The organism is Kitasatospora sp. NPDC096077 (assembly GCF_040303245.1).
In the GTDB taxonomy this organism is placed as follows: Bacteria; Actinomycetota; Actinomycetes; order Streptomycetales; family Streptomycetaceae; genus Kitasatospora.
The window spans coordinates 1-55,072 of sequence record NZ_JBEOSV010000008.1 but is presented as its reverse complement, the minus strand read 5'-3'; the positions used below and the strand labels follow the sequence as shown (position 1 = coordinate 55,072).

Below are 55,072 nucleotides of genomic sequence, written 5' to 3'. Positions count from 1 at the left end.
TCGAGGAGGTCGGGGAGCTGTCCCGCAAGGGGCACATCAGTTACCTGTACCAGCACGGCCCGTACGGCAACGGCACCCCGGTGCTCAACGCCGCCCGGCACTTCGGGGACGAGCCCTGCCTGGTGCTGTGGCCGGACGACGTGTTCGTCGCCGAGGTGCCGCGCGCCCAGCAGCTGATCCGGGCGTTCGAGCAGACCAACGCGCCGGTGCTGGCGCTGATGCCGATGGCGCCCGAGGACTCCTACCGCTACGGCGTGCCGGTGGTGAAGGAGGACCTCGGCGGTGGCTCGCTGCGGATCACCGGCCTGGTGGAGAAGCCCAAGCTGGCCGACGCCCCCTCCGGGTACGCCGCCATCGGCGGGTACGTGATCACCCCCGGCATCGTCGACGAACTGCGCGAACTCACCCGCCGCTGGCACGAGAAGCCGGAGGACGAGGTCTACCTGACGGACGCCATCAACGCCTACGCGGCCCGCCGCGCCGTGTACGGGCAGGTCATCGCCGGCACCTGGTACGACACCGGCAACCCGGCCGCCTACCTGCGCGCCCAGTTCGCGGCGGCGCTCGCCAACCCGGAGTACGGGCACGAGCTGCGCCGGCTGGCCGCGGAGCTCGCGCCCGCCGACTGAGCACGGGGCCGGAGGGCCGGGTTCGACCGGATGCGACCACCCCGGGCGGGGCGGGCCGGGCGGGCTCCATAGGATGGCAAGTCGTTGACTATTCGCCGGTGTCAGGATCTTCGGAGGGCGCCCCGGACCAGGGCGCTCCGGACCAGTGACCCGGGATCAGGGCGCGCCCGTGGAACCGGGCCGGTCGCCGGATTCGCTCCGGTCCTCGGGCTTGATTCAGGGAGAACCATGCAGGACACCGTGCTCGCCGACCGCTACCGGCTGCTGGACTGGCTGGGCGGGGGATCGATGGGCGACGTGTGGCTCGCTGAGGACGAGGTCCTGGGCCGCCGAGTGGCCGTCAAGGTGGTCAAGCCCGCCCTGCTGGACGAGCCCGGCTTCGCCGAGCGCTTCCACGCCGAGGCCCGCGTCATGGCGCAGCTGCGGCACCCCGGCATCGTCGGTGTGTACGACTACGGGCACACCGCCGCGGACGGGCGGGCCTCGGTCGGCTACCTGGTCATGGAGCTGATCGACGGCGAGCCGTTGAGCGCGGTCCTGGAACGCCGCGGCGCCCTGCCGGTGGCCGAGGCGCTGCGGATGGCGCTCCAGGTGCTGGAGGCACTGGAGGCCGCGCACGAGTCCGGGGTGGTCCACCGGGACGTCAAACCGGCCAACCTGATGGTCCGGGGCGACCGGACGGTGATCGCGGACTTCGGCATAGCCCGGCCCGGCTGCGACGCGCGGCTGACCGTCCCCGGGATGGTGCTCGGCACCGCCGCCTACCAGGCGCCGGAACAGGCCTCCACCGGGACGGTCACCGCCTCGGCGGACCTCTACGCGCTCGGCGTCGTCCTGTACGAGTGCCTCGCGGGCCGGCTGCCGTTCGACGGGGAGACCGCGCTGGAGGTGATCCTCAAGCATCTGACCGAGCCCGTGCCGCCGCTGCCGGAGGGCGTGCCCGTGCCGGTGGGGACGCTGGTGGCGCGGGCGATGGCCAAGGACCCCGGCGAGCGCTGGCCGGACGCCGCGGCGATGGCCGCGGCGGTGCGGGACGCGCTCGCGACGGGCGGGGACGTGCTCGCGACGGCCGGGGACGAGGCGCGGCCGGTCGGGGAGACGGCTCCGCAGCGGCCGCGGCCGGCCCGCCGACGCGTGCGGCCGGCGGGGCCGCGGGTGCGCGCGCTGGCCGCGGTGACCGCGCTGACGGTGCTCTGCGTGGGCGGCGCCGCCGGGGCGACGGTGATCCGGGCCGGCGCGCCGGAGGGGGCGGCCGTCGCCCAACCGCCGGCCGACCCCGCGGGGCCGCCCGTCACCGCGTCGGTGGCGGACGACCGCTCGCCCGCCGGGCAGCCGTCCGCCCAGCCGCCGGCTCCGGAGGGGTCGGCCGGGCCGGGAGCGAGCGGGAGCCCCGGGTCCGGGTCCGCACCGGCTGCCGTGCCCGTCCCGGCCCCGGTCGTCGTCGAGCCCGCCCCGGCCACTCGGCCCGGCCGGCCCGACGCGCCCGCCCAGCCGCCCGTCGGGCCGGCCCCGGCCCCCACCACCGGGCCCGCTCCGGCCCCCGTCGTACCGCAGCCGACGCCGCCGCCGGCCTCCGGCACCCCGGACCGGCCCGCGGGCCGCGACCAGCCCACGCCCACGGCCTCCGCGACCGCGACGCAGCCCGCACCGCCCACCGAGCAACCGAGACCGCCGTTGCCCAACCTGGCGCAGATCACCGGCAACGGTGCCGTGCTGGACAACTACAGCTCCGTGGACAAGAACGGCAACGGGGTCAACACCTACATCCCCAACGGCTCGCTGGCCCAGGTCTGGCGGCTGGACAAGATCTCCGAGGGGAGGTACTACCTGCGCAACGGCGCCAGCAACTTCACCAAGGTGCTGGATCTGGACGTGCCCAGCAAGAAGGTGCAGATCTGGACGAATCCGCCGGCCGCCGAGAACCAGATCTGGTCCCTCGTGCCGGTTCCGGGCGGCTACCAGATCGTCAACGCGACCACCAAGGAGTGCCTGACCTCCTACGGAGTCGGCTACTGGGTCGGCGTGGAGGCCTGCTCGGACACGCCGAAGCAGGTGTGGACGTTCTCCTGAGCGGCCGGGCCCGAACGGACGTCTGAGCGGCCGCGGTCCGAACGGACGTCAGGCCGGCAGCCAGGACGGCCACTGCCGGCGGGGCCGGTCGGTGGGCCGGCCGGGTCCGAGCAGTGCCTGCAGCCGGTCGGCCTCGGGGGAGCCGATGGCGGCCAGGATGTCGTAGGCCTCCGAACGGCAGGCCCGGGCCGCCTCCGCGGTGGCGTCGCGGTCGGCGAGCGTGTCGCCGAGCGCCGCCAGGGCGAGTCCGCGGCCGCGGCGGTCGCCGTCGAGGGTCAGCACCCCGACCGCCCGGTCGGCCGCCTCCACCGCCTCGTCGCCGCGGCCGACGGCGCGCAGTGACTCGGTGAGCCGCAGCAGGGTACGGCCGGTCCGGCGCCGGTCGTCCGGCCGCAGCAGGGCGAGGGCGGCGCGGTGGTGGCGCAGGGCCTGCTCGAACTCGCCGCGGTCGTGGGCGATCGTGCCCAGCGAGTCGAGCGCGAGCGCCTGGAGCTCGCGGTCGGCGAGCTGGTGGCAGATCAGCAGGGACTGGTCGACGACCCGGGCCGCCGCGTCGAACCGCCCGAGCTCGGTGAACGCCCCGGCCAGGTCGAGCAGTTCGGCGGCCGCCGAGCGCCGGTCGCCGAGCCGCTCCCAGGCCGCGATCGCCGCGCTGAAGCCGTCCACCGCGTCGCCCGGCCGGCCGATCTGGACGAACAGGGCGGCCAGCGAGGCGTGGGCCAGGGCGAGCAGCGGCCCCGGCAGATCGTGGGCGGTGCACAGGTCGCGGGCCCGGATCAGCTCGCCGAGGGCCGCCGGTTCGGAGCCGACCTCGGTCAGCAGCCGTCCGAGCACCAGTCGGGCCCGGACCTCGGCCGTCCGGTCGCCCTGCCGCACGGCGGTCTGGAGCAGCACCTTCGCCGCGTGCCCGAGCGGCCGGGTGGCCTGGCCGGTCTCGCACAACAGGCTGCAGCCGAGCAGCAGTTCGGCCACCAGGTCGAGCCGGGTGGGTGCGGGGAGCGCGGCGTACTGGCCGACCAGGGCGCCGATGCCGGGGAACTCCGCGCGGCCCCGAGCCACCGCCCGGGCGTCGGGGGCGCGGGGCGCGTCGGTGCCGGGCAGGGCCGCGCGGGTGGCGGCCGGGCCGAGGGCCGCGACGGTCTCGGCGTGGAGGTGGACCGCCAGCCGGGTGAGGACGGCGGCGGGGCGGTCGGCCTCCGCGTCCGCGCTCGCCCCGCTGTCCGGTTCGGTGCCCGGTCGGGTGTCCGGTTCGGTGCCCGATTCGGCTTCCGGGCCGAGCCGTTGGGCGAAGGCGCGCAGCAGGTCGTGGTACCGGTAGCGGTCCGGTGCCACGGTCTCCAGCATCGAGCAGTCGACCAGTGACTCGGCCAGCTCCTCGGCCGTGTCCTCGGGCAGGCCCAGCACCGCCGCGACCCCGCTCGGCGACAGGTCGGGCACCTCCGGCACCGCCAGCAGCCGGAAGGCGCGGGCCTGATCGGGGGCCAGCTGGTCGTAGCCGAAGCGGAACGCCGACTCGACGGCGAGGTCCCCGGTGCGCAGCACGTCCAGTCGGCGACGGTTCTCGGAGAGCTTGTCGAGCAGCCGGGCCAGGGTCCAGCCCGGCCGGCAGGCCAGCCGGGCGGCCAGGATGCGTACGGCCAGCGGGAGGTGGCCGCAGAGCCGGACGAGTTCCCGGGCGGTGTCCGCCTCGGCCGTCAGCCGCTGCTCGCCGACCACCCGGCCGAGCAGGTCGAGGGCCTCCTCCGGGGCGAAGGCCGGCAGCTCGACGACGTGGGCGTTCGGCAGCGAGCCGAGCCTGGCCCGGCTGGTGGCCAGCACGGCGCAGCCGGGCCGGCCCGGTAGCAGCGGCCTGATCTGTTCGGCGTCCCGGGCGTTGTCGAGGACCACCAGGACGCGTCGGCCGGAGAGCAGCGAACGGAACTGGGCGGAGCGCTCGGCGAGTCCGGGGGCCAGCCCGTCCGGGGGTACGCCGAGGGAACGGAGGAGGGCGCCCAGCGCGTCCTCGGGCCGGGTCGGGCGGCCGTCGGCCCCGTGCAGGTCGACGTGGAGCTGACCGTCGGGGAAGTCCGCGGCCAGCCCGTGCGCGACGTGCACGGCCAGGGCCGTCTTGCCCACGCCGCCCAGGCCCGACACCGTGGCCACCGGCACGGTGCCGGTGGCGAGCAGGGCGGTCCGCAGCTCCTCGGTCTGTGCCGCGCGGCCGGTGAAGTCGGAGAGGGCCGCCGGCACCTGGGTCGGCCGGACCGGCGCCCGGTACGGCGGGCGGACCGCGGCGGTGCCGGGCCGGAGCGGCGCGGGCGCCAGCAGGGCCCCGTCGCCGGCCAGGATCCGGCGCTGCAGCTCGCGCAGCCCGGGCCCCGCGGCGACGCCGAGTTCCGCCCGCAGCCGCGCGTCCGTCGCGCGGTACACGCCCAGGGCGTCGGCCTGCCGGCCGGCCTGGTACAGGGCCAGCATCAGCAACTCGGCGAACCGTTCCCGGAGCGGGAACTCGGCGGTGGCCGCCGTCAGTTCGGCGACGGCCCCGCCGGACGGGCCGGCCTGGACCTCGGCCTCCAGGCACGCTTCCAGGACGGTCACCCGGCGCTCGGCCCACTCGCCGCGCTGCCGCTCGGCGTACGGCCCGGGAAGCCCGGGCATCGGCTCGCCCTGCCAGAGGGCCAGCGCCGAGCGGAGCGCCGCGGCGGCGCGGGGGTGCTCCTCGGCGCCGCGCAGCTCCCGGGCCTCGCCGACCAGTTCCTCGCAGCGCTGGGTGTCCAGCCCGCCGGGGGCGACGGTCAGCAGGTAGCCACCGGCGAGTGAGGTGAGCGGGGCGGGCCCGAGGATGCGGCGCAGGCGGTGGACGTACGTCCGGATGACCGCCCTCGCCCGGAGGGGCGGCTCCTCGTCCCACAGGTCGTCGACGAGCTGATCGGTCGACACCGGGTGGTTGGCCCTCAGCAGCAGCGAGAGCAGCAGGCTCCGCTGCTGCGGCGACCCGAGCGCGAGCTCCCCGCCGTCCCGCCACCCCCGCACCGGCCCCAGCACCGCGAACCGCAACCCATCCACCGGTCGTTCCCTCCACCCGCAAACAAACCCCCCGGCGCATGATACCGACTGCATCGTCCCTGGTCAGAGGGCGCTTGCCGAAGGCCCGGTGGTGGGGCCGGGCGGTGGGGCCGGGCGCTGGGTGGCGGGGTCAGCTGCGGTCGTGGTCCCCGGTGGCGCCGTCGGTGAGTTCGCGCAGGATGTCGAGGTGTCCGGCGTGCCGGGCGGTCTCGGTGGTCATGTGGATGAGCACCCAGCGCAGCGAGACGGTCCGGCCCGACCAGGAGGTGCCGGTGTCCTCCAGATCGAGTTCCGCGATCACCTCGTCGGCGGCGGCCCGGGCGCGGGCGTAGAAGGCCAGCACGTCCGCCGTCGACTCGTGCGGCTCGATCCGCAGGTCGGACTCGTCGTCGGCGTCGACGTCGAACGGCAGCGGTCCGGTCTCCCGGCCGAACGTCTCGCGGAACCAACCGAGTTCGGCACCGCCGAGGTGCTTGACCAGACCCAGCAGGTTGGTCCCCGAGGGCGTCAGCGGCCGGCGCAACTGCTCGTCGTCCAGGCCCTGGACCTTCCACAGCACCACGTTGCGGTGCCGCTCCAGGGCCGCGTGCAGGCTTTCCTTCTCATCACCGGTGAACGGCACGATCGTGACCATGCGCGGGACGCTAGCAGACCGGCCCGGACCGGCGGCCGACGGGCCGGTCAGCCCTTCGGTACGAGGGTGTTCTCGTTGCTGCGGCCGGTGGCGAAGTCGTCGATGTTGCGGGCGGTGGCGTCGATGATCTGGCCGACGGCGGTGTGGGTGAAGTAGGCCTGGTGGCTGGTGACCAGGACCTGGGGGAAGGTGACCAGGCGGGCGAGGGTGTCGTCGGTGATGCCCTCGATGGAGCGGTCGGTGAAGAAGACGCCGGTCTCCTCCTCGTAGACGTCGAGGCCGACGCCGGAGAGGCGGCCGGCCCGCAGGGCCTCGACCAGGGCGGCGCTGTCGACGAGGCCGCCGCGGCTGGAGTTGACGAGGATGGCGTCGGGCTTCATCCGGGCGAGGGCGGCGGTGTCGATGAGGTGGTGGGTGGCCGGGACGAGGGGGACGTGCAGGCTCACCAGGTCGGCGCGGGTGAGGAGTTCGGGCAGTTCGGTGTAGTGCATGCCGAGGTCCCGGCAGGCCGGGTTCTCGGCGATGTCCCAGCCGAGCAGGGTGGTGCCGAAGCCGGCCGCGATCCGGGCGAAGCACTCGCCGATCTTGCCGGTGCCGATCACGCCGACGGTCATCCCGTGCACGTCCCGGCCGAGCAGACCGTCGAGGCGGAAGTCGAACTCGCGGGTGCGTCCGGCGGCCCGGACGATCCGCCGGTTGACGGCCAGCGCCAGGGCCCAGGCGTGTTCGGCGACCGCGTACGGGCTGTAGTGGGAGACCCGGGCGACGGTGAGGCCGAGGTCGGCGGCGGCTTCCAGGTCGATGTTGTTGAAGCCGGTGGAGCGCTGGGCGATCAGCTTGGTGCCGCCGGCGGCGAGGACGGCGAGGGTCTCGGCGTCCAGGACGGCGTTGACGCTGCTGCTGACGACCGGGTAGCCGGCGGCGAGCGGGGCGGTGTCGTGGTTGAGGAACACGTCCAGGCAGCGCAGTCCGTGCCGGCCGGAGAAGGCCCGTTCCAGCAGCGGTCGTTCGTCGGCCTGCACGCCGTACGCCAGGATCTCCACGGGCGGTCCTTCCGGTCGGCCCCCGCCGCCCACGCTAGCCGGGCGGCGGCCGGAACGCCCGCCGGGTGCACGGGAGCCCCCGGCGGGTGGCCGGGGGCTCCGTACGGGGCGGCGGCGGTCAGAGGACCGTCTCGGCCTCCTGGTAGCGCTCCTGCGGGACGGTCTTCAGCTCGGCGACGGCCTCGGCCAGCGGCACCAGGTTGATGTTGGTGCCCTGCAGCGCGGTGATGTGCCCGAAGGCGCCCTTGTGGACGGCCTCCACGGCGTGCCAGCCGAAGCGGGTGGCGAGCACCCGGTCGTAGGCGGTCGGGGTGCCGCCGCGCTGGGTGTGGCCGAGGATCACCGGGCGGGCCTCCTTGCCGAGGCGGTGCTCCAGCTCGCGGGAGAGCTGGGTGGCGATGCCGGTGAAGCGCTCGTGGCCGTAGATGTCCTTGGAGCCCTCCTCCCAGTGCATGGTGCCGGGCTCCGGCTTGGCGCCCTCGGCGCAGACCACGATGGCGAACTTCTTCTGCCGGTCGAAGCGCTCGCGCACGACGTCGGTGAGCTTCTCGATGTGGAACGGGCGCTCCGGGACGACGATGGCGTGCGCGCCGGCGGCCATGCCCGCGTTCAGCGCGATCCAGCCGGTGTGCCGGCCCATGACCTCGACGACCATGACCCGCTGGTGCGACTCGGCGGTGGTCTTCAGCCGGTCCAGGGCCTCGGTGGCGACCGAGACGGCGGTGTCGAAGCCGAAGGTCACGTCGGTGGCGGCGATGTCGTTGTCGATGGTCTTCGGCACGCCGACGATCGGCAGGCCCGCGTCGCTCATCAGCTTGGCGGCCTTCAGGGTGCCCTCGCCGCCGATCGGGATCACCGCGTCCAGGCCGAGGTCGGCGCAGTACTTCTTGGCCCGTTCGACGCCGTCCCGCAGGTGGCTCGGCTGCACCCGGGAGGACCCGAGGATGGTGCCGCCCTGGGCCAGGATGCCGCTCACCGAGTCCAGGGTCAGGGGGCGGTGGTGTCCTTCCAGGAAACCGCGCCAACCGTCCTCGAACCCGATGATCTCGTCGCCGTGGTCGACCACCCCCCGGTGGACCACGGAACGGATCACCGCGTTCAGTCCGGGGCAGTCACCGCCGCTGGTCAGCACTCCGATACGCATTAGCTTTGCAACTCCCGAGCAGAACCGAGGAACGGCCGGACCACAGGCGGGGACGACGAGCCGTCACCGTGACGAGGCGCTCCCATGCCGGGGTGGCGGGGAGGTGGCCGCGGGGTGATGGACCGGCCGATCCGGACAGAACGCCCGAAAACGGCCGTGAAGTCGAGCATACGGCCCCTGGTCCGGCCGGGCAGGAGCCGACGCGGGAGCGGCGCCGTCGGCGCCCCCGCGCGGAATTGCGGCCTGCTGCCGAGGAGGGTGTGCAGCCGGCAGCCCCATTGTCGTACGTCCGGGGCCGCCCGCGGGCCGGGTGACCGCATCGCGGGCACCCGGGCGGGGCGTTCGGCCGTCCGCCGTGGGGCGTTCGGGGGTACTACGGGTGGTACGGGGTGGTGCGGGGGGTACCGCCGCCGGCGGACGCCACCGGCGGTACTGGAGGCCCTAGGAGGGCCGGGAGGTGGCCGCGATGCGCTCGGCGCGCAGCGCGTCGTACCAGGTGGTGTCGGCCGGCGGCAGGGCGTTGACGTCCAGCGCCAGCTTGATCAGCAGGTCGGCCACGGCGGGGTTGCGGGCCAGCACCGGGCCGTGCAGGTAGGTGCCGAGCACGGTGTCCCGCCAGGCGCCCTCGGTGCCGTCGCCGGTGCCGTTGCCGCGGCCGACCGTGACGGTCGCGAACGGCTGGACGCCCTGGCCGAGGTGGGTGACGCCCTGGTGGTTCTCGAAGCCGGTCAGCTGCGGCAGGCCGAGCCGCGGGTCCACGTCGGCGAGCACGTCGCCGACGCAGCGGGCGCCCTCGCCGCGGGTGGTCCAGACGTCGAGCAGGCCGAGGCCCGGCTCGCGCTCGCCGAGGTCGTTGATGAACTCGTGGCCCATGATCTGGAAGCCGGCGCAGACGCCGAAGATGATCGCGCCGTTCTCGGCGGCCCGTACCAGACCGCTGTCGGCGCGCAGCCGCTCGGCGGCCAGCCGCTGGGGGCGGTCCTCGCCGCCGCCGATCAGGTAGATGTCCCCGCTGGTGGGGATCGCCTGGTCGGAGCGGACGTCGATCCGGGTCACGTTGAGATGGCGCTGGCGGGCCCGGCGCTCCACGACCAGGGCGTTGCCGCGGTCGCCGTAGGTGCTGAGCAGGTCCGGGTAGACCCAGACCACGCGCAGGCTGCTCTCACTCATCCTCGAAGGCCTTCCGTCACGAAAAGACTGGTGTGCGGGCGCGGCATCAGCCGGCCACGACCTTCCGCAGCTGCTGGAAGGCGGTGTAGTTGGCGATGGCCTCGATCCGGCCGGGCGGGGCCATCCGGACGGCCTGCTCCAGGGTGTCCACGACGTGGAACTGCAGCCCGGCGACCTCCAAGCGGACGGCCAGGTCCAGCTTGCGCTGGCCCATCACGAAGATCGGGTGGCCGGCGAGGCGCTCGTAGTCGACGTCCCACAGCCAGGAGGTGTCGGTGCCGTCGGCGTCGAGGGCGTTGACCGAGAGGATCACCGGGGCCGGCGGGCCGTCGATCAGCGAGAAGGTCTCCAGCCAGCCGGCCGGGTTCTTGGCGAGCAGCAGGCGGATGTCGCGGCCCTGGTACTGCACCACGTCGTAGCGGCCGGCCACGGCGCTGACCGAGCGCATCCGCTCCAGCGCGACCTGCGGGGAGACGCCGAACACGGCGGCGACGGCGGCCGAGCTGGTGGCGTTGGCCAGGTTGGCCCGGCCGGGCAGCTGGAGCTGGATCGGCCAGGCGCCGCGCTGGGGGTCGATCACGTGGGTGCCCTGGAGCGCCCAGTGCGGGTTGGGGCGCCGGAAGCCGCAGTCCTGGCAGAACCAGTCGTCGCCGGGGCGCTGCATCACGCCGCCGCAGGCGGGGCAGGACCAGGCGTCCTCCTTCCAGGCCTGTCCGGCGGCCACCCAGACCACCTTCTTGCAGGAGGAGGCGGCCCAGGTCACCAGCGGGTCGTCGGCGTTGGCGATGACCACGGCCTCGGTGTCCTGGAGGCCCTCGCGCCACTTCTCCGCCATCATGCGGGTCTCGGCGGCGCGGTCCAGCTGGTCGCGGGAGAGGTTGAGCAGGGCGATCGCCTTGGGACGGGTGTCGCGGGCGACCGTCGCCAGGTACTTCTCGTCGACCTCGATCACGCCGAAGCGGGCGTCGCTGCCGCCGGCCAGGGCGGAGGTGATGCCGGCCGGCATGTTGGCGCCCAGGGCGTTGGAGACCACCGGGCCGGCGGCGCGCAGCGCCTCGGCGATCAGGCGGGTGGTGGTGGTCTTGCCGTTGGTGGCGCTGACCAGGACGACGTCCAGGTGGTCGGCGAGGGTGGCGAGCAGGTCGGGGTCGAGCCTGAGGGCGACCTTGCCGCCGATCACCGAGCCGCTTCCGCGTCCGGCCTTACGGGACACGGCGGCGGCGACCTTGCCGGCCGTGACCGCGATCTTGGCGCGGGCGGGCAGGGAGGCGTCGCGTGCGCCTGTGGGCTCCGATTCGGTGCCTGCCATGCTCAGTGGTTCCTCCTTGCTGCGGCACCGCCCGCTGGCCGGATAACGGGCCGTCGGGCGGCGGGGACGGGGCCAGCCTACCGACTCCGTAGCCCGGCCGGACGAACCGGACCCCATGCCGCCTGCTGTGACGCCGCGCGGGCGGCGGCTGACCGTCCGTCAACCGGAGCGGGTCGGTGTCCGTTGGAGGACGCTCGGCCGCGGCCGGCGGGTTCCCCGGGGCGGCCGGTAAGAATGTCGTGAAGAAATGATCAGCGGCCCGGGCTGGGGGCGGGGGCCGGCGCGGCACCGGCGGCCAGCGTGGCGGTGATCACCAGGGTGCCGTCCTCGCAGCGGAAGTCCAGCGGCGCCGCCAGCCGGCGCATCGCGGCGATCAGCCCGGCGTTGCCGGCCTGGGTCACCGCGTACACCGTCCCGACCCCGGCCGCCCGGGCCGCGGCGGTCAGCCGGCGGAGCAGGGCCAGGCCCAGTCCGTTCCGCTGCCAGGCGTCCTCGACCAGCACGGCCAGCTCCGCCTCGTCCTCGTCCCACATCAGGTGCCCGAGGGCGACGATCCGCCCGTCGGGGGCGGTGACGGCCAGGCTGTGGCCGTGCCGGGGGTCCAGCAGGTGGTCCAGGTAGCGGTCGGCGTCGCGGACCGGCCCGTGGTAGCGCAGCCGCAGGGCGGCGGGGGAGCAGCGGCCGTGCATCGCCAGGGCCGCGGCCCGGTCGGCGGGGTCGGCGGGGCGCAGCAGCAGCTCGGTCCCGTCCGGCAGGGACAGCCGGGACACCGGCCCCGGGGCGGCCAGGTGCGGGGCCGGGTGGGGGCGGGTGTGGCGGTGTGCGGCGGCGGGGTGCCCGGTCCGGGCCTCGGGCGCCGCACACCTTCGGTCGGACCTGCGGAAGGGCCGGTGCCAGAGCCGTTCGAGGCGAGTACGGGATGCCGTCATGGGGCCGACGCTACCGACGGCGCGCTTCCGGCCGGTTACGTGATCGTGAACGCACGAATGCCCGGGGGTGCGCGGACGGCGCGGCGGGACGGGGCCGGCACAGGTCCAGACCGGTGCCTCATGCGGTCGGGACGACGGGCGGCCGACGGTGGAGTCCGTGCCCGGCGCTCCTGGTGAGCAGGTCCGCCGGTACGTCTCCGGGGTGCTGTCCGAGCGGGCCCGCGGGCCGGCCGGTTCGTCGGCGTACGTGACCGTCCTGTTCTCGGTGTTCGCCGGCACGATCGACCGGCCGGAGCTGGAGCGCTGCCTGGCCGAGTCGGTGGACGAGGCCGGTTCCGTCGCCTGCGTGCGGCGGATGCTGCCCGGTCCGGACGAGGAGGTGATCCGCCGGATCACCCGGATATCAGGGCGGTGGCGCGGCGGACCGGGTGACGCCCGGCCGCTGACGCGGACACGCTCACGGATGGCCCAGGATCCGTGACCGGGGGAGCCCCTTCGGATAGGGATGGCTCGGCTTTCCGCCGAACCCGTCTCGATCCGAAGGGGCTCCCCCGATGCTCTCGAAGAACTCCGCACTGGCCACGGCCTGTTGCGCCCTCTTGCTGGCCGTGCCGCTCGCCCTGGCCCAGTCGGCCGCCGCCGACAGCAGCGGCAACAACGGTCCCAAGACCCCGCAGGAGGCCGCCGCCTGCAAGAGCGTCACCGGCACCCTGCTCGGCGGCTTCGGCGCCATGCTGGGCAACGCGGTGTGCGTGGTGCAGCCCGCCAACGGGAGCTGACCGGACCGTAGCCGGACCGGCGGGCGTCCGAGTGGGCGCCCGTCGCCGCAGTTGCCGCCGCAGCCGCCGCTCCGGAATCCGGGTGCCGACCGTCAGTGCGCTGACGTATCATCCGGCGGTCCGTTGAGCTGGTGTTTGCATGAATGAGGTGACATGGCGGGCATGGAAACCGAGCAGCCCTCCGAGAGACCGACCGGCCTCCAGGCGATCTGGGCCAACACCCTGGAGCCGGTGGCCCCGCTGCCCTGGTACCGCAGGGTCTCCCGCAAGGCCGTCCTGATCGGCGTGGTCGTCGTCGGCCTGCTCACCGCGCTGACGGTGGCCGCCGTGACCGGCGCCGGAGCCCCGCCCGCGCACCGGATCGCCCTGGCGGACCGGATCGGCGGCCAGGAGCGGAAGCCGGACGACCAACTGGTCACGACCGAGCGCGGCCGACTGCAGAAGAACCTGACCGCCCTGAGCCGCTTCCGGGACGTCTCGGTGGCCGGCTACGGCCCCGCCGGGTCGAGCCGCAGCACCCTGCTGGTGGACGGGATGACCGGGAGCTTCCCGGACGCCCGGACGGAGCTGGACCGGGAGTTCGGCGCGGTCTGGGGATCCGACGTGTCCAGCGACTCCGCCGGGGGCAGCGAGAGCATCCGGGACCGCCAGGACTACCCGGCCGGCCCGCTCGGCGGCGCACTGGACTGCGCGGTCCTGGGCGGCCCGACCGACTCCCGGACCCTCTGCATCTGGGCGGACGGGACGACGGTCGGCGCCGTCATCGACCGGACGGGCTCGATCCGCCCCGACGACCTGGCCAAGCAGACCCTGGAGGTCCGCGCGGCCGTGGAGGTCGAGGTCAAGGACTGACCGGTCGGTTCAGTCCGGCCGGGAGACCTGGTAGTGGGCGATCGCCCAGCCCTCGTCGGTGCGTTGCAGCAGGACGCCGAGCTTGACGCCGAGGGTCGGTCGGTCGGTGAACCCGAAGTCGACGTCCAGATAGCCGAAGAGCACGTCGTCGGCCGGCCGCCTGGTCTCCAGGATCCGGTAGTCGGCTGTCATCCCGAGCGGCTGGGAGGCGTAGTAGGCGGCGACGCCGGCGCGGCCGACGCTGTACGGGTGCAGGCCCTGGAAGACGGCGTCCTCGGTGAACCGGGCGGCCACCCGGTCGGGTTGGTGGGCGTCCACGGCGGCCTTCCAGCCGTCGAGGACCTCGCGCAGGACGGACACGTCGTGGGTGGTGGTGCGGTTCACGGTGGTGGCTCCTTCGGCAGTCGGGGCGGGGTCAGTGGCCGGCGCTCATGCCGCCGTCCACATGGAGGATCTCGCCGGTGACGAAGGGGGCGTTCTCCAGGTACAGCACGGCGTCCACGATGTCCCCGATCTCACCCATCCGGCCGACCGGGTGCAGTCCGGCCAGGTACTCGTGGGTCTCCGGGGCGTGCATCGGGGTCCGGACGGTGCCGGGCGAGACGGCGTTGACCCGGATGCCCCGGGTCGCGTACTCGACGGCCAGCGACTTGGTCGCGGACTGCAGGCCGCCCTTGGTCAGCGAGGCGAGCACGGAGGGGACCCGGGCGTCGGCGTTGTCCACCAGGCTGGTGGTGATGTTGACGACGTGTCCGCCGCCCTGGCCGAGCATCTGGCCGACGGCGAGCTGGGTGAGGTGGAAGAAGCCGGTCAGGTTGACGCCGGTCACGGCCGCGTAGTCGGCCGGGGTGTAGTCGGTGAAGGGCTTGGCGACGAACAGCCCGGCGTTGTTGACCAGGGTGTCGACCCGGCCGAAGAACCGAACCACCCCCGCGCCGGGACCGGCTCCCTCCCTGCTGGTAGGCCCGGCCTTCCAGCCCTGGTCGGCGGCGTCGGGCCCTACCGGTCCCGGCCGGCGGCGGGCGGCCAGGCCCGCGGGTCGGGGCCATGGACGCCCTCGGCCAGGGCGTCCGACACCGCCAGCACCGCCGGGCGCCGCTCGTCCGTCCGCCGGACCAGGAACCACGGCCAGTGCACCTCGGGGTCGACCAGTGGGCGGCGCACCAGGTCCGGGGGCAGCGCCGTGGTCTGGCCCTTGGGGCAGTTGAGCACCGGTCGGCCGAGCCGGCGGACGTGGTCGAAGAAGCCCGGGCCGGTCACCCCGCCGTCGGAGATCCGCTCCGGGCGGGCGCCGGTGTCGCGGATCAGCTCCTCCGCGTAGACGTTCCAGGACGCCCAGGAGGTCACGTCCTCGTCGAGCAGCACCACCGTGTCCCGGGTGCGCACCGGGTCGGTGGCCGGCCCGGGGGAGACGGCGTAGAGGCGGTCCGCGCCGATCGGCCGGGCCGTCAGGCCCAGCCGCTCCAGCTCCTCGTCCCGCACCCAGCAGACCGCGAGGTCCAGGCTCCCGTCGGCCACCCGGGCGGCCTGGGTGTGCGAGGGGGCGACCCAGGCGTCCACGTGCACGGTGGCCGCCCGCGCGGTGCGCGCCGCGAAGTCCGGCGGCAGCCAGTTGACGTACCCCAGCCGGACCGGCTGCGAGCCCGACAGCTTCCCGGCCCGTCGCCGCAGGTCCTCGGCCCGGTCCAGCAGTGCCCGCGCGTGCGGCAGCAGCGAGGCGCCGGCCGGGGTCAGCGCCACCGAACGGCGGTCCCGGTCGAACAGCACCACGCCGAGGTCCCGCTCCAGCGCCTTGATCTGCTGGGAGAGGGAGGGGCCCGCGATCAGCAGGCGGGCGGCGGCCCGGCCGAAGTTCAGCTCCTCCGCGACCGCGACGAAGTAGCGCAGTTGACGCAGTTCCACGGCGCACATGCTACGGCCGGTAGGAGGCTGGGCCTCTCAGCAGGGAGGGCGCCGGTCGTGGCGCCGGGCGGGCCGGCGCCGGACGATGAAGGCAGCGGCGGAGCCCCCGTCCGTGAGCCCGTGCTGCGGGAGTCCGTGCTGCGGGAGTCCGTGATTGGGGGCCGATGAGCCGCGGATCCCTGCCGTGCGGAGAAGAGGAGTTCGGTCATGCGGGAGTTGCAGGAGTTCCTGGTCGAGATCACCACCCGGGTGCCCGAGGGCACCCCCGCCGAGGAGGTGGACCGCCGCCGCGCGGCCGAGGCGGTCCGCACGCGGGAACTGGCGGCCGCCGGCCGGCTGGCCCGGCTGTGGCGGCCGGTGGGCGAGCCGCGCAGCATCGGCGTCTGGCGGGCGGCCGACGAGACGGAGCTGCGCGCCGAGGTGCTGGGCAGCCTGCCGATGTGGCCCTGGATGACGGCTGTGGTCACCGCGCTGGAGCCGCACCCCAACGACCCGGGGGCGGAGGCCCGTTCGTGACGGTCGATCGAATAGCGGTTGCCGGAGGGCGGTCGGGCGTCGCCGCTGTCGTCGGCGCGCCGTGGCCGCAGGTCGCCCGGGCCGGTGCGGCGCTGGCCGCCGGGATGGGGGTCGGCCGGTTCGTCTACACCCCGGTCCTGCCGTTGATGCACAGTCAGGCGGGGCTGTCGGCGGCCGGCGGCGCTGACCTCGCCACCGCCAACTACGCCGGCTACTTCGCCGGTGCGCTCGCGGGCATCCTCGCCCCCGCGCTGGTCCGCTCCCGGGCGGTGCTGCGCGGCTCACTGGCCGTCCTGGTGGCGAGCCTGGCCGCGATGCCGGCGGTGCACGGGGTGGCGGCCTGGGGCGGGCTGCGGCTGGTGGCGGGAGCGGCCAGCGCGCTGGTGTTCGTGATCGCGGCCAGTTCGCTGCTCGGCGCGGCCGACGGGCGGTCGGCCCGGCTGTCCGGCTGGGCCTTCGGCGGGGTGGGGGCCGGGATCGCCGCGTCCGGGCTGCTGGTCCTCGCCGTGCGCCCGATCGGCGACTGGCGGCTGGCCTGGTGGGCGGCGGCCGTCCTGGCGGCGCTGCCGGCCGTGGCCGCGTGGAACCTCCGGACGGCCGTCGCCGCGCCGTCCGGTGCGGCGGCCGTGCGGCGCGGTGGCGGGTTCGCGGCGCTGTTCGCCGCGTACACCCTGGAGGGGCTCGGCTACATCGTGGCGGGCACCTTCCTGGTCGCCGCGATCGACCAGGGCTCGCCCGGCCCGGCCGGCGGCGGCGCCTGGGTCCTGGTCGGCCTGGCGGCCGCGCCCTCCGCCGCGCTGTGGGCCCGACTCGCCGGACGCCGGCCCCGGGCGGCTCTGCTGCGGACGGCCTACGCCGTCCAGGCGGTGGGCATCGCCCTGCCGGCCCTGCTCGGCGGCGTCCCGGCCGCCCTGGTGTCCGCGCTGCTCTTCGGCGCCACCTTCATGGGCATCAGCACCCTGGCCCTCGCCGCCGGCACCCGCCTCGGCGCCCCGCGCGCCGTCCCGCTGCTCACCGCCGGCCACTCGGCCGGGCAGGTCCTCGGCCCGCTGGTGGTCGCCCCGCTGCTCCACCACGGGTACCAGCAGGCGTTGTTGCCGGCGGCCGGTGTGGTCGCGGCCGGGGCCCTGGCGGTACTGGCGCTGCCTGCGGAGGGCTGACCGGCGACGGGGTCAGGCGATCCGGGTCGGGACGTCCTCGACGGTGTGGCCGGTGGTGGTGAGCAGGGAGGTGAGGGCGGCGGGGTCGAGCGAGCGGGGGGTGCGGAGGAAGAGTTCGTCGGTCGTCGGGTGGGGGTGGAGGGAGAGGAGGGTGATCCGGTGGTCGGCGAGGGTGGTGTGGGTGTGGGCGAGGGCCGTGGTGCGGACCCGCCAGAGGGTGGTCGGGGGAGGGGCGTGCGGGGACCACCAGGCGTGCAGCAGGGCGGTGGCGAGCAGGGCGGCGGCGGAGCCGGCCAGCACGACCGGGCCGTCCGGGCCGTCGACGACGAGTTTGGCGACGAGGTCGGCCGCGGTGACGGAGAGGAAGACGGCGGCGAGTTCGACCGTGTCCCGGCGCCATCGGTGGGCCCGGGGGAGGGAGGGCTTCGAGTGCTCCATGCCTCCCACCGTGCCCGACCGGTGTTTCCTGGCCGCGAAGCGGCCGTGACCTGGTGGTTAAGGTCCGTCCGGGCGTGTTACGGCAGCAGCGTGCGGGCCGCCGCCCGGACCTCGGCGAGCAGCAGCCGCAGGTCCTCCTCGGTGGTGGCGGGGTTGAGCAGGCAGGCGCGGAGCACCTCCCGCCCGCCGAGCCGGGCGCCGGTGACGAAGACCCGTCCGCGCTGCTGGACGGCGAGGGGCAGGTCGCGGTTGAGGGCGTCGCGGGCCTCCTCGTCCGGTCCGGCGGCCCGGTGGCGGAACGCGACGATGGAGGTCTGCACCTCCGCCATCAGCTCCAACTCCTCGTCGGCCTCGACGAGTTCGCCGAGCCGGCGGGCGAGCGCGGTGCACCGGGCGATGTCCTGGACCAGGCCGGTGCGGCCGCGGTGGGCGATGGTGGCCCAGACCTTCAGGGCGCGGAACGGGCGGGTCTGCTCGGTGCCGTACTCGGAGAACCAGCCGAGCGCCCCGGCCGCCTCGTCGCGCAGGTACGAGGGCACCAGGCTGAAGGTGCCGCGCAGTTCGTCGGTGTCGCGGACCAGGGCGCAGCCGCAGTCCACCGGGACGCCGAGCCACTTGTGCGGGTCGAGGGCGAGCGAGTCGGCGCGCTCCAGACCGGCGTAGCGGTGGGCGATGGCCGGGTCGAGGCGGCCGAAGGCGCCGTACGCGCCGTCGACGTGCAGCCACAGGCCCTGTTCCCCGCACAGGTCGGCGAGCGGGTCGAAGGCGTCGACCGCGCCGGTGCCGACGGTGCCGGCCGAGGCGACCACCAGGAAGGGCAGCAGCCCGTCGGCGCGGTCCCGTTCGACGGCCGCTCGCAGCGCGGCCGGGTCGAGGCGTCCGTCCGGGCCGGCCGGGACGGTGCGCAGGTGCCGGCTGCCCAGGCCGAGGAGTTCGGCGGCCTTGCGGACGCAGGAGTGGGTCTCCCCGGTGACGTAGCCGACCAGCGGCGGCAGGCCGGCGAGGCCGTCCTCGCGGACGTCCCACCCGGCGCGGCGGGCGGCCCGGTTGCGGGCGGCGGCGACGCAGACGATGGTCGCCATCGAGGTGCCGGAGGTGAGCAGTCCGCCGCCGGCCGGGTGCGGGAAGCCGACCAGTTCGGCGATCCAGCGGACCACGGCGCGCTCCAGGTGGACGTCGGCGTGGTCGCCGCCCGCCGAGCTGGGGTTCATCGCGGCGGCGGCGAGGGTGGCGAGCACCCCGGCGGGGGCGGGGGCGGAGTTGACCCAGCCGAAGAAGCGCGGGTTGCCGTTGCCCATGGGGTACGGGAGGACGTCCCGGGCGATGGCGGCCGGCAGTTCGGTGAGCGGGCGGCCCTCGGCGGGCAGCGGGGCGTCGAGCAGGGCCTGCCGGGCGGCCTCGTCCATCGGCTGCCAGACCGGGCGGGCGGGCAGGGCGGCGAGGTAGTCGGCGACCAGGTCGGCGGTGGCGTGGGCGGCGTCGCGGAAGTCCGCGTCGCGGGGGTCCTCGGTGGTCATGACGTGCTCCAGGAGGCCGGGGGACGGGCAGGCGCGGCGTCCTCGGCGCACCCTGATCAGGCGGAGTGATCGGGCGATCCTACGCAGTCGGGCCCGCGCCGTGCGGCGCGGGCCCGACAGGTGGGACGAAGGGGCGGGCGCTCAGTCCAGCGAGGCGGACAGCCCGCTTGCGGAGCGGCAGTAGCCCTGCATCTCCTTGCCGGTGATCTTCGCGCAGAGCCGCCCGGCCGCGCCGCCGTCGGTGTAGTTGACCGTGTAGTAGCTGACCAGCCCCTCCGCGCAGGCCTTGCGCTGCCAGCCGTCGGCGGCGGTCGCGCACTGCTGGGCGGCCCAGTCCTCGCGGTCCAGGTTGTACTTCATGGTCCGCGAGCCGACGCCGCGGCTGCAGTCCACCGCCCCGCCGCTGGCCTTGCCGTTGAGGCACCACTTGAGGGCTTCGGCGTAGACCTCGGGGTGGTTGGGGTAGTCGTGCGAGGAGAGGTAGAAGGTCGGCGCGTAGAAGAAGCAGGCGGACTGGAACAGCGAGGGCTGGTCCTTGCACGGGTAGAGCGGGTCCTGGGCGAGCTTGTCGGCGGGCAGGTTGGCCTTCGCCTGCTCGTCCTCCTCGTCCGGGCCGAAGAGCTGCATGAACAGGCCCTCGGAGCAGCGGATCCGGTTCTGGTCGGTGGTGAACTTGTTGCACAGCTCGCGGGCCTTGGCGACGTCCTGCTTGGCGACGAACATCGTGCCGTGGCCGACGCCGTGGATGCAGGGCCCGGTGTTCTTCGGGGCGCACAGCTTGAGCAGGTCGACCTCGGGCTGGGTGGAGGCGTTGAGCATCTCCTCGACCGCGCCGTGCAGGTAGCCGGCCGCGCAGGTCTCGTGCGGGAAGGAGATGACCTTCTGGAAGTCGGCGTTGAAGCGCTTGACCGCCGCGTGGCCGAGCTCGTGCGCGATCGGGTGGCAGAAGCGCACGGTGTACGGCTTCTCCTTGGTGATCCGGTCGAGGTCGGCGAGGGCGACGCCGGGGTCGGTGGCGTCCATCTCGGCCATCATCTTGTTGCGCAGCGTCGAGCGGGTCCACACCGCCGGGTCGCCGGTCGGGGTGGCGCTCGGGGCGCCGGCGCCGACCGCCTTGGCACCGGAGGTCCCGGGGACCCCGGGGGCCGTGGAGGTGGCGGGCGACGTGGTGGCCCGGGCGGGCGACCAGTCGGTGACGGCCACCGAGCCGAGGCCCAGGACGCCCAGGAGCACGGCGGTGAGAATCGCGAAGACTCGCGGCTGCATGACGGGATCCCCCGGCGGATCGAGGTGAACGGTTCGCTCCCATCCTGACGGCACGGGGAGCGGGAGCCCGCGTTTTCGCCCGCCATTCGGGAGGTGTCGGCGACGCTACCGCATCGTCCGTACACCCCGACGGGGCGGGACGGCTCCCGGCGGTCAAGGGGATTGACGGTCGGTCGGCCGTTCGGGGTGGTCAACCGCCGGCCGGGGGCCCCGGTTCTCCGCGTTCACCCGGACGGCGCAGCGGCGGTGCGGGCCGCACCGCCGCCGCACCGCCGCCGCGCCGTCCCGGCGGGCTCAGATCTCCAGGGTCACCCGGTACTCCGTCAGCCAGGCGTCGAGGTCCAGCGCGAGGTCGACGGCCAGCCGGACGGACTGCGGGTCGGTGTCGGGGGCGAGCGCGTCGGTCAGCCGCCGTCCGTCCAGCAGGTCCAGGGCCGGGGAGGTGCCCGCGGCGGCGAGCCGGGCGAGCTCGGCGCGCAGCTGCGCCGGGTAGAGCGGGTCCATCGACACCGGGTACGGGCTCTTCACCCGGTCGGCGACCGCGGGCGGCAGCACGTCCCGGACGGCGGCGCGCAGCAGGCTCTTCTCCCGGCCGTCGAAGGCCTTCATCGCCCACGGGGTGTTGAAGACGTACTGCACCAGCCGGTGGTCGCAGAACGGCACCCGGACCTCCAGGCCGTGGGCCATGCTCATCCGGTCCTTGCGGTCGAGCAGGATGCAGACGAAGCGGGTCAGGTTGAGGTACGAGATCTCGCGCATCCGCCGTTCCAGCGGATCGGCCGCGTCCAGGTGCGGGACCTCCGTGAGCGCCTCCTGGTAGCGGGTCCGACGGTAGCCGTCCAGGTCGAGCTTGCGGAGCAGCCCGGCGTCGAGCAGCCGTTCGCGCGGGGCGGAGCCGGCGCCGGCGATGGCGGCGAGGCTGGCGGCCCAGGGGAAGTCCTCGGCGGCGACCGTGACGGGGTCGTGGAACCAGCGGTAGCCGCCGAAGAGCTCGTCGGCGGACTCGCCGGACAGCGCGACGGTGGACCGGCGGCGGATGTCGCGGAACAGCATCAGCAGCGAGACGTCCATGTCGCCGACGCCGTTGGGCAGGTCGCGGGCGCGCACCGTGGCGGTGCGTCCGGCCGGGTCGGCGAGCTCGGCGGCGTCCAGTTCGATCACGCTGTGGTCGGCGCCCACGTGGTCGGCGAGCAGTTGGGCGAACGGGCCGTCGTGGGTCTGCCGGACCGGGTCGGCGTGGAAGTTGCGGGTCTGCCCGGCGAAGTCCACCGCGAAGGAGCGCACCGGCCCGGCGCCGGTGGCGGCCAGCTCCTTGGCGGCGATCGTGGTGATGGCGCTGGAGTCCAGCCCGCCGGAGAGCAGCGAGCAGAGCGGCACGTCCGCGTCCAGCTGGCGGTGCACGATGTCGTCCAGCAGGGCCCGGACGGTGGCGATCGTGGCCTCCAGGCTGTCGGTGTGCTCGCGGGCCTCCAGCGCCCAGTAGCGGCGCACCGAGACGCCGCTGCGGCGTACCCGCACCACATGCCCGGGCCGGACCTCCAGGATGCCGCGGTACGGGGTGAGGCCCGGGGTGCGGGTGTGGCCGAGCAGTTCGCGCAGCCCGTCCAGGTCGACCACCGGGCGTACCGAGGGGTGGGCCAGGATCGCCTTGATCTCGGAGCCGAAGAGCACGCCGTCCGGGGTGGGGCGGTAGTACAGCGGTTTGACGCCCATCCGGTCGCGGACCAGCAGCAGTTCCTCGCGCCGGGCGTCCCAGACCGCGAAGGCGAACATGCCGTTGAGCCGCTCGGCCAGGCCCTCGCCCCACTCCAGGTAGGCGCGCAGCACCACCTCGGTGTCGCTGCGGGTGCGGAAGCGGTGCCCGGCCGCCTCCAGTTCGGCGCGCAGTTCGCGGTGGTTGTAGACCTCGCCGCTGTAGGTGAGCGCGGCCAGCAGCCGGCCGTCCTGCTCGACGGTCATCGGCTGGACGCCGCCCTCGATGTCGATCACCGCGAGGCGGCGGTGCCCGAGTCCGGCGTGCGGCTGGAGCAGGATGCCGCCGGCGTCCGGGCCGCGGCGGAGTTGAGTGGCCGTCATCGCTTCGAGGACGGCCCGTTCGGCGGTGAGGTCGCGGTCGAAGGCGACCCATCCGGTGATCCCGCACATCAGCAAGCCCTCCGGTCTTCCGCTACGTGTACCGGAGGTCACGCTACGTGCGGAGTCGGCGTGGCATCAAGAGTCTGTCGGGAAGGTAGCGGAAGGAGATCCACCTGGTTACCCGCGGTGAAAGTCATGAAGTGTGCCCGAAATCGGGCAAGATCTTTGGCTTCGTCGCGCGAAGCGACCTAGAGTCTTGCCTCGTGTCGAGCTCCCACCCTCACGAAGACCTCCTCGCCCACCTCACCCGGACCAGCCCGCTCGGGCCCCGGGAGGCGGCGCGGGTCGTGGCGGAGGTGCTGGCGTACTTCTCCGAGACCACCGAGGAGTACGTCCGCCGTCGCCACGGCGAGCTCCAGGCACGTGGTCTGACCAACGAACGGATCTTCGCCCGGCTCGCCGAGGAGCTGCCCGCCCGCCGCGTCGCGGCGCCGGAGCTCTCGGCCCGTCAGCTGCGCCGGATCGTCTACGGCTGATCGGCCGCGGTCGAGCACCCCGTACAGCTACGGCCGGGTGCCCGTCCACGGCCGACCACCCATTCCTACTCTCTGTGGAGGAGTCCACGCATGTGCGGAATCGTGGCCTACATCGGCCCCAAGGACGCGACCCCCTTCCTGCTGGAGGGGCTGGCCCGGCTGGAGTACCGCGGCTACGACTCGGCCGGCGTCGCCGTCGCCGGCCGCACCGGCGGGATCAAGCTGCGCAAGGTCAAGGGCCGGGTCGCCGACCTCGCCGCCGCCGTACCGGCCCGGTTCAAGGGCGGCACCGGCATCGGCCACACCCGCTGGGCCACCCACGGCGTGCCCAGCGACGCCAACGCCCACCCGCACCTGGACAACGCCGAGCGGATCGCCGTCGTCCACAACGGCATCATCGAGAACGCCGACGAGCTGCGCGCCAAGCTGGCCGCCGACGGCGCGGTGTTCCGCTCCGAGACCGACACCGAGGTGCTCTCCCACCTGATCGCCGTGCACGCCACCGAGGGCGTGGAGCTGGAGGACGCCGTCCGCGCTGCCCTCGGCCGGGTGGTCGGCACCTACGGCATCGCCGTGCTGGACTCCGAGCAGCCCGACCGCATCGTGGTCGCCCGCAACGGCAGCCCGATCGTGCTCGGCATCGGCGAGAAGGAGATGTTCGCCGCCTCCGACGTCTCCGCCCTGGTCCGCTACACCCGCCAGGTCGTGCACCTGGAGGACGGCGAGCTCGCCACCGTGCGCGCCGACGGCTTCCGCACCTTCACCGCGGACGCCCGCACCACCCACCGCCAGCCGTCCACCGTCGACTGGGAGATCGACTCCTTCGACACCGGCGGCTACGAGCACTACCTGCTCAAGGAGATCCACGAGCAGTCCACCTCGGTCGAGCGCACCCTCAGCGGCCGGCTCGACGAGCGCTTCAGCACCGCCCACCTCGGCGGCCTCAACCTGGACGCCCGGGAGCTGCGCGAGATCCGCCGGGTGAAGATCCTCGGCTGCGGATCCGCCTACTACGCGGGCGAGATGGGCGCCCAGCTGATCGAGGAGCTCGCCCGCATCCCCGCGCACAGCGAGCCCGCCTCCGAGTTCCGCTACCGCAACCCGGTCATCGAGGCGGACACCCTGTACGTCGCGGTCAGCCAGTCCGGCGAGACCTACGACACGCTCGCCGCCGTCCAGGAGATCAAGCGCAAGGGCGGCCGGGTGCTCGGCGTCGTCAACACCGTGGGCAGCGCGATCGCCCGCGAGTGCGACGGCGGCATCTACCTGCACGCCGGACCGGAGGTCTCGGTGGCCTCCACCAAGGCCTTCACCTCCACCGTGGTCGCCTTCGCCCTGCTCGCCCTGCACTTCGGCCGCATCCACGACCTCTCGCCCGCCGACGGCCGCCGGATCGTCTCCGCCCTCCAGGCGCTGCCCGACCAGATCCGCGAGGTGCTGGAGCAGAGCGACGACATCGCCAAGCTCGCCGCCGAGTACGCCGATTCGGCCGGGATGATGTTCATCGGCCGGGTCCGCGGCTACCCGGTGGCGCGGGAGGGCGCGCAGAAGCTCAAGGAGATCTCCTACGTCCACGCCGAGGCCTACCCGGCCAGCGAGCTCAAGCACGGCCCGCTGGCCCTGATCAGCCCCGAACTGCCCACCGTGGCCCTGGTTCCGGACGACGAGCTGCTCGACAAGAACCTCACCACCCTCGGCGAGATCAAGGCCCGCTCCGGCCGCGTCATCGCCGTCGCCCACCGGCGGCCCGAGGAGAAGCTCGCGGACCACTGCATCCTGGTGCCCAAGAGCGAGCCGGAGTTGGACCCGCTGCTGCTCAACATCCCGCTGCAGCTGCTGGCCTACCACGCGGCGGTCGCGCTCGGCCGGGACGTGGACAAGCCGCGCAACCTGGCGAAGAGCGTGACGGTGGAGTAAGTCCCGTATTTCGTAAGGCGGTTGGGCCCGGTCGCGGTGTGCGCGGCCGGGCCCGTCGGCGCCGGCCCGGTCTCAGAAGACCGAGCAGCCGGAGAGCGTGGTGAGGGTGTCCAGGGCGGTGACGGCGGCGACCGAGTTGCCGGCCTGGTCGAGGCGGGGGCCCCAGGCGCAGACGGCGGCGCGGCCGGGGAGTATCGCGAGGATGCCGCCGCCGACGCCGCTCTTGCCGGGCAGGCCGACCCGGAAGGCGAACTCGCCGGCGGCGTCGTAGGTGCCGCAGGTGAGCAGGACGGCGTTGATGCGCTTGGCCTCGCTGCGGGTCATCAGCCGGGTGCCGTCGGTGCGGACGCCGTAGCGGGCGAGGAAGACCCCGGCCAGGACGAGGTCGCGGCAGCTGGCGGCGACGGCGCAGTGGGCGTAGTAGTGCTCCAGGACGGTCTCGACCGGGTTGTGCAGGTTGCCGTGGCTGGCGATGAAGTGGGCGAGCGCGGCGTTGCGGTGGCCGTGGTCGGCCTCGGAGGCGGCGATCACCGGGTCGGTGTCCAGCAGCGGGTTGCCGGACTCGCGGCGCAGGAACTCCCGTACCGCGCCGGAGGCGTCACCGGTCAGGGACTGCAGCCGGTCGGTGACCACCAGGGCCCCCGCGTTGATGAACGGGTTGCGCGGGATGCCGTGCTCGGTCTCCAGCTGCACCAGCGAGTTGAAGGGGTTGCCGGAGGGTTCCCGGCCGACGCCCTGCCAGAGGCCCTCGCCGCCGTCGCTGCTGTAGGCGAGGGCGAGGGCGAGCGAGAACAGCTTGGAGACGCTCTGGATGGAGAACGGCTGCTCCCAGTCCCCGACGCCGTACACCTCGCCGTCGACGGTGGCCACGGCCATGCCGAAGGCCTCCGGGTCGGCCGCGGCGAGGGCCGGGATGTAGTCGGCGACGTGGCCCCGGCCCGTGGTGGCCCGGGCGGCCGCTTCGGCGGCCGCCAGCAGGACCGGGTAGTCGAGGGTCTCCACATCGAACAAGGTTATTCACTCCACGCGCGGACGGGAACGGACACAGTCGGGACCGCGTGCCGCCGGGGGGCGACACGCGGTCCGACCTGTGATTATCCGTGTCCGGAGGAGTGCGGTGGCGCCGGGGGTGGGGGTTCGCTGCTCAGGGAGCGTTGGTCGCGGCCTGGACCGGCGGGCCGGTGAGCAGGGTGCCGGAGTCCGAGTAGGGCCAGCCGTTGGGGACGCAGCCGTGCAGGCCCTTGATCTGCTGCATCATGACCGGCGCCGGGGCGCCCGCACCCGGGCAGTCGACGTGGCCGTTGCCGAGGATGTGGCCGACCTCGTGGTTGATCGCCAGCGCGTGGTACAGCTCCGGCCGGCCCTGGTAGAACTCGGACAGCTCGGTCCACCGCTTGAGGTTGATCACCACCTGGTGCTGGACCCCGCAGTTGACCCAGCCGCCGGTGTCCAGCCCGTACTGGCCGCAGATCCGGTCGGTGGACTTCGGGGTCGCCAGGTAGACGGTGAAGTCCACCGGGTCGGCGGGCATCCGCTGGAAGGACGCCGTGCCGCCGGCCGCCCAGCCGCGCTCGGTGTCGCCGAGGATCGCGTCCACCTCGGCGGCGAACTGCTGCGGGGCCTCGGCGATCCCGTCCTCCACCCGCACCTTGTAGTGGTACAGGTGCTCGCCGGTGCCGAAGCGGGCGGAGCCGCCGGGCGCGGTGGTGAAGGCCAGCGGCGCCGGGTCGCGGTGCCAGGGCCGCCACCACAGCAGGCCGGCGGTCACCGCGGCGACCAGGGCCAGGGCGAGCACGGCGCGTCGTATTCGACGCTTCGGTGGGGTGGCGGGAGTGGCTGCCATCGGGGTGGAACACCTCTTGATCAGGGCCGGACGGAGTACACCAGGAGGGACGCGCGGGGGTGGGCGGCCGGTTCAGGGGAGGGACCGGACGGCCTCCGTCGGGCGCGGGGCCCGTGCGGTTCCCGGAACCACACGAAGGTGCCACCCGTACGGCGTGTCCCTGGGGAACGGCGTCGGATTCCGGTGTTGTGGTGCGGGCCGGCCGGATCGGCCGACCCTCTCATGCTCCCGTACTCATGCACCTCGCACTCATGCACCCCCCCGTACTCACGCACCCCGTACCCGAAGCGCCATCGGAGGCACTGCCATGTCCGTCACCACCGTCCTCACCGTCTCCGGGATGAGCTGCGGCCACTGCGAGCGGACGGTGAGCGCCGGGCTGTCCGCCCTGCCCGGCGTCACCGACGTCGTCGCGGACGCGCCCAGCGGCCGGGTCACCGTCGCCTCCGCCCAGCCGCTGGAGGAGACGGCGCTCCGGGAGGCGGTGGACGGGACCGGATTCACCTTCGTCGGGCAGGTCTGACCCGAACCGGCCCGGCGGTCCGCCACTGTCCGGTGACGGCGGACCACCGGGCCCGGGTGCGGCTCAGCCCATGCTCTTCGCGCCGTCCAGGGACTCGCGGACGATGTCGGCGTGGCCCGCGTGCTGGGCGGTCTCGGCGACGACGTGCAGCAGCACCCGACGGGCCGACCACTCGGTGTCCGCCTCGAACCAGGGGGCCTTCGGCAGCGGCTGGGCGGCGTCCAGGTCGGCCAGTGAGGCGACCAACTCGTCGGTGCGGCGGGCGACCTCGGCGTACTCGGCGAGCACCCCCGCGAGGGTCTCGCCGGGCAGCAGCCGGAACTCGTCGGCGCGGCGGGCGAAGTCGGCCTCGGTCATGGCGGAGAAGTCGGGCATCGCGGACGGGCCCTGCACGATGAACGCCGCCCACAGCCGCTCGACCGAGGCCACGTGCTTGATCAGCCCGCCCAGGCAGAGCTCGCTGGCGCTGCTCCGCTGGGCGGCCTGCTCGTCGGTGAGGTCGCGGGTGGTGAAGCGGAGGAAGTGCCGCTGCTTCTCCAGCGCGACCAGGAGGTCGGCGCGCTCGCCGGTGACGGCGGTGGCGGCGGTCGTGGTCGTGTTACCGGTGGTGGTCATGGTTGGGGCCTTCCGTTCGGTTACTGCTCCCTCGGACAAGAACAACGTTACGGACCATTGCGGTCACTTCCTGACCTGAATGGCAGGGCAGAATCGGGGCATGGCGAACACCAGCACCCGCACCCTGCGACTGCTCTCCCTGCTCCAGACCCACCGGTACTGGCCCGGTGAGGAACTCGCCGACCGGCTCGGCGTCTCCGTGCGCACCCTGCGCCGGGACGTCGACCGGCTGCGCGAACTCGGCTACCCCGTCGAGGCCCAGCGCGGGGTCGACGGCGGCTACCAGCTGGCGGCCGGCGCGGCGCTGCCGCCGCTGGTCATCGACGACGAGGAGGCCGTCGCCCTCGCGGTCGGGCTGCAGGCGGCCGCCGAGAGCCCGGTCGAGGGCGTCGCCGAGGCCTCGGTCCGGGTGCTCGCCAAGGTGGTGCAGGTGATGCCGGCCCGGCTGCGGCGGCGGGTCGAGGCGCTGCGCGCGGTGACCGTCCCCGTCGACTGGGGCACGTCGGCCGGCTCCGGCGTCGACCCGGACGCCCTCACCGCGGTCGCCCTCGCCTGCCGCGACGACGAACGGCTCCGGTTCTCGTACACCGCTGCCTCGGCACACCGCACCGAGCGGTACGTCGAACCGCACCGGCTCGTCTGCCTGGAGCGGCGCTGGTACCTGGTCGCGTACGACCTCGACCGCGGCGACTGGCGCACCTTCCGCCTGGACCGCCTCAGCGCCGCCCAGGGCACCGGCACCCGCTTCGCCCCGCGCACCCTCCCGGCCGCCGACGCCGCCGAGTACGTCCGCGCGGGCCTCAGCGGCATGCCCCGCCCCAACCGCGTCGAGGCCCTCGTCGACGCCCCGGCGGGCCGGGTCCGCGCCCAGGTCGGCCGCTGGGGCGACGTCGAGGCGGTCGACGAGGGGCGCTGCCGGCTGCGGATGACGGCCGATTCGCTGGACTGGCCCGCGATGGCGCTGGGCTCCCTGGGGGCGGAGTTCCGGGTGGTCCATCCGCCGGAACTGCGGGAGCTGATCGCGGAGTGGTCGGCCCGCTTCGGCCGGGCGGCGGAGCGGGAGGGCCGGGCGGCAGGGGAGTCGGGGGCGGGGTAGGAGGCCTGGGGGCGGAGTGGGAAGTCGGCCGGGCCGACTTCCGGTGCGGGGCTGCCGGTGCGGGGCTGCCGGTGTGGGGCTGTCAGAGTGCCCGGCCATGCTGTCCGGCATGAACGAGGATGACTTCTGGCAGCTCATCGACCGGTGCCGACCCGCTCGGCCCGACCCCGAGGCGGAACGGCTCGCCGCGTCGCTCGTGGCCGCACTGACGGACGGCCCGCTGTCGGCCGTCATCGCCTTCGCCGAGCACCTGGCCTCGGTCCTCCACCGGCTCGACCGCAGGGAGTTCGGCGGCGGCCTGTCGGGCGACGCGTTCCTGTACACACGGGCGGCCGTCGTCGCCGCGGGGCGGGCCGAGTTCGAGGCCGTGCTCGGCGACCCCGCGCTGTTCCGCCGGTACGCCCGCGACCTCATCTGGGCGGAGCCGCTGCTCTACGTCCCGGACCGGGCCTACGAGAGCCTCACCGGGCGGGACTGGGACCGCAGCACGCGCTTCAGCTACGAGTCGTTCTCGAACTCCGAGGGCTGGGCCGGTCCGTGACGGCCGGGGGCGGAGTGGGAAGTCGGCCGGGCCGACTTCCGGTGCGGCGGTGCAGCCCTCGCCCCGGACCGTTCCTGCCGGGGAGGGGCAGGGAGGATGGCGGGGTGCTGGTCACGGTGGAGACGGCGGGTCAGGGGGCGGCGAGTGGACTGGTGCGGGTGGGGACGGCGGTGGGGAGCGCCGTGGTGCGGTGGTGTGGGGAGCCGGGGGAGGCGGAGGGGGAGCGGCACATCGAGTGGAGCGTCGACGAGGACCTGACCTGGGGCGGCAACACGGTGCCGGCCGGGACCGCTGCGCCCGGGGTGGGCGAGGACGGTGAACGGGTGCTGCTGCGCGGGAGGTTGGGGCTGGACGGGGCCGGGACGGCGGTGCTGGAGGTGGCCGGCGCGCTGGTCCTGCTCGACCTCGGGGAGCCGGCGCCGCCGGCCGCCGCGGACGGGACGTGGGTCGAGGTGCGGGCCGCCCGCGAGGGTGTCGGGGTGTGGCCGTACCGGCTCTGAGGGGCCGGCGGGGCTCACGGGGCGATGGACCCGATGGCGTCCCGGAGTCGCTGGAGGGCGCTGGGCCTGGTCAACGCGGTCGTGCCGGCCGGTGAACTCATCGACGAGGCACGAGACTTGGTGGACCGGATCATCCGGTACGCGCCGACCGCGGCGGCCGCCTGCCTGCGGGCCGTCACCCGGGGGATCAACCTGCCGATCGACGAGGGCCTGGCGGTCGAGGCGGCCGGCTTCGCCGCCACCGTGCCGACCGACGGCGTGCGCGACGGCATCCAGCGGTTCCTGGACCGTTCGAAGGGCCGCTGACCTCGGCCGGGGGCTGTGGCCTCGGCCGGGGTGAGGGCCTCGGCCGGGCCTCGCCCGGGCGTGGTGGCCGCCGGATATTCGCTTGGCCCGCGGCGCCGGGCGGGGAGATCATGGCAGGATGTCCGATCTGCTTGAGCGGGTAGCCGCCTTCCACGTCGCCTTCGCCCGCCGTCAGGCCGCCGAGATCGTCGAACTGCCCGAGTTCCCCGGGGTCTTCGCCGTGCGGAACCCGGAGTTCGCGCTCTCGCACGAACACAACCACCTGATCGTCACCGGGCCGGGCACCGACCCGGTGGCGCTGCCCGGGCTGGCGACGCGCTGGCTCGGGCCGCGGCAGCAGTACGCGATCACCGTGCTGGACGAGGAGTGGGGCGACCGGGTCACCCCGGCGCTGGTCGGGGCCGGGTACGAGCGGGGCACCGCCGTGGTCATGGCCCGGGACACGGCGGGCTGCGCGCTGCCCCGACCGGCCGCCCTGCCGACGGATTACGCCGACATCCGGGAGGCCGTGCTGGCGCAACAGTCGGAGTGGTACGAGGGCGAGGACCTCATCCGCCAGCTCGCCGACCGCCGGCCGGCCCGGCTGCGCGGGGCCGAGCGGGTGCACTTCCTGGCCGCCCGGACGGCGGCCGACGGCGAGGTCGCGGCCTGGGTCGACCTCTACCTCGAACCGGCCGCCGGGCTGGCCCAGTTGGAGGACCTGGTCACCGTCGGCCGACACCGCGGCGCGGGCCACGGCGACACCCTGCTCGCCAGCGGCCTGGCGCTGGCGGCGGCCGCCGGGATCCCGCGGCTGTTCCTCCTCGCGGACGCGGCCGACTGGCCGCGCGAGTGGTACGCCCGGCGGGGCTTCACCGAGATCGGCGGCATCCACTCCTTCCACTCGCGCTGACCGGCCCGCGGCCGGGTCGGCAGGCGCCCATGGGCACGGACGCCGAACGGGCGCTGCCCCGGGAGCTGATGGCGCTCGACACCCCGGCGCCGCTCCGGCGGGCGGTCAGCGCGTGGCTGCGCCGGGAGGGGGCGGCACGAGCTGCGGCGCGCCCGGCCCGCAGTGGGCGGCGACGGTGTCCGCGAAGGCGCGGGCGAGCGGGTAGAGGGTGTCCCACTCGCGGGCGGCCCAGCCGACGGTGAGGCCGGGCAGCTCGGGCAGCGGGACCAGCCGCAGCCCGGGGTGACCGGGGCCCTGCCACTCCGGGAGGGCGGGGACGACGGCGTGGCCGAGGCCGAGTTCGGCCAGCAGGATCGCGGTGTCCCAGTCCGTGACGCTGGTGTCGAAGACCGGACGGATGCCCGACTTGCCCAGCCAGTCGTCGAGTTGGGAGCGGGACACCGAGTTCTGCGGCAGCCCGATCAGCCGGGCGTCCTGGAGGTCGGCGGGTTCGAGCCGCTCCCGGTCGGCCAGCGGGTCACCGGCCGCCATGGCGAGGACCCAGGGCAGATCGGCCACCGGCCGCTGCTCGATGCCGCGGACCGGAGTGCCGAGGGTGATCCAGGCCAGGTCGACGTGGCCCGCGGTGAGCGCCTCCAGGCAGTTGCGGCTGGAGACCCCGGTCTGGAACTCCAGGCTGACCAGCGGGAAGCGCTCGCGGAAGTCCACCACGGCCGCGGACATGAAGTGCCGGATGCTGGTGGCGCCGGTGGTGATCCGCACCGATCCGCCCTCGCCGCGGGCGAGTTCGGCGATGGTGCGCAGCGCGTGGTCGATCCCGCCCAGGCCGGTGGCCACGGCGGTCTGCAGGTGCCGCCCGGCCTTGGTGGGCACCACACCGCGCGGGTGCCGCTCGATCAGGGTCAGACCCAGCTCGCGTTCCAGCCGCTTCACGTGCTGGCTGACGGCGGACTGGCTGCACGCCAGGTCCCGGGCGACGGCGCTGAGCGAGCCGGCCCGGCAGACGGCGGAGAAGACACGGAGGTCGTCGAGGGTCACGAGCGCCCAGCGTACTGCGGGCTCCGGAGGGCGGTCGGACCCAAGCCCGAGCTTGGATGTTCCCCAGGAAATCGGCGGATTGACTTGGATGTTCGGCAGCCTCGATCATCGAAGCAGGGCCCGCGAGAGGGCGGCAACCCGCCCGCTGCCTTCGCGGCGCTCCGGACGCCGGGGCGGGGGCACGGCGGGTGTCGACCCGTTGGCGCAGGAGCGCGAGCGAGTACGTCGGAACGGTACGGCACGTCGGAGGGGGAGTGGGATGCGGTACGCGGACGGTCCGGGCACGCACTGCGAGGTGTTCGTGCGGGCGGAGCCGGCCCGGGTCTGGACGCTGGTGACCGACATCGAACTGCCCGCCCGGGTCAGTCCGGAACTCCAGCGGGTCGCCTGGCTGGAGGGCGCGGACCGCCCCGCGCCGGGCGCGCGCTTCGAGGGACACAACAGCCGGGCGAGCATCCCGCACTGGCGGACGGTCTCCGAGGTGGTGGAACTGGTCGAGCACCGCACCTTCGGCTGGGCCGTGATGGACGCGGACGGCCGGTTCGGCGACCCGGTGACCGAGGTGTCCGGCGCGCTCGCCCGCTGGCGCTTCGACCTGACCCCCGCGGACGGCGGTACCCGGGTGCGCCTCTCGGCGGTGATCGGTCCGGGCCCCAGCGGCGTCCTCCAGGCCATCGAGGCTCGCCCCGAAGCCGAGGAGAAGATCGTCGACTTCCGGCTGGGGGAGCTGCGGACCGGGATCACGGCGACCCTGGAGGGCGTCAAGTCGGCCGCCGAGACGGTGAGTTAGGCAACCCTCGTGGATCTCGTGGATCTCGTGGACGTCGACGGGCTGGTGCGGGAGGTCCGGGCGTCGGCGGCCCGGCTGGGCGCGGACGCCGGGGCGCTGACCGATCGGCAGGCCGGTGAGCCCTCGCTGCTCCCCGGCTGGAGCCGCGGCCACGTGCTCACCCACCTCGCCCGCAGCGCCGACGCGTACCGGTGGACGCTCGCGCTGGCCCGTACCGGCGGCGCGCCCGGGCCGCGGGCCGACGCCGCCGAACTGGACCGGCGGTTGCGCGAGGGCGCCGGGCGCGGTGCGGGTGCGCTGGCCGCCGACCTGCGGGACAGTCTGGACGGGCTGCTGCGGGACGCGGCCGAGCTGCCCGTCGAGCGCCGGGCGGTGCTGGTCCCCGCGCTGGCGGGGTGGCGGCACCCGGCCTGGTACCTGCTGTGGCGGGCCTGGCGGGAGCTGGAGGTGCACCACGTCGACCTGAACTCCGGTCGCACGCCCGCCGATTGGCCGGAGGACTTCGTGCGACGGGCCCTCACGGAGACGACGGCGGCGCTGGCCGCGCGCGGGCTGCCGCTGGCCCGGGTCGAGGCCGTGGACCTCGGCCAGGACTGGCCGGTCGGCGGGTCAGGTCCGGTGCTGAGCGGTCCGGTGCTGCGCGGCCCCGGGCACGCGCTGCTCGCCTGGTTCGCCGGGCGGGGCCCGGCGGCGGGGCTGCTGTGGCTGGACGGGGTCCCGGTGGGGACGCCTGGTTCGCCGGCGGTACTTCCGACGCTTCCGACGCTGCCGGCATGGCCGTTGCCGCCGGAGCCGGGCTGGGGGTGAGCGGCCGGCGGGCGTCGGGCCGGGCGTGAGCGGCGTCAGGCGCCGGGCGTCCGGTCCTCCGCCTCCCGCAGGGCGGCCGCGAGCTCCGCGAAGCCGCGCCGCTCGGCGTGGGCGCGGGCGGTGGTGCCGTCGGCGTCCGGGAGGCGGGGGTCGGCGCCGTGGGCGAGCAGGAGGTCGACGATCTCGCGGTGGGCCGGGCCGCCGTCGCCGAGCAGCACCGCCTCCAGCAGGGCCGTCCAGCCGAGGTCGTTGACGTGGTTCACGTCGATGTCGGTCTCGGCGAGCACCGCGCGGACGTAGCCGACGTGGCCGCGCTCGGCGGCCGGGATGACCGACACCCCGCCGTAGCGGTTGCGCCGGGCGAGGTCGGGCCCGCCGGGGAGCAGCGCGCGCAGCATCGGCACGCTGCCGGTGATGCCGGTGACCAGCCACGGACTGTTCAGCTGCGGGTCCTGGGCGTTGACGTCGGCACCCGCCTCGACCAGCAGCCGGGCGGCCGCGACCCGGTCGGCGAAGGCGGCCCGCAGCAGTGCGGTGCGGCCCTCGGTGTCCCGCGCCTCGACGTCCGCGCCCGCCGCCAGGGCCGCGCGGACGGCGTCGGGGTCCCCCTGCCGGGCGGCGTCCAGCAGGGCGAGGTCGGCGGCGGAGAGCGGACGGTCGGTCATGGTGGGGGCTCCTGTGCGGTCGGCGACGTGCGGCACCAGCCTGCCGCGTCCGGGGCCCGGTGGGGTCGGCGGGCCGGTCGGATTCGTCGGGCGGAACGGAGGACGGCCGGGTCAACCGATCGGTTGACCCGGCCGTCGGCCTGCTACCAGGAGAGTGGGTAGCGGACCGGGTGTCCGCCGATCCGGCCGGGCAGCAGCCCGATGGCGACCAGCAGCACGGTGGCCAGCGCCAGCAGCGGGAGGAAGGGCAGCGGGTGCGGGGCCTGGAGGACCACGATGACGGCGGTGGCCGCGGCGGGGGAGTGCGAGGTGTGGGTGAGCATCATCGCGCCGAGGGCCAGCCCGGCGGCGACGGCCGCGCCCCAGGCGGTGCTGCCGGTGACGGCCAGGGTGGCGAAGCCGATCGCGGCGGACATCAGCTGGCCGCCGACCAGGTTGCGCGGCTGCGAGATCGGCAGCCCCGGTGCGCCGTGCACCAGTGCGGCGCTGGCCGCCAACGGCGGGATCAGCAGCGGTTGGTGGAGCAGCACACCGACTCCGACCAGCAGGAGCAGGGCACCGATGGCGAAGACGGCGGCCCGCAGCGCGTGCAGCGGGTGCGGGCGGGGTGCGGCGACCGGCGGTGCGGCGGGCGGTGCTGGGGCGGGCAGGGGCGGTGCGGACGGCGGGGACAGCGGGGCGGGCATGCGGGGGCGGCTCCGGATGGGGGACGGGGGACCCGCAGATGATAAACAGACTGTTGAGGAAAAGGTAGGACGTTTTGCCTGTTGGACACGTTGCTGGACACGTTGCTGGACACATCGTCGGTCACACCGCTGAGCATTCCGCTGGTCAAGCCGTCGCATCAGGTCACGAGGAGCATCCGATGATCATCCCGACCGTCACCGTCTTCCGGGACGTCCGCCCGTTCGGCGCCTCCGAAGCCGTCGACCTGATCGCCGTGGACGGGCTCCTCGCCGCCCGCGTGCCGGACGGCGTCGTGCCGACGGTCGTCGAGGGCGTCGGCCGGATCGCGCTGCCCACCCTGGTCGACGCGCACATCCACCCCGACAAGACCGCCTGGGGCGAGCCCTGGTACAGCCGCCGTCCGGCAGGTTCGCTGCCCGAGTACGTCCAGGGCGACGTGGACCTCGCCCGGCACCAGCGCACTCCGCTCGCCGAGCGGGCGCACCGGCTGCTGGCCCACGCGGTGACCCGGGGCACCCGCGCGGTGCGCGCCCACGTGGACGTCGCGCCCGCCTTCGGGCTGGCCGGGGTGACCGGCCTCGCGGAGGCCCGGGAGCGGCTGGCCGGGGCGCTGGACGTCCAGCTGGTCGCCTTCCCCCAGCACGGGGTGCGGCGCACGCCGGGGGTGGCCGGGCTGCTGGCCGAGGCGGCGGCGAGCGGGCTGGTCGACGCGATCGGCGGGATCGACCCGGCCGGGTTCGACGGCGGACCGGACGGCGAGGGGCCCGCCCAGCTGGACCTGCTGTTCGGTCTCGCCGAGGAGCACGGTCTGGAGCTCGACATCCACCTGCACGACCGCGGCGAGCGCGGCCTCGGCCCGTTGCGCGGGATCGCCGAACGGACCCGCGCGGCCGGGCTCGGTGGACGCGTGGTGGTGAGTCACGCCTTCTGCGTGCCCGAGCTGACCGGCCCGCCGCTGGCCGAACTCGCCGCCGAGCTGGCCGAGTCGGGTGTCGGGCTGACCACCGTCGCACCCTCGGCCCACCAGGTGCTGCCGTTCCGCGAGTTGTGGGCGCACGGGGTGCGGGTCGGGCTCGGCTCGGACGGGGTGCGCGACTCCTGGAGCCCGTACGGCAACGCGGACATGCTGCACCGGGCCCACCTGCTCGGCTGGACCACCGACGCCCGCACCGACGAGCAGCTGGCCGACTGCTTCGCCCTGGCCGCCGACGGCGGCGCCGAACTGCTGGGCCTGCCGGCGGCCACCCTCACGCCGGGCTCGCCGGCCGACTTCATGCTGCTGACCGGGGAGTGCCTGCCGCAGGTGGTGATCGACCTCCCGGCGCGCGAACTGGTGGTCCGGGCCGGCCGGGTGGTCGCCCGCGACGGCCGCTTCACCGGCTGACCGCCTGACTGCCCGTCGGCCTGACCGCCGACCTGCCCGTCGGCCGGGCGGCTTTCCGGCAGCTTGATCATCGGACGTCAAGTTGTCTGTACAGCTCGGGGATCCTTGACGGACACCGACTGGTCATCCGACTCCGCCGCTGCGGTCACCTCGGTCTCGTAGACCTGATGGGTCTGGCACGAACGGCCAGTCCCGGGCCGGTACCGAAGGCCCGGGGTCCGTCAGCAAGGAGCCCCACCCCCATGAGTCCGAAGCCCGAACTGTCGCGCCGCAGCCTGCTCGGCGGCGCGGCGGCGGCCGCGGTGCTGTCCGCCCTCCCGCTCAGCGTCCAGCAGGCGCTCGCCGCGCCGGCCCGCCCCGGTCGGCTGGCCGACATCCAGCACGTCGTGGTGTTCATGCAGGAGAACCGCGCGTTCGACCACTATTTCGGCACCCTGACGGGCGTTCGGGGCTTCGGCGACCGCACCGCCGTGCGCGGCGTCGACGGCCGCTCGGTGTTCCACCAGCCGGACCCCGGCCGCAAGGAGGGGTACCTGCTGCCCTTCGCGATGAACGCCGCCCACACCAGCGCCTACCAGCAGGGCGCGCCCGCCTTCGGCTTCGTCGACTCGATGAACGCCTGGAACGACGGCCGGGCCGACGGCTCGGTCACCCGCCGCTCCTCCGGCTGGCTCGGCCAGGGCTACTACGAGTCCGCGGACATGCCCTTCTACCACGCGCTGGCCTCGGTGTTCACCGTCTGCGACGCCTACTACGCGTCGGTGCAGTGCAACACCAACACCAACCGCGAACACCTGATGACCGGGACCAGCGGCGGCACCGTCCGGGACACCCCGGTCACCGACAACACCGAGATCCCCGGCGGCTACGAGTGGACCACCTACGCCGAGCGCCTGGAGAAGGCCGGCGTCAGCTGGAGGACCTACCAGGCGCTGGACAACTTCGACGACAACGCGCTCGCCTGGTTCGCCCCCTTCGTCAACGCCAAGCCGGGTGAGCCGCTCTACGAGCGCGGCATGCGCGCCGTCGGCGACCCGGCGAAGAAGAACGACCCCTTCGCGATGGGCGACGCCCTGGTCGACGCCTTCACCGCCGACGTCCAGGCCGACACCCTGCCCCAGGTCTCCTGGATCGTCGCCCCCGCCGCGCTCTCCGAGCACGCCAACTACGCGCCGCCGAACGGGGAGCACCTGACGGCCCGGCTGCTGTCGGCGCTGGCCGCCAAGCCCGAGGTGTTCCAGAAGACCGTGTTCATCCTCAACTACGACGAGCACGGCGGCTTCTTCGACCACCAGCTGCCGCCCGTCCCGCCGCTGGCCGCCGGCCGCGGCAAGTCCAACGTCCCGGTGGACGGCGAGGTCGTGGTCCGGGTGAGCAAGGCCGGCAAGACCTACCACCGGGTGGTCGGCCAGGACGGGAAGTACCGGGTGAAGGCCGCCGACGGCTCGCTGGCCTGGTCCGACACCCTGCCCGCCGGGGAGACCCTGGTCTCCGGCCCCTACCCGATGGGCCTGGGCGTGCGGGTGCCGATGGTCGTGGTCTCGCCGTGGACCCGCGGCGGCGTGGTCGACTCCACCGTCTACGACCACACCTCGGTGCTGCGCTTCCTGGAGCAGCGCTTCGGCGTCCAGGAGCCCAACATCAGCCCCTGGCGGCGCTCGGTCTGCGGCGACCTGACGAACGTCTTCGACTTCTCCGGCCGCAACCCCGCCTGGCCGCAACTGCCCGACACCAGCGGCAACCGGCAGAAGGTGGTCGACACCGGAAAGCTGCCCGCCCCCACCGTGCCCAGTCCGCAGGCGTTCCCCCGGCAGCAGCGGGGCACCCGCTCCGCCCGCCCGGCGCCGTACGACCTGCTGGTCAAGCCCCGGCTCAAGGGCGACGAACTGACCCTGGACTTCGTCAACCAGGGCCGCCAGGGCGCCGTGTTCGCGCTCTACCCGGCCCCCGGCGAGGCGCCCCGCTTCTACACGGTGGCGGCGAAGAGCCGGCTGTCGGACGTCTGGAAGGTCGGGCCGCAGGGCTACGACCTGCGGGTGCACGGCCCCAACGGCGCGCTGTGGCACCTGCGCGGCGACACCGCCTCGGCGTACGAGGTGTCGCTCTCGGAGGAGCGCGGCGGCAAGGTGCTGGAGGTCGACGTCATCAACCGCTCGCGCACCGCCCAGACCTTCCTGGTCGGCGACCTCGCCTACGGCGACGGGCTGCGCGAGGTGCGGGTCGCGGCCGGGGACGACCGCACCGTCAACCTCGCGGTGGGGCCGGAGGGTTGGTACGACGTCGCGGTGGGCGTGCTCGGCGACCTGTCCTTCCGCCGCCGGATCGCCGGCCGCTTCCCCTGGGACGACCGCACCGTCACCGACCCGGCCCTCGGCCTGGCCGACCCGCTCACCGTGGAACTCGCCCTCGGCGCCGCCTCCGCCACCATCGACGAGCCGGTGCTGCTGCCCGGGCACCCGGCCAAGGTCACCGCCACCTTCACCGCCACCGCCGCGCTCACCCGCTTCGAGGCGCAGCCGGTGCTCCCGCCCGGCTGGACGGCCGCCGTCGTCACCGCGCCGCCCGCCGCCCTGACCGGCAGCGCCACCGCCGTCTGGGAGGTCACCCCGCCCGCCCAGCTGCCGGCCGGGGCCACCCACCGCCTGCTGGTCACCGCGCGCGGCCTGGCCGACGGGCGCTTCGCCGTCGCCGACGGCGAACTCGCCGCCCGGCCCGCCCCGGTGATGACCGGCCACCTGCTGGACGAGGACTTCGAGTCGCTGGCCGGAACGCTCCGGCCGGAGGGCGGCGTGCTCGGCTGGACGGCCCAGGCACCGAAGGGCTGGTCGGTGGTCAACGCCCCCGGCATGCCGCAGGGCACCGTCCGCCTGCAGGGCTGGACCTTCCACACCAAGCGCGAGTGGACCGTTCCGGCCGGGCAGGACCGCGGCAACTTCACCCGGGCCCTCGGCATCGTCGCGGTCGCCGACCCGGACGACTGGGACGACACCGGCTCGCCGTCCCGCAAGGGCGTCTTCGACTCCACCCTGGTCTCGCCCGCCGTCGCCGTCCCGGCCGGCGTCGACACCCTGTACCTGGCCCTCGACTCGCACTACCGGCAGGAGGCCCCGCAGAAGGCGTCCGTCACCGCCGTGTTCGACAACGGCACCGAGACCCGGCTGGTCTTCTACAGCTCGGACGCCACCGGCAACGACAACGCCGGCAAGGACGTCCAGAACGCCCAGCTGGTGCGGCAGTTCGCCGTCCCGGCGGGCGCGCGGACGGTGACGCTGAAGTTCCGGATGTACGACGCGGGCAACAACTGGTACTGGGCGGTGGACCACATCCGGCTGGACAGCCGGCCGATCGGGGGCTGACCCGGGGGTGGTGGGGGCGGGGGCGCTGGGGTCGTGGCGCCCCGGCGCCCTCGGGCCCGCCGCTCACGCCCCGGCGCGGGCCTGCCGCAGCAGGTAGGCCCCGGAGGCGGCGGCGAGCACGGCCATGCAGGCCGCGAAGACCAGGCCGGCGTGGGCCAGGCCGAGCGGTCCGGTGAGCAGGCCCACCCCGATCACCGGGATCGAGATGCCGAAGTAGGCCACCACGAACAGCGCCGAGAGGGCGCCGCCGCGATGCTCCGCCGGGCTCGCGGCGGCGACCTCGCCCACCGCTCCGCGCAGTCCCATGCCCTGCCCGGCGCCGCCCGTCAGCGCGGCCAGCACCAGCGGCAGGAGCACCGCCCAGGCGAGCGAGCCCGCCAGCAGCGCCAGCCCGACGATCAGCACCAGGCACCCCAGCGGGACCGCCCGGGCCGTCCCCAACCGGGGCACCAGCAGCTGGCCGAGCGTGGAGGCCAGGAAGGCCGTGAACACCACCAGGCCGACGGCCGCGCGGTTGTGGACGCCCAGGCCCTCGGCGAGGAAGGCGGGGCTGACCGAGGTGAACAGCCCCAGCAGCGAGAACCCGGCGAAGGCGGCGATCCCGGCCGGCACGAACACCCGGCGGACCTCGGGCGGCAGCTCGGGCCGGTTCGGCCGCGCGGTGCGCAGCGGACGGGTCCCGGCCACGGTCTCCGGCAGCAGCAGGACGACCCCGAAGGATCCGGCCAGCAGCACCAGGTGCGCCACGAACGGCAGTACCAGCGGGTGCGGGGCGTACTGGGACAGCAGCCCCGACAGCAGCGGTCCGCAGCCCAGCCCTCCCATGTTGGCGGCGGTCGCCACGAACCCCGCCCGGCCCTGCTCGCCCGGCGGGGCGAGCTCCAGCACGTACGCGGTGGCGGCGCCGGTGAAGAGCCCCGCCGACAGACCGGACAGCAGCCGGCCGAGGCAGAGCAGCGCCACGCTGTCCGCCGCCAGGAAGACGACCGCGCTGCAGGCCGAGCAGACCAGCCCGCAGAGCAGCACGGGCCGGCGCCCGACCGCGTCCGAGACGTTGCCGACCAGCAGCAGCACGCCGATGACGCCGAAGGCGTACACGGCGAACACGACCGTCACGGTCAGCTCGGAGAAGCCGATCCGGTCCTGGTACAGCCCGTACAGCGGGGTGGGCAGGGTCGTCCCGGCCATGCAGACGGCGAAGGCGAAGGCGGCCAGGAGGTAGCCCGAACGGGTGAGGGCGGGCCGAAAAGTCCGATGATCGGTCACCTGCTCACGATAGGTGCGCAACCCGGCTCGGCCCAGGGCGCACCGGCGTGCGCTGGGCCGACCGGGGGTACGCCCGCCCGGTGCCGACCCCGTCAACAGCGCCGCCACACCCGGGACCGAAAAACGCCGATGATACGAACGCGGACCATGCGGTGGTGTACAACACCGAGGAGCGCTAGCCCAATTCGCGTGCGGAGCAGTGAACCCGCCGCGCCACCGACCGGAAGGCGAGGAACACCCGGAATGGCGAACGTCGACGCCGGACCCGACCAGGGCACCGCCACCGTCACGGCCACCGTCACCGCCGCTGCCCCCGTTGCTGCGCCCCCCGGCGCGCCCGCCGGTGATCGGCCGGTCGGCGTCTGGCGACAGCGGGACTTCCAGGCCCTGTGGTCCGCGCACACGGTCAGCCAGTTCGGCACCCAGATAACGTTCTTCGTCATCCCCGTCCTCGCACTGACCAGCCTCTCCGCCTCGACCGGCCAACTCGGCCTGATCTCCGCGATCGAGACCCTGCCCTTCCTCCTGGTCGGCCTGCAGGCGGGCGCCCTGCTCGACCGCTGGGACCGCAGGCGGGTGATGGTCGTGGCGGACATCGGCCGGGCGGTGGCCCTCGCCCTGTTGCCCATCGGCTACTTCGCCGGGCTGCTGAGCGTGCCGCTGCTCTGCGTGGTCGGCTTCGTCATCGGTCTGTTCACGGTCTTCTTCGACATCGCCGACCAGGCGTTCCTGCCGAGCGTCGTCACCCGGGAACAGACCGCGGAGGGCAACAGCCGGCTGGAGCTCTCCCGCTCCACGGCGGAACTGGCGGGCCCGAGCCTGGGCGGTCTGCTGCTGCAGACCGTCACCGCACCGCTGATCCTCGTCGCCAACTCGCTGAGCTACCTGGCCTCCGCGCTCCTGCTCGGACTCATCCGGACCCCCCGGGAGCAGGTGCCGCAGCCCGCGGTGAAGACCAGGATGCGGACCCAGATCGCCGAGGGTCTGCGGTTCGTCTTCCATCACCGCACCCTGCGCTCGGTGGCGCTGGCGACGGGCATCAGCAACCTGGTGGGACTCGGCGGCGCCCTGGCCGCCGTGCTGACCGCGTACGCGCTGCGGGACCTGGGACTGTCGCCGGGCGAGCTCGGGCTGGCCCTGACCGTCGGCAACTGCGGCGCCCTGCTCGGCGCCGCGCTCAGCGGCCGTCTGATCGAACGCGCCGGGCTCGGCCGGGTCCTGATCGTGGCCAAGTCCATGTCGGGCATCGCCGTGATCATCCTGGCCACGGCGGCCCCGGCCCGCGCCGTACCCACCCTGATCGCCGCCACCGGCATCATGGCCTGCGGCATCACCGTCTACAACATCGGACAGGTGAGCCTGCGCCAGGCCATCACGCCCACCGGGATGCAGGCCCGGATGAACGCCTCCGTCCGGTTCGCGATCTGGGGAACCCGCCCGGTCGGCGCACTGGCCGGCGGCTACCTCGGATCCGTCCTCGGCACCCGGCCCACCCTGTGGCTGATCGCCGGCATCGGCCTGCTCTCCTGCCTGCCGCTGATCCTGACCGAGGACGTCCGGACGCTGCGCACCTTCCCGGCCGAACTGCCCGAGTGAACGGGCGCCGGGTGGCGTGGGACGGGCGGCGCCCGGACGGCCCGGATCGCTCGACGGGGCGCCGGGAGACCTTCCGTCGAGCTACCGGAGCGGTCCCCGTTCGTCGACATGGACGGTGGGTGCGGACAGGAAGGCGTCGCCGTCCACCGGGCCGTGGGCGATGTTGAAGGTGTCCGTCCAGTACGACCAGTCCTGCCTTCCCGCCAGGCTGCTGAAGCGGTAGTTGAGCTGCCAGCGGACCCACTGCCCGGGGAGGAGCGGAACAGCCGGGGGCCGGCGTCGCCGGGGCGGTATCGCGTACCAGGGATGCACCCGAGGCAGAACCAGCAGTCGGCCGTCGGATTCCCGGAGCCGGACGTTCACGTCGTGCAGGTCCACCTGATCGCCGTGCGGCGCGAAGCCGTCCCGTTCGTGCATGCGCACCACGTGCGCGCGGGAGGGCGCCACGGCGGGCAGGACGAAGCCGACCGGGGCCGCGTTCCGGAGCGCGGCCGCGGGCCCTCCTCGGGACTGCTTCGTCCAGGACGTCCGGATCCACTGGACGGTGACGTTCACGGTCGGGTCGTTCCGCTCCGTCCGCCCGTTCTCCCGGTGCGGCTCGTTCCTCTTGTCCCTCTCGTTCCTCACAGCGCGTTCTTCAGGATGTCCTTGAAGAGGCGCCAGAGCTTCTGCCGGACGGTGGCCGTGGTGCGCCAGTGCTTCTCCGCCTCGACGCTGGCGCGGGTGACGGCGAGTTCCTTGCCCGTGGTGCGGACCATGTCGATCCGGTGGGTCACTGCGGTCAGCGCGTTCATGTGGTAGTGGCCGATGCCGAGGTGGGTGCCCGCCTCTTCCATGGTCATCCAGGGACCGTCCGGGGGCAGGTCCCGGTAGCGGAAAGGTATCTGCGGCAGGTCGTCGATCCATCTCTTCACCGGGGCATTCTCCATGATCGGTCGACCCCGAACAATCAGGTGATCCGGGCCTCTGATATCACTGACGGTCGGTGATCGGTGTCGAGTGAACGGAGTCCGAGCGGTGGGTGACACGGACCGCGGCGGGCCCGTCGGGTACTGGGATCCGCTGCCGACCGCTCGGCGGTTGCTCGCCAAGGAACCGGGCCTGGACAACTTCGGCGGGGTGTGGGAGGAACGCAACTGGCGCAACGTGCCGGGTCCGTTCTACGGGGCGCACACCGACAGCATGCAGATGGGCCGTCATGACGCGCCGTTCCACATCGCCTACGACGACTGCTACGGGCCGCTGGACGGGCGGGAGTTCGTCTACCGGCAGCCCGTCGACCCGGCGCAGACCCGTGACCTGCTGAGCGGCTGCTTCTTCGGCCACGGCGGCTTCGCGATGGACGGCGACGACCACTGGACGGTGCCGGCGGTGCGCGAGTGGTGGCAGGAGCGCGGGCGGGTGCGGGAGTGGGCGGTGGTGGCCGCCGACCGCTGGTCGCGGACCGGCGGGAAGTACCGGGAGCACTACCGGGACGCCGCCCAGGGGCTGCGCGACTACATCGCCTACCTGGACCACGGGTTGGCGGACTATCTGCGCGGCTACCTCTTCCGGCTCGCCGAGGGCCGCCCGCACGACGCGGGCGAGTCGCTTCCGCTGCTGGAGCGGCGGTCCCGGACGGCTGTGGCGCCGGCGCCGGCGCCGGCGCCCGCTTCGGCTCCGGTCGACGGCGGGGCGCCGCTGCTCGCGGGGTACTTCGTGGCCGTCCCCGAACCGGTGGTGGGGGAGGGGATGCCGCGGATGCAACGGTTGACCACGGCCTCGGACTGCCTGATCGACCGGTTGCCGGACGACGGTTGCTGGTTCGACACCGCCGAGCAGGCCCGGGCGGCCTGCGCGCCGCTCCAAGTACCGGGCGGGGCACGGCTGTACGCCCTGTTGGTGCCCGCCGGTCACGTGGCCGGCCTGGTCGCCGACATCCGCGTGGCAGCGACGTACGAACCGGTGTTGCTCGGCCGGCTGGACGGCGGTGCCGGCGGCGGGGACACGGAGGTGGCGGCGCCGGCGGTGGTGGCGCCGATGGTGGCCGAGGGCGGGGACGACATCGGTTGGGAGGTGCTCGGTTACGACCACGGTCTGTTGCACAGCTGGCTCTGCAACGACCTCTACCGGGACGCCGTGCGCGAGCTCGGGGTGGAGGCCGACGAGCGCGGACTGCTCCCCGGCCCGGACACCGCCGAGCGGGTCGCCGCCTGGGCCAACGCCCGGGACGACACCAAACCGGTCACCTGGGTCCCCGCCCTGCTGATGGAGTGGGACGTCCCGATCGAGAGCCGCTTCGTCCCGGTCGTGGGCGGACCCGAACGGCCGGACCAGCCCCCGCCGCAGCCCTGGTACCACTGGCTCGTCCGGGGTGGGCGGAGGGCGTCCGACCCTTCGGGGTGAGTCCGGTGACGAGCCGTCGCCGGGGACTGCCAGGGCTCGCTCACCTGGACTCGACCCGGCCGAGCGGGCGGGGTTCGGCCGCGAGTCGTTCGAGGGCGGCGGGCCAGGCCCGGTCCCTGGGGTGGAGCGCGGTGCGGAGGTAGGCCGTGGTGAGGCGTTGGACGGCGGCGACGCGTTCGGGGTTCTCGTCGGTGGTCTCGGCGACGTCGTAGCCGGAGACCCCGCCGAGGCCGTGCCCCGCGCCGAACAGGGTGAGCAGGGACTTGGGACCCGGGGCGAGGTGGTAGGGGTCGGTGTGCCAGGACGGGCCTTGGACCGTCAGGTGGGGGGACGGGTCGTCGTCGCCCGCGACGACCAGGGCCGGCGTGGTCATCCGGGAGAAGTCCGTGGTCAGGAAGAACGGGTAGGCCTCGGCGGTGGACCGGGTGAGCGCGTCGCCGCCCCGGCCGGGTGCCGCGAGCAGGACGCCTGCCGTGATCCGGGGCTCGCGCAGGTCCACCTCGCCGCCGTCCTCGGGGTCGGTGAGCCGGGCGCCGAGCAGCAGGCTCGCGGTGTGCCCGCCCATGGAGTGTCCGACCACGGCGACCCTGCCCGGGTCCAGGCGGCCGCGGAGCGGGGGGACGGCGGCCTCGACCAGGTCGAGGCGGTCGAGGATGCGCGTCATGTCCTCGGCCCGCGACCGCCAGAACAGTGGTGCACCCGGGGTTGCCGGGTCCAGGCGCAGGGTCCTCGAACTGAGGTGGGTGGGCTGGATGACGGCGAAGCCGTGCGCGGCCCAGTGGTCGGCGAGCGGGGCGTAGCCGTTCAGCGAGGAGAGGTGGTGGGAGGGGCCCTGGCCGTGCGAGAGCAGGATGATCGGCAGGTCGGTGCCGGTCGTCGGGGCGGTGACCCGGAGGTGCAGGTCCACGGCACGGCCGGGGGCCGGCAGGACCACCGGGCTGACCGAGAGGACCGGGGCGGCGGGGTGCTCGGTGGTGCCGGGGTCGGTGGCGCCGGGGGTGTGTGTGGAAGTGGTCATGAGGTGCTCTCCCCTTTCCGCGTTTCGGCCGGGAGCAAAGCGGAACCTTGTTCCATATACGATACGGAACAATGTTCCGCTTGGTCAACCGTTGTCCGGCGGAGGGGAGGGGCCGACGTGGCGGGTGCCGGTCAGAGCTTGTCGGCCGCGCGGACCCGGTGGAGGTGGATCAGCACGTCGTAGCTGCCGCCGAGCGCGAGCGTGGGCAGCGGGTCGTGCCGGAAGGTCGTCCCGACGTCGTAGGTCGGGCGGGAGGTGTTCAACCAGGTGCGGGCGACGGGCGGGGCCTGGCGCAGGTCGAGGTAGTAGTCGCGGGGGCGGACCCGGTCGAGGAGGTACTCGTTCATGCCGAGCGTGGCCGGCGGCGCGGTGGTGCTCCGCCAGTCATCGGCGAACGGGTCGGCCTTGGTGAGGAAGGAGCCGCTGCCGAAGGTGAAGCCGATGCTGACGTAGTCCGCGCCGAGCGCCTCGCGCAGGAGGGTACCCTCGATCGTGGGGTACAGCACCGGGTCGGCCGTCCGGTAGCCGACGTGGCCGTTGTGCGCCGAGAGCAGCACCTTGCCGCCGTAACGGCGCTGCCACCACAGGGTGTTGTCGGCCATCGCCCGGTCGCGGAGCACCTGGGCGGTGATCGCGGAGGACTCGTCGTCGACCCGCATGGTGCAGAAGGCGAAGGTCCGGGCGATGTTCAGGGCGTGCTGGACGGCCCAGTCGTACTCCTGGTCGCCGGGCTTCCCGGCGGCGGTGACCAGGTCCAGCGCCTGCTGCGCCAGGTCCGCGTTGCGCTGCCGCTCGGGCGCCGGGACCCGGCTCAGGTAGCCGATGGCGTCGTCGAACGGCCGCAGGCCGGCGTACAGCTGCTCGACGCCGGACAGCGAGGCGGGGGCGGCCTTGCGCAGGTAGGCGGTGACCTCGGTGAAGGGCCGGTCGCCGATCCCGGGGAAGCCGAGGTCGGTGCCCACGAAGTGCACCGGGCGCTTCGGGCGGCTCCGGTTGTACGCCCGCATCCAGTCGATCAGCCCGGCGAACTCCCTCCGCTGCCACGGCGATCCGGCCATCACCCGGCGCACCAGCTGTCGGGCGTCGCCGTCGCCCTGGCCCTGCACGAACGCGTCGATCTCCAGGCCCGCCGACCAACTGGCCTCCAGGGCGAAGACGGTGAAGCCCTTCTCCTCGACCAGGTAGCGGAACACCCGGTGCTTCATGGTGAAGAACTCGTGCGAGCCGTGGGTGGCCTCGCCGAGACCGACCACCCGGGCCCCGCCGATCATCGAACCCAGCGCCCGCAGACCGGCGTTGGGGGCATCCGGCTCGGTGGAGCGCAGCGGGTGGGAGGTCCGGTCCAGGGCCTCGGAGACGTGCTCGGGCAGCGGGGAGGTGCTCGGGGTGGTGCCCCGGGCGGGACTCGGAGCGGCGGCGGAAGCGGGGGCCGCGGTGGCCGTGGCCGGAATGAGCAGCGCGGTGGACGCGGCTGCCGCGGTGGTCACGGTCGCGGTCAGCAGGGTCCGTCGGGCGAGCGGCTTCCGGGTCGCGGTCATGATGGGCACTCCTCGGCTGGGCGGTTCACATCGGTTCAATTCCTCCGGCGCTCTTGGCCGGTGAGAGAATCCTCCGCCGAGGAGGGGGTCGGGCGCGCTGGGGCGAGCCGCCGTGATTCCCGGGGGGAATCCCCACCCCGGCGGGGCACCTGGGGGCACCGGGGTGGTTCCCCTGGGGGCACCTGGACGGGTGGGCGGACGGCTGGTACGGAAAGCCCGGCACCACCGCCCGGTGGTGCCGGGCGGTGGTGCCGGGTGCTGCTGGTTCGTGCTGGTGGTTCGTGCTGGTGGGGGTGTGTCGCCGTCCGTCAGGACAGGCGGTCGGCGCGGTGGGTGGGGCGTCCGTCCAGGACGGTGAGCAGGACGGGGACCTCCGCGAGCGCGGTGGCCGGGGTGGTGAGCGGGTCGGCGGCGAGGACGGTGAGGTCGGCCCGGTGGCCGACCGCGATCCGGCCCGCGAGCTGCTCCTCGCCCGCCGCGAAGGCCGCGTTGACGGTCATCGCGCGCAGCGCCTCCAGGGCGGTGAGGGCCTGGCCGGGGTTGTGCGGGGGCTGGTCGAGGTCGCGGGTGGGGCGGCGGTGGCGGGCACCCGCCATCACGCCCAGCGGCGGGTAGGGGGCGATCGGCCAGTCCGAGCCGAGGACGACGGTCGCGCCCGCGTCCCACAGGTCGCGGCAGCGCCAGGCGCGGTCGGCACGCTCCTCGCCGAGGCGGCGGGACCAGTTGTCGGTGTGGTCGGCCCGGGTGAAGTCGCAGCAGTGGGTCGGCTGCATGGAGGCGATCACGCCCGACTCGGCGAAGCGGTGCACCAGCTGGTCCGGAACGGTCTCGATGTGCTCGATCCGGTGGCGGACGGGGGTGGTCCGCCCGGACGCTCCGGACGGGGTCGCCGAGGCGGCCCGGTCGACGGCGTCGAGGGCGTGGCGGACGGCCGCGTCGCCGATCGCGTGGGTGGCGGTCGGCACCCCGGCCCGGTGCAGCTCCTCGATCACTCGGGAGTAGTGCGCCGGGTCGGGCCAGAAGGCGTGGGTGGACTCGCCGTGGCAGTCCGGGCGCTCCAGCCAGGCGGTGCCGTTGTCGATGGTGCCGTCCATGAACAGCTTGACGCCGTCGACCTGCCACAACCGCCCGCCCCGGCCCTGCAGTTCGAGCAGCGCGCGCAGCCCGTCCTGATCCACGCCGGGCTGGCACCAGGGCGCGATCCGAAGGCGCAGCGGCAGCTCGCCGGTCTCGTCCAGCTCGGTGTAGAGGTCGAGGCTGTCGCCGTTCGCGTCCATCGCGTGGCCGCCGGTGAGGCCGGTGGCGGCCATCGCGCGCAGGGCGGCGGCCAGGCGGTCGCGGCGTTCGGCGCGGGTGGGCCGCGGGGCGGCGCGCTCGACCAGTTCGCAGGCCGCGTCCTCCAGCAGCAGGCCGGTGGGTCGGCCGTCGGCGTCGCAGACCACCTCGGCGGCCTGGGCGAAGGTGCGGGGGCCGTCGACGCCGGCCAGCTCCAGGGCGCGCGGGCTGGCCAGCATCGAATGGGCGTCGAAGAGCTGGAGCAGCGCCGGGACGCCGTCCAGGACGGGGGCGAGGGCGGCCGCCTCCACCGGGCGGTCGCCGAAGACGTTCGGGTCCAGGCCCCAGGCGTGCAGCCAGGCGCCCGGGGCGAGGCCCTTGACCTCGGCCGCGAGGGCGGCGCGGACGGACGGCAGGTCGGTGCAGCCGGAGAGGTCCAGGCCGTGGGTGAGCTCGGCTCCGGTGACCGGGTGCAGATGGCCGTCGACCAGGCCGGGGGTGACCACGGCGCCCCGGAGGTCGATCACCGTCGTTGCGGCGTCGGCGAGTTCGCGGATGGTCCGGTCGTCACCGAGGGCGGCGATCCGGCCGTCGACCACGGCGAGCGCGGTCTGCGGGAGGAAGCCGCCGGAGGCGGGGTCGAGCAGGCGGGCGGAGAGGAGGACGAGGGAGGTGCGCACGGCGGCTCCAGCGGTGGTGCGGGGTGGGGGGAGGCGAGGTCGGTGGAGGTCGGTCGGGATCGGTGGGGGTCACTCGGGGAGGGCGAGGGCGCCGTCCGTGAGGCCGAGTTCGCGTTCGGCGGTGGCGGCGGCGAGTCGGATGACGGCCGAAGGGTGGTTGCCCAGGCCGGTGTTGGCGTGGGAGGCGAGGCCGTCGATCACCACCAGAATCCGGACGGCCGTCAGCTCGGCGTCCTCGGTCCGGAACTCGCCCTGGTCGACGCCCGCCTGGACGACGCCGCCGAGTCGGCCCCGCCACAGCGACTCCTGGCCGAGCACGCGCTCGCGCAGGACTGGGCGGTAGCGGCTGAGGTGGCGGGCGTTGAGCCAGAGCCGGCTCATGTCGTCGTAGGCCGGGCCGGTGGTGCGGGCGAAGAAGCGGGCGAGGTGGTTCAGCGCGGACCCGTCCGGCGGGTCCGCGGGCAGCAGCGTCTCCAGTTCGGCGGTGGCGGCGCTGCCGAAGGCCTCGGCGACCAGGTCCTCCACGGCCGGGAAGTAGTGGCTGATCAGGCCCGGTCTGACGTCCAGCTGCTCGGCGATCCGGCGCAGGGTGATGCACTCCAGGCCCTCGGTGAGGGCGACGGTGGCGGCGGCCTCGACGATCTCCGCCCGGCGGTCGTCGGGAGACTTCCGGATCCGTTTGCGCTGAACGCTTGACGTCATGTGGCGGATGCTATTGAGTGTGCGACCAATAAGCAAGCAGGTGGGCACGACACCCCCACGGAGGGCCCCCATGGCGTCCACGCTCCCGGACCACCCCCAGTCCGACTTCCCCACCGGACCATCTCCCCGGCAGTCCCCGCACCCGGACCTGAACCCGGACCCGGGCCCGCAACCGCAGCAGGGCCCGGTCCTGGGCTCGCGTCCGGGCCCGCAACCGCAACCGCAGCAGGAGCGGAGCGGCCGGGTCGAGGTGCACGGCATCGACCACATCCCGGAGACCGAACGGCGGGGCCGGGCCCGCGAACTCTTCCCCGTCTGGGCGGCGGCCAGCGTCAACTACCTCAACCTGGTGGTCGGCGGCGCCCTCGTGCTCAGCGGGCTCAGCCTCTGGCAGGCCTTCACGGTGGTCGTCGTCGGCAACCTGTTCTGGCTGGGCACCGGACTGCTGGCCGTCTCCGGACCGGCCGCCGGCGCGCCCAGCGAGGTGATCACGCGCGCGATGTACGGCGTCCGGGGCAACCGGGTGAACAACGCCGTCACCGGGTGGATGATCTCCGTCTGCTACTTCGCGCTGAACCTGGCCGCCGCGGCCGTGGCGGCGTTCTCCCTCGCCGAGCAGGCCGGGATCACCCCGAACACCCCGATCAAGATCGCCATCGTGATCGCGATCGTCGTGGTCACGCTCACCATCAGCGTGTACGGACACGCCGTGATCGTGCGGCTCTACCTACCGATCACCCTGGCCCTCGCCGCCGCCTTCGCCGTCGTCGGCTACGCGATCCTCCGGCACGCCGACTTCGGCTGGAGCCGACCCGAACCACTCAGCAGCGGCGGACAGTGGGCGGCCGTCCTGGCCGGCGTCACCCTGATCGCCTCCGGTCCGCTCTCGTACACCACCAGCGCCGACTTCTCCCGCTACCTGCCGGCCACCACCTCCCCGCGCGCCGTGCTCGGCTGGACCGCCCTCGGCGGCTTCCTGCCCAGCGTCGTCGTCGGCGGCCTCGGCGTACTCGGGGCCACCACCGTCGACATGACCGACCCGCAGGCCGCGCTCCAGAAGATCCTGCCCGGCTGGTTCAACCCCGTCTTCCTGATCTCCCTGGTCATCGGCACCATCGCCGTCAACGCCCTCACCGCCTACAGCGCCGGCCTCGCCCTGCAGGCCGTCGGCATCCGCATCCGCCGCACCCTCAGCGTGCTCGTGGACGGGACCGTCGCGGTGGCGCTGACCCTCTATGCGCTGCTGGTCTCCAACTTCCTCGACACGGTCAGCAATGTGCTCCAGCTGACCGTCGTGCTCCTCGGCCCCAGTACCGCCATCTACGCCACCGACATCCTGCTGCGGCGCAACCGCTACGACGGCCGGGCCCTGACCGACGAGTCCCCCGGCAGCCCGTTCTGGTACCGCGCAGGCATCAACCCGGCGGGCGCCATCGCCCTGCTCGCAGGAGTGACCACCTCGGCCCTCTGCGTCGACACCCTCTACACCGGCCCGGTCGCGGCGCTGACCGGTGTCGACCTCGCCCTCCCGGTGGGGATCGTGGTGGCCGCCACGGTCTATGTCCTGCTGGCGCGCAGGGCCATGTCGCGCCGGAGGCCCTGACGCCGGGGCGAGTCGGGCGGCGCGCGGGAAGTCGGCCGGATCGACTTCCCGCGCAGGGCGTTCCGGGCGTTTCGGCCGCTCCGGGCGCGAGCGCGGGCCGGCTCAGGGGCTGTCGGGCGATCCTTCAGTGTCGTGGCCGGTGTGACGGCGGTGCCCGGGACTGCGGATCCAGGCGACGACGGCCTGCACGTCGACCGAGTGGGTCGTGTCGACGTGCAGCGTCGGGCCGAGCCGGAGAGGGCGCGCGGTGCGCCGCCAGCGCTCCCAGGCGTCGTCTGTCAGCAGGTCGCCGTGGATCGGATGGCGTGGATGACGGGCCTCGAATCGGTGCCGGGCGGTCGCCAAGGGGACGTCGCACCAGATCTCCACCGCAGCGGGGTCGTTGGCGCGGCGCAGGCCCCGGACGACGAAGCCCCGGAAGTCGGTCGGCCAGCAGGATTCCAGGACGGCGCCGGCGGGTGCGTCCGCCAGCAGTGCCCACATCGTGTCGCCGGCCGCAGCGCCGAGTGAGGCGTTCCAGCGCCGCTGCGGCGAGTCGGCCTGCTCGACGAGCCTCATGGGATCTCTGGAGAGGGTATGCCCTCCACGTTCCCGCCGGGCGGGGTGTGGGCAGTGGCCATGAATGCTGATCCTCTCGTTGGTTGGAGTGGCCTGCCGGCCGTGCGGGCGACGGGGGAGCCGGTGCTGCTCCCCGGCGCGGTGGTCAGCGTCGACGAGACCACCGACGACGACTTCAGCGAGGTGGCCGTCTCCTGGAACTGCCATTCGCGACTGTGGGACTGCTTCAGTCGCGCATGCCGCCTGGACCAGTGGGACGACCCGGCGTTCCGCCACTACGGGGAACTGCAGCGGCCCATGCTCGCGGCCATGATCCGGGATTCTGGGTTCGGCTGAGTTCACGGTTCGTCAGAGTGAGCGCGAGTGCGAGCCGTTGAGCCTTGAGGTTCTCGCTGGTCCCGAGTCCTCTCCGCCTTGGGCGCTGAGCGATGGACAGTCGACCGTGCAGGGCTGAGCGGGTCAGGAGCAGAGGACGCCGAAGGTGTAGCCGTGTTGTCGGAGGGTGGTCAGGATGGTGGGGAGGGCGGCCACGGTCTGACTGCGGTCGCCGCCGCCGTCGTGGAGGAGGACGACCGAGTCGGGGCGGGTGGCGGCGAGGACACGGTGCTCGATGGTCGGGGTGCCGGGGAGGGACCAGTCGGCGGGGTCGACCGTCCAGAGCTTGATTGTCTTGCCGAGGAAGGCTGCCCGGGACTGGACGGTGGTGTTCACGAAGCCGTAGGGCGGACGGAGGCAGGTGGGGGTTCGGCCGGTCTGCTGGTGGATGGCGTGGTCGGTGTCGAGGATCTGGGCGTTGAATTCGGGGAGGGAGAGCTTCCGTAGATCGGGGTGGGACCAGGTGTGGTTCTGGACGCTGTCGCCCTGGCGGGCGACCTGGGCGGTGACGGCGGGGTTCGCGGCGACGTTCTGACCGGTCTCGAAGAAAGTGGCGGGGGCGCTGTATCGGGCGAGGACGGCGAGGATCTGCGCGGTGTACTGCGGGCTCGGGCCGTCGTCGAAGGTGAGGTAGACGACCTTGGGGGCGGTGGGTGCAGGCGAGGCGGCGGCGGACGCCGGAGCGGCCAGGCCGAGGCCAGCGGTGAGCAGGGCGGCGAGGGCGGAGGCCGTGAGGCGGAGCGGGCGGGCGCGGGTGGGGCGGGGAGGCATGGCGGGCTCCGGGGGTGCGGTACCGGGAGCGGTCGTGGACAGGAGTCGCCCGGGCGGCGGTGGCGCTGGGCGAACGGCGGCGCGCCCCAAGTGAGTTCCTCTGTGCCACCATCCTCCGCCCGGCCGTTCGGCGTTGCATGTCGGCGTTCTCGGTTAGGGTGCGGACCGGCTGCGCCTGGCCATCGCAGGGCCGGCGCGAGGGGAGGGGCGTCATGATCGGCGTCGTCGGTGACGGTTCGCGCGAGGCCGAGGAGCGGGGCGGTGAGGGCATCCAGTGGCTGGCGGACGCCGACGGGGAAGTGACCGGGGTGGTGTTCGCCCGTGGCATCGCGCCCGAGGAACTGGCCCGTCGGATGGGGGCCGATCCGGCCGCCGCCACCGGGCCGATCAGCGGGCGGGAGATCTGGGACCTGGACATCGAGGTCTACCGCCCCGGTGACGACGGCGACGGCGTGATCAGGGTCGGCTCGGCGGACGGCTGGTCCTTCGCGATCGAGTACGGGGACTCGACCGGCGGTGAACTCCTCACCGAGATAGCGCGCGAGGGCGTGGAGGTGGTGCACTTCCGGCCGATGCCGGAGCAGCCGCCCGCGCTGCTCGACTACGCCCGGGACGGCGCCGTCCTGTGCGGCTTCGGACTGGGGGAGGAGCGTTGGCGCTGGGGGCAGGAGCCCGATCTGCTCGTCCCCGAGCTGGTCGCCGCGAGCGTGCTGGAGGCCGATGGCGTCACCCCCTGCGCACCCGGCGGCGCGCCGTTCCCGGGCGTGCACCGGCGGACCCTCGGCGCGGTCGGGCGGCGGTTCGGGCTGCGGCTGCCGCAGGCGGTGCTGGGCGAGCTGCGGCTGCCGGCGTACGTGGTGCGGGGCCGGCCGGGGCTGGAACTGCGGTGAGCCGAGGAGGGGCGGAACTGCGACGGTGATGGCGGTCGCGGCGGTCGCGGCGGTCGCGGTGGTCATGACGGTCATGGCGGGTCTCCCTTTCCCGGACCCCTGGGCGGGGCCTCGATGACCGTCATCCTCGCGCGGTGCGGGCCGCCCGCACATGTGCCGATCGGGAGGTTCCGGAGAGGGAAAGTCCGGCTCGGGGGTGCCGATCGGCCCGCCACCGGGACGACGACGCTGCCGGTGGGGAGGTGAAGCAAGCGATCGGGGAGGTGCGGGCCCGCCTCGACGCCGATTCCCCTTCGTGGTCGTGGAGTTGGCCGACCCGCCGACCCGCCCGCCCGAGCGGCCGGGCTCAGAAAGTGTTGGGTTAGCTGGTGACTACTGGTTGTTGAGGTCGTCGGCGAGGCGGCGTGCTGCTTCGGTCTCGATGGTGCCGCGCGGTTCGA

The 55,072-nt window shown here is 74.2% G+C and carries 52 protein-coding genes and 1 pseudogene (1 of these 53 cut by a window edge); 24 read left to right on the top strand and 29 right to left on the bottom strand.

The window, feature by feature from the left end; genetic code table 11:
* Positions 1-629 carry the 3' portion of a UTP--glucose-1-phosphate uridylyltransferase gene (locus tag ABTZ03_RS10630; protein ID WP_350512521.1) on the top strand. The gene continues 274 nt to the left of window position 1, outside the view, so only the last 629 of its 903 coding nucleotides appear in the window; its start codon lies off the left edge, out of view; the stop codon is at positions 627-629.
* A gap of 228 nt (positions 630-857) precedes the next feature.
* Positions 858-2,699 carry a serine/threonine protein kinase gene (locus ABTZ03_RS10625; RefSeq protein ID WP_350512520.1) on the top strand — a complete coding sequence of 614 codons (1,842 nt, stop codon included), beginning with the start codon at positions 858-860 and terminating at the stop codon, positions 2,697-2,699.
* A 48-nt stretch (positions 2,700-2,747) separates the two neighbouring features.
* Here ABTZ03_RS10625 and ABTZ03_RS10620 read toward each other — a convergent pair whose 3' ends face one another.
* From ABTZ03_RS10620 to ABTZ03_RS10590, 7 genes are all read right to left on the bottom strand, one after another.
* The gene (locus ABTZ03_RS10620; RefSeq protein WP_350512519.1) at positions 2,748-5,744 is read right to left on the bottom strand and encodes an AfsR/SARP family transcriptional regulator; all 2,997 of its coding nucleotides are present in this window, start codon (positions 5,742-5,744) and stop codon (positions 2,748-2,750) included.
* Between the two features lie 130 nt (positions 5,745-5,874).
* Positions 5,875-6,378: a DinB family protein gene (locus ABTZ03_RS10615; protein ID WP_350512518.1), complete on the bottom strand. Its 504-nt coding sequence runs from the start codon at positions 6,376-6,378 to the stop codon at positions 5,875-5,877.
* A 47-nt stretch (positions 6,379-6,425) separates the two neighbouring features.
* A complete protein-coding gene (locus tag ABTZ03_RS10610) occupies positions 6,426-7,421 on the bottom strand; it encodes a 2-hydroxyacid dehydrogenase (RefSeq protein WP_350512517.1) in 996 nt (331 codons plus the stop codon).
* Positions 7,422-7,539: 118 nt separating this feature from the next.
* Complete coding sequence (locus ABTZ03_RS10605; protein WP_350512516.1) at positions 7,540-8,565, bottom strand: 6-phosphofructokinase; 1,026 nt, start codon at positions 8,563-8,565, stop codon at positions 7,540-7,542.
* Between the two features lie 441 nt (positions 8,566-9,006).
* The gene (locus ABTZ03_RS10600) at positions 9,007-9,735 is read right to left on the bottom strand and encodes a type 1 glutamine amidotransferase (protein WP_350512515.1); all 729 of its coding nucleotides are present in this window, start codon (positions 9,733-9,735) and stop codon (positions 9,007-9,009) included.
* A gap of 46 nt (positions 9,736-9,781) precedes the next feature.
* Complete coding sequence (locus ABTZ03_RS10595) at positions 9,782-11,044, bottom strand: MurT ligase domain-containing protein (RefSeq protein WP_188307220.1); 1,263 nt, start codon at positions 11,042-11,044, stop codon at positions 9,782-9,784.
* 251 nt (positions 11,045-11,295) lie between these two features.
* Complete coding sequence (locus ABTZ03_RS10590; protein ID WP_350512514.1) at positions 11,296-11,973, bottom strand: GNAT family N-acetyltransferase; 678 nt, start codon at positions 11,971-11,973, stop codon at positions 11,296-11,298.
* A 157-nt stretch (positions 11,974-12,130) separates the two neighbouring features.
* On the opposite strand from ABTZ03_RS10590, the gene ABTZ03_RS10585 reads away from it, so the two are divergent.
* The 3 genes from ABTZ03_RS10585 to ABTZ03_RS10575 all read left to right on the top strand — a co-directional run bounded on the left by ABTZ03_RS10585 (position 12,131) and on the right by ABTZ03_RS10575 (position 13,604).
* The gene (locus ABTZ03_RS10585; protein WP_350512513.1) at positions 12,131-12,454 is read left to right on the top strand and encodes a hypothetical protein; all 324 of its coding nucleotides are present in this window, start codon (positions 12,131-12,133) and stop codon (positions 12,452-12,454) included.
* 73 nt (positions 12,455-12,527) lie between these two features.
* Complete coding sequence (locus ABTZ03_RS10580; RefSeq protein ID WP_350512512.1) at positions 12,528-12,752, top strand: hypothetical protein; 225 nt, start codon at positions 12,528-12,530, stop codon at positions 12,750-12,752.
* Positions 12,753-12,905: 153 nt separating this feature from the next.
* Positions 12,906-13,604: a hypothetical protein gene (locus ABTZ03_RS10575; protein ID WP_350512511.1), complete on the top strand. Its 699-nt coding sequence runs from the start codon at positions 12,906-12,908 to the stop codon at positions 13,602-13,604.
* Between the two features lie 9 nt (positions 13,605-13,613).
* Here the strand turns inward: ABTZ03_RS10575 and ABTZ03_RS10570 are convergent, their stop codons facing one another.
* The 3 genes and pseudogenes from ABTZ03_RS10570 to ABTZ03_RS10560 all read right to left on the bottom strand — a co-directional run bounded on the left by ABTZ03_RS10570 (position 13,614) and on the right by ABTZ03_RS10560 (position 15,515).
* Positions 13,614-13,988, bottom strand: coding sequence for a YybH family protein (locus tag ABTZ03_RS10570; protein ID WP_350512510.1), 375 nt, complete (start codon positions 13,986-13,988; stop codon positions 13,614-13,616).
* A 31-nt stretch (positions 13,989-14,019) separates the two neighbouring features.
* Positions 14,020-14,529, bottom strand: a pseudogene (locus ABTZ03_RS10565) (SDR family NAD(P)-dependent oxidoreductase); the annotation flags it as partial.
* A 74-nt stretch (positions 14,530-14,603) separates the two neighbouring features.
* Positions 14,604-15,515, bottom strand: coding sequence for a LysR family transcriptional regulator (locus ABTZ03_RS10560; RefSeq protein ID WP_350512509.1), 912 nt, complete (start codon positions 15,513-15,515; stop codon positions 14,604-14,606).
* Positions 15,516-15,722: 207 nt separating this feature from the next.
* Between ABTZ03_RS10560 and ABTZ03_RS10555 the strand changes: the two genes are divergently transcribed.
* Positions 15,723-16,022, top strand: a complete 300-nt coding sequence (locus tag ABTZ03_RS10555) for a muconolactone Delta-isomerase family protein (RefSeq protein WP_350512655.1) — start codon at positions 15,723-15,725, stop codon at positions 16,020-16,022.
* Positions 16,023-16,126: 104 nt separating this feature from the next.
* Positions 16,127-17,182, top strand: a complete 1,056-nt coding sequence (locus tag ABTZ03_RS10550; protein ID WP_350512654.1) for a YbfB/YjiJ family MFS transporter — start codon at positions 16,127-16,129, stop codon at positions 17,180-17,182.
* Positions 17,183-17,194: 12 nt separating this feature from the next.
* On the opposite strand, the gene ABTZ03_RS10545 is transcribed toward ABTZ03_RS10550, so the two are convergent.
* The 4 genes from ABTZ03_RS10545 to asnB all read right to left on the bottom strand — a co-directional run bounded on the left by ABTZ03_RS10545 (position 17,195) and on the right by asnB (position 22,548).
* A complete protein-coding gene (locus ABTZ03_RS10545; RefSeq protein ID WP_350512508.1) occupies positions 17,195-17,620 on the bottom strand; it encodes a hypothetical protein in 426 nt (141 codons plus the stop codon).
* Positions 17,621-17,697: 77 nt separating this feature from the next.
* Positions 17,698-19,137, bottom strand: coding sequence for a pyridoxal phosphate-dependent decarboxylase family protein (locus ABTZ03_RS10540; RefSeq protein ID WP_350512507.1), 1,440 nt, complete (start codon positions 19,135-19,137; stop codon positions 17,698-17,700).
* A gap of 141 nt (positions 19,138-19,278) precedes the next feature.
* A complete protein-coding gene (locus ABTZ03_RS10535) occupies positions 19,279-20,403 on the bottom strand; it encodes a hypothetical protein (RefSeq protein WP_350512506.1) in 1,125 nt (374 codons plus the stop codon).
* A gap of 294 nt (positions 20,404-20,697) precedes the next feature.
* Complete coding sequence (asnB, locus tag ABTZ03_RS10530; RefSeq protein ID WP_350512505.1) at positions 20,698-22,548, bottom strand: asparagine synthase (glutamine-hydrolyzing); 1,851 nt, start codon at positions 22,546-22,548, stop codon at positions 20,698-20,700.
* A gap of 194 nt (positions 22,549-22,742) precedes the next feature.
* Between asnB and ABTZ03_RS10525 the strand changes: the two genes are divergently transcribed.
* Positions 22,743-23,015 carry a hypothetical protein gene (locus ABTZ03_RS10525; RefSeq protein WP_350512504.1) on the top strand — a complete coding sequence of 91 codons (273 nt, stop codon included), beginning with the start codon at positions 22,743-22,745 and terminating at the stop codon, positions 23,013-23,015.
* Between the two features lie 90 nt (positions 23,016-23,105).
* Positions 23,106-24,932, top strand: coding sequence for a glutamine--fructose-6-phosphate transaminase (isomerizing) (gene glmS, locus ABTZ03_RS10520; protein ID WP_350512503.1), 1,827 nt, complete (start codon positions 23,106-23,108; stop codon positions 24,930-24,932).
* Positions 24,933-25,004: 72 nt separating this feature from the next.
* Here glmS and ABTZ03_RS10515 read toward each other — a convergent pair whose 3' ends face one another.
* On the bottom strand, positions 25,005-25,943 hold the full coding sequence (locus tag ABTZ03_RS10515) for a glutaminase (protein ID WP_502894431.1): 939 nt from the start codon (positions 25,941-25,943) through the stop codon (positions 25,005-25,007).
* Between the two features lie 133 nt (positions 25,944-26,076).
* Complete coding sequence (locus ABTZ03_RS10510; RefSeq protein ID WP_350512502.1) at positions 26,077-26,775, bottom strand: DUF3152 domain-containing protein; 699 nt, start codon at positions 26,773-26,775, stop codon at positions 26,077-26,079.
* Positions 26,776-27,082: 307 nt separating this feature from the next.
* On the opposite strand from ABTZ03_RS10510, the gene ABTZ03_RS10505 reads away from it, so the two are divergent.
* Positions 27,083-27,298 (top strand): heavy-metal-associated domain-containing protein, encoded by a 216-nt coding sequence (locus tag ABTZ03_RS10505; protein WP_350512501.1) that lies wholly within the window; start codon positions 27,083-27,085, stop codon positions 27,296-27,298.
* A 63-nt stretch (positions 27,299-27,361) separates the two neighbouring features.
* On the opposite strand, the gene ABTZ03_RS10500 is transcribed toward ABTZ03_RS10505, so the two are convergent.
* Complete coding sequence (locus ABTZ03_RS10500) at positions 27,362-27,913, bottom strand: DinB family protein (RefSeq protein ID WP_350512500.1); 552 nt, start codon at positions 27,911-27,913, stop codon at positions 27,362-27,364.
* Between the two features lie 100 nt (positions 27,914-28,013).
* Between ABTZ03_RS10500 and ABTZ03_RS10495 the strand changes: the two genes are divergently transcribed.
* The 5 genes from ABTZ03_RS10495 (at position 28,014) to ABTZ03_RS10475 (ending at position 31,248) form a co-directional block, all read left to right on the top strand.
* On the top strand, positions 28,014-29,009 hold the full coding sequence (locus tag ABTZ03_RS10495) for a helix-turn-helix transcriptional regulator (protein ID WP_350512499.1): 996 nt from the start codon (positions 28,014-28,016) through the stop codon (positions 29,007-29,009).
* A gap of 109 nt (positions 29,010-29,118) precedes the next feature.
* A complete protein-coding gene (locus tag ABTZ03_RS10490) occupies positions 29,119-29,550 on the top strand; it encodes a DUF4240 domain-containing protein (protein ID WP_350512498.1) in 432 nt (143 codons plus the stop codon).
* 104 nt (positions 29,551-29,654) lie between these two features.
* The gene (locus ABTZ03_RS10485; protein WP_350512497.1) at positions 29,655-30,050 is read left to right on the top strand and encodes a hypothetical protein; all 396 of its coding nucleotides are present in this window, start codon (positions 29,655-29,657) and stop codon (positions 30,048-30,050) included.
* Between the two features lie 33 nt (positions 30,051-30,083).
* The gene (locus ABTZ03_RS10480) at positions 30,084-30,356 is read left to right on the top strand and encodes an enoyl-CoA hydratase-related protein (protein ID WP_350512496.1); all 273 of its coding nucleotides are present in this window, start codon (positions 30,084-30,086) and stop codon (positions 30,354-30,356) included.
* 118 nt (positions 30,357-30,474) lie between these two features.
* Positions 30,475-31,248 carry a GNAT family N-acetyltransferase gene (locus ABTZ03_RS10475; RefSeq protein WP_350512495.1) on the top strand — a complete coding sequence of 258 codons (774 nt, stop codon included), beginning with the start codon at positions 30,475-30,477 and terminating at the stop codon, positions 31,246-31,248.
* A 105-nt stretch (positions 31,249-31,353) separates the two neighbouring features.
* Here the strand turns inward: ABTZ03_RS10475 and ABTZ03_RS10470 are convergent, their stop codons facing one another.
* Complete coding sequence (locus ABTZ03_RS10470; protein WP_350512494.1) at positions 31,354-32,286, bottom strand: LysR family transcriptional regulator; 933 nt, start codon at positions 32,284-32,286, stop codon at positions 31,354-31,356.
* Between the two features lie 259 nt (positions 32,287-32,545).
* Here ABTZ03_RS10470 and ABTZ03_RS10465 point away from each other — a divergent pair, with 259 nt between their 5' ends.
* Positions 32,546-33,076 carry an SRPBCC family protein gene (locus tag ABTZ03_RS10465; RefSeq protein WP_350512493.1) on the top strand — a complete coding sequence of 177 codons (531 nt, stop codon included), beginning with the start codon at positions 32,546-32,548 and terminating at the stop codon, positions 33,074-33,076.
* Between the two features lie 9 nt (positions 33,077-33,085).
* Positions 33,086-33,883: a maleylpyruvate isomerase family mycothiol-dependent enzyme gene (locus tag ABTZ03_RS10460; RefSeq protein ID WP_350512492.1), complete on the top strand. Its 798-nt coding sequence runs from the start codon at positions 33,086-33,088 to the stop codon at positions 33,881-33,883.
* A 35-nt stretch (positions 33,884-33,918) separates the two neighbouring features.
* Here ABTZ03_RS10460 and ABTZ03_RS10455 read toward each other — a convergent pair whose 3' ends face one another.
* Positions 33,919-34,548, bottom strand: coding sequence for an ankyrin repeat domain-containing protein (locus ABTZ03_RS10455; RefSeq protein ID WP_350512491.1), 630 nt, complete (start codon positions 34,546-34,548; stop codon positions 33,919-33,921).
* Between the two features lie 143 nt (positions 34,549-34,691).
* On the bottom strand, positions 34,692-35,234 hold the full coding sequence (locus ABTZ03_RS10450) for an HPP family protein (protein ID WP_502894429.1): 543 nt from the start codon (positions 35,232-35,234) through the stop codon (positions 34,692-34,694).
* Between the two features lie 179 nt (positions 35,235-35,413).
* On the opposite strand from ABTZ03_RS10450, the gene ABTZ03_RS10445 reads away from it, so the two are divergent.
* On the top strand, positions 35,414-36,619 hold the full coding sequence (locus ABTZ03_RS10445; protein ID WP_350512490.1) for an amidohydrolase: 1,206 nt from the start codon (positions 35,414-35,416) through the stop codon (positions 36,617-36,619).
* A gap of 242 nt (positions 36,620-36,861) precedes the next feature.
* Positions 36,862-39,975 carry a phosphocholine-specific phospholipase C gene (locus tag ABTZ03_RS10440; RefSeq protein ID WP_350512489.1) on the top strand — a complete coding sequence of 1,038 codons (3,114 nt, stop codon included), beginning with the start codon at positions 36,862-36,864 and terminating at the stop codon, positions 39,973-39,975.
* A gap of 63 nt (positions 39,976-40,038) precedes the next feature.
* On the opposite strand, the gene ABTZ03_RS10435 is transcribed toward ABTZ03_RS10440, so the two are convergent.
* On the bottom strand, positions 40,039-41,163 hold the full coding sequence (locus ABTZ03_RS10435) for an MFS transporter (protein ID WP_350512651.1): 1,125 nt from the start codon (positions 41,161-41,163) through the stop codon (positions 40,039-40,041).
* A gap of 321 nt (positions 41,164-41,484) precedes the next feature.
* Here ABTZ03_RS10435 and ABTZ03_RS10430 point away from each other — a divergent pair, with 321 nt between their 5' ends.
* Positions 41,485-42,837, top strand: coding sequence for an MFS transporter (locus ABTZ03_RS10430; RefSeq protein ID WP_350512488.1), 1,353 nt, complete (start codon positions 41,485-41,487; stop codon positions 42,835-42,837).
* Positions 42,838-42,918: 81 nt separating this feature from the next.
* On the opposite strand, the gene ABTZ03_RS10425 is transcribed toward ABTZ03_RS10430, so the two are convergent.
* Both ABTZ03_RS10425 and ABTZ03_RS10420 read right to left on the bottom strand, forming a co-directional pair.
* Positions 42,919-43,392, bottom strand: a complete 474-nt coding sequence (locus ABTZ03_RS10425; RefSeq protein WP_350512650.1) for a hypothetical protein — start codon at positions 43,390-43,392, stop codon at positions 42,919-42,921.
* Positions 43,393-43,460: 68 nt separating this feature from the next.
* Positions 43,461-43,751, bottom strand: a complete 291-nt coding sequence (locus ABTZ03_RS10420; protein WP_350512487.1) for a DNA-binding protein — start codon at positions 43,749-43,751, stop codon at positions 43,461-43,463.
* A 103-nt stretch (positions 43,752-43,854) separates the two neighbouring features.
* Here ABTZ03_RS10420 and ABTZ03_RS10415 point away from each other — a divergent pair, with 103 nt between their 5' ends.
* A complete protein-coding gene (locus ABTZ03_RS10415; RefSeq protein WP_350512486.1) occupies positions 43,855-45,222 on the top strand; it encodes a hypothetical protein in 1,368 nt (455 codons plus the stop codon).
* Positions 45,223-45,262: 40 nt separating this feature from the next.
* Here ABTZ03_RS10415 and ABTZ03_RS10410 read toward each other — a convergent pair whose 3' ends face one another.
* The 4 genes from ABTZ03_RS10410 to ABTZ03_RS10395 form a co-directional block, all read right to left on the bottom strand.
* Positions 45,263-46,240 carry an alpha/beta hydrolase family protein gene (locus tag ABTZ03_RS10410; protein WP_350512485.1) on the bottom strand — a complete coding sequence of 326 codons (978 nt, stop codon included), beginning with the start codon at positions 46,238-46,240 and terminating at the stop codon, positions 45,263-45,265.
* A gap of 131 nt (positions 46,241-46,371) precedes the next feature.
* Entirely contained in the window at positions 46,372-47,778 is a 1,407-nt protein-coding gene (locus ABTZ03_RS10405) for an erythromycin esterase family protein (protein ID WP_350512484.1), read from the bottom strand.
* A 308-nt stretch (positions 47,779-48,086) separates the two neighbouring features.
* Complete coding sequence (locus tag ABTZ03_RS10400; RefSeq protein WP_350512483.1) at positions 48,087-49,733, bottom strand: amidohydrolase; 1,647 nt, start codon at positions 49,731-49,733, stop codon at positions 48,087-48,089.
* Positions 49,734-49,802: 69 nt separating this feature from the next.
* On the bottom strand, positions 49,803-50,435 hold the full coding sequence (locus ABTZ03_RS10395) for a TetR/AcrR family transcriptional regulator (protein ID WP_350512482.1): 633 nt from the start codon (positions 50,433-50,435) through the stop codon (positions 49,803-49,805).
* A 70-nt stretch (positions 50,436-50,505) separates the two neighbouring features.
* Here ABTZ03_RS10395 and ABTZ03_RS10390 point away from each other — a divergent pair, with 70 nt between their 5' ends.
* On the top strand, positions 50,506-52,038 hold the full coding sequence (locus ABTZ03_RS10390) for a purine-cytosine permease family protein (protein ID WP_350512481.1): 1,533 nt from the start codon (positions 50,506-50,508) through the stop codon (positions 52,036-52,038).
* A gap of 102 nt (positions 52,039-52,140) precedes the next feature.
* Here ABTZ03_RS10390 and ABTZ03_RS10385 read toward each other — a convergent pair whose 3' ends face one another.
* Positions 52,141-52,596 (bottom strand): P-loop nucleotide/nucleoside kinase family protein, encoded by a 456-nt coding sequence (locus ABTZ03_RS10385; RefSeq protein WP_350512480.1) that lies wholly within the window; start codon positions 52,594-52,596, stop codon positions 52,141-52,143.
* Positions 52,597-52,698: 102 nt separating this feature from the next.
* Here ABTZ03_RS10385 and ABTZ03_RS10380 point away from each other — a divergent pair, with 102 nt between their 5' ends.
* Entirely contained in the window at positions 52,699-52,932 is a 234-nt protein-coding gene (locus tag ABTZ03_RS10380; RefSeq protein WP_350512479.1) for a hypothetical protein, read from the top strand.
* 123 nt (positions 52,933-53,055) lie between these two features.
* Here ABTZ03_RS10380 and ABTZ03_RS10375 read toward each other — a convergent pair whose 3' ends face one another.
* Positions 53,056-53,742 (bottom strand): polysaccharide deacetylase family protein, encoded by a 687-nt coding sequence (locus tag ABTZ03_RS10375; protein ID WP_350512478.1) that lies wholly within the window; start codon positions 53,740-53,742, stop codon positions 53,056-53,058.
* A 212-nt stretch (positions 53,743-53,954) separates the two neighbouring features.
* On the opposite strand from ABTZ03_RS10375, the gene ABTZ03_RS10370 reads away from it, so the two are divergent.
* The gene (locus ABTZ03_RS10370) at positions 53,955-54,632 is read left to right on the top strand and encodes a DUF6461 domain-containing protein (protein WP_350512477.1); all 678 of its coding nucleotides are present in this window, start codon (positions 53,955-53,957) and stop codon (positions 54,630-54,632) included.
* Positions 54,633-55,072: the final 440 nt, after the last annotated feature.

Bases quoted from the DNA above. Each gene is read 5' to 3' on its own strand.
- ABTZ03_RS10625 (WP_350512520.1), top strand. From the start codon at position 858: ATGCAGGACACCGTGCTCGCCGACCGCTACCGGCTGCTGGACTGGCTG.
- ABTZ03_RS10615 (WP_350512518.1), bottom strand. From the start codon at position 6,378: ATGGTCACGATCGTGCCGTTCACCGGTGATGAGAAGGAAAGCCTGCAC.
- ABTZ03_RS10605 (WP_350512516.1), bottom strand. From the start codon at position 8,565: ATGCGTATCGGAGTGCTGACCAGCGGCGGTGACTGCCCCGGACTGAAC.
- ABTZ03_RS10600 (WP_350512515.1), bottom strand. From the start codon at position 9,735: ATGAGTGAGAGCAGCCTGCGCGTGGTCTGGGTCTACCCGGACCTGCTC.
- ABTZ03_RS10595 (WP_188307220.1), bottom strand. From the start codon at position 11,044: ATGGCAGGCACCGAATCGGAGCCCACAGGCGCACGCGACGCCTCCCTG.
- ABTZ03_RS10590 (WP_350512514.1), bottom strand. From the start codon at position 11,973: ATGACGGCATCCCGTACTCGCCTCGAACGGCTCTGGCACCGGCCCTTC.
- ABTZ03_RS10580 (WP_350512512.1), top strand. From the start codon at position 12,528: ATGCTCTCGAAGAACTCCGCACTGGCCACGGCCTGTTGCGCCCTCTTG.
- ABTZ03_RS10575 (WP_350512511.1), top strand. From the start codon at position 12,906: ATGGCGGGCATGGAAACCGAGCAGCCCTCCGAGAGACCGACCGGCCTC.
- ABTZ03_RS10560 (WP_350512509.1), bottom strand. From the start codon at position 15,515: ATGTGCGCCGTGGAACTGCGTCAACTGCGCTACTTCGTCGCGGTCGCG.
- ABTZ03_RS10550 (WP_350512654.1), top strand. From the start codon at position 16,127: ATGGGGGTCGGCCGGTTCGTCTACACCCCGGTCCTGCCGTTGATGCAC.
- ABTZ03_RS10545 (WP_350512508.1), bottom strand. From the start codon at position 17,620: ATGGAGCACTCGAAGCCCTCCCTCCCCCGGGCCCACCGATGGCGCCGG.
- ABTZ03_RS10540 (WP_350512507.1), bottom strand. From the start codon at position 19,137: ATGACCACCGAGGACCCCCGCGACGCGGACTTCCGCGACGCCGCCCAC.
- ABTZ03_RS10535 (WP_350512506.1), bottom strand. From the start codon at position 20,403: ATGCAGCCGCGAGTCTTCGCGATTCTCACCGCCGTGCTCCTGGGCGTC.
- asnB (WP_350512505.1), bottom strand. From the start codon at position 22,548: ATGTGCGGGATCACCGGATGGGTCGCCTTCGACCGCGACCTCACCGCC.
- glmS (WP_350512503.1), top strand. From the start codon at position 23,106: ATGTGCGGAATCGTGGCCTACATCGGCCCCAAGGACGCGACCCCCTTC.
- ABTZ03_RS10510 (WP_350512502.1), bottom strand. From the start codon at position 26,775: ATGGCAGCCACTCCCGCCACCCCACCGAAGCGTCGAATACGACGCGCC.
- ABTZ03_RS10505 (WP_350512501.1), top strand. From the start codon at position 27,083: ATGTCCGTCACCACCGTCCTCACCGTCTCCGGGATGAGCTGCGGCCAC.
- ABTZ03_RS10500 (WP_350512500.1), bottom strand. From the start codon at position 27,913: ATGACCACCACCGGTAACACGACCACGACCGCCGCCACCGCCGTCACC.
- ABTZ03_RS10495 (WP_350512499.1), top strand. From the start codon at position 28,014: ATGGCGAACACCAGCACCCGCACCCTGCGACTGCTCTCCCTGCTCCAG.
- ABTZ03_RS10490 (WP_350512498.1), top strand. From the start codon at position 29,119: ATGAACGAGGATGACTTCTGGCAGCTCATCGACCGGTGCCGACCCGCT.
- ABTZ03_RS10480 (WP_350512496.1), top strand. From the start codon at position 30,084: ATGGCGTCCCGGAGTCGCTGGAGGGCGCTGGGCCTGGTCAACGCGGTC.
- ABTZ03_RS10475 (WP_350512495.1), top strand. From the start codon at position 30,475: ATGTCCGATCTGCTTGAGCGGGTAGCCGCCTTCCACGTCGCCTTCGCC.
- ABTZ03_RS10465 (WP_350512493.1), top strand. From the start codon at position 32,546: ATGCGGTACGCGGACGGTCCGGGCACGCACTGCGAGGTGTTCGTGCGG.
- ABTZ03_RS10455 (WP_350512491.1), bottom strand. From the start codon at position 34,548: ATGACCGACCGTCCGCTCTCCGCCGCCGACCTCGCCCTGCTGGACGCC.
- ABTZ03_RS10450 (WP_502894429.1), bottom strand. From the start codon at position 35,234: ATGCCCGCCCCGCTGTCCCCGCCGTCCGCACCGCCCCTGCCCGCCCCA.
- ABTZ03_RS10445 (WP_350512490.1), top strand. From the start codon at position 35,414: ATGATCATCCCGACCGTCACCGTCTTCCGGGACGTCCGCCCGTTCGGC.
- ABTZ03_RS10440 (WP_350512489.1), top strand. From the start codon at position 36,862: ATGAGTCCGAAGCCCGAACTGTCGCGCCGCAGCCTGCTCGGCGGCGCG.
- ABTZ03_RS10435 (WP_350512651.1), bottom strand. From the start codon at position 41,163: ATGGCCGGGACGACCCTGCCCACCCCGCTGTACGGGCTGTACCAGGAC.
- ABTZ03_RS10430 (WP_350512488.1), top strand. From the start codon at position 41,485: ATGGCGAACGTCGACGCCGGACCCGACCAGGGCACCGCCACCGTCACG.
- ABTZ03_RS10410 (WP_350512485.1), bottom strand. From the start codon at position 46,240: ATGACCACTTCCACACACACCCCCGGCGCCACCGACCCCGGCACCACC.
- ABTZ03_RS10405 (WP_350512484.1), bottom strand. From the start codon at position 47,778: ATGACCGCGACCCGGAAGCCGCTCGCCCGACGGACCCTGCTGACCGCG.
- ABTZ03_RS10395 (WP_350512482.1), bottom strand. From the start codon at position 50,435: ATGACGTCAAGCGTTCAGCGCAAACGGATCCGGAAGTCTCCCGACGAC.
- ABTZ03_RS10390 (WP_350512481.1), top strand. From the start codon at position 50,506: ATGGCGTCCACGCTCCCGGACCACCCCCAGTCCGACTTCCCCACCGGA.
- ABTZ03_RS10385 (WP_350512480.1), bottom strand. From the start codon at position 52,596: ATGAGGCTCGTCGAGCAGGCCGACTCGCCGCAGCGGCGCTGGAACGCC.
- ABTZ03_RS10375 (WP_350512478.1), bottom strand. From the start codon at position 53,742: ATGCCTCCCCGCCCCACCCGCGCCCGCCCGCTCCGCCTCACGGCCTCC.
- ABTZ03_RS10370 (WP_350512477.1), top strand. From the start codon at position 53,955: ATGATCGGCGTCGTCGGTGACGGTTCGCGCGAGGCCGAGGAGCGGGGC.